Origin of the sequence: Rhodococcus sp. RD6.2 (assembly GCF_001040705.1) — a bacterium.
Classification (GTDB): domain Bacteria; phylum Actinomycetota; class Actinomycetes; order Mycobacteriales; family Mycobacteriaceae; genus Rhodococcus_G.
The window spans coordinates 173015-230140 of sequence record NZ_CVQP01000008.1 but is presented as its reverse complement, the minus strand read 5'-3'; the positions used below and the strand labels follow the sequence as shown (position 1 = coordinate 230140).

General features: G+C 68.5%; 57 protein-coding genes and 7 tRNA genes (2 of these 64 only partly in view). 43 read left to right on the top strand and 21 right to left on the bottom strand.

The features are described 5' to 3' along the window. Positions 1-202, top strand: partial view of an NAD(P)H-dependent amine dehydrogenase family protein gene (locus RHCRD62_RS17840; protein WP_050066078.1) — the end only. 857 nt of this gene lie to the left of the window's left edge; 202 of the gene's 1059 nt are visible here — the last part of the coding sequence; the start codon falls outside the window, past its left edge; the stop codon is at positions 200-202. Here the strand turns inward: RHCRD62_RS17840 and RHCRD62_RS17835 are convergent. From RHCRD62_RS17835 to RHCRD62_RS17825, 3 genes are read right to left on the bottom strand one after another with little or no spacing between them, the layout of a single operon-like run. Then, on the bottom strand, positions 199-726 hold the full coding sequence (locus RHCRD62_RS17835; protein ID WP_050066077.1) for a GNAT family N-acetyltransferase: 528 nt from the start codon (positions 724-726) through the stop codon (positions 199-201). The genes RHCRD62_RS17840 and RHCRD62_RS17835 overlap by 4 nt on opposite strands. Then, positions 723-1154, bottom strand: a complete 432-nt coding sequence (locus RHCRD62_RS17830; protein ID WP_050066076.1) for a hypothetical protein — start codon at positions 1152-1154, stop codon at positions 723-725. Before RHCRD62_RS17830 ends, RHCRD62_RS17835 begins: the two co-directional genes overlap by 4 nt. A 15-nt stretch (positions 1155-1169) precedes the next feature. Continuing rightward, entirely contained in the window at positions 1170-2366 is a 1197-nt protein-coding gene (locus RHCRD62_RS17825; RefSeq protein WP_050066075.1) for an MFS transporter, read from the bottom strand. A gap of 96 nt (positions 2367-2462) precedes the next feature. Between RHCRD62_RS17825 and RHCRD62_RS17820 the strand changes: the two genes are divergently transcribed. Further along, positions 2463-3860, top strand: a complete 1398-nt coding sequence (locus RHCRD62_RS17820; protein ID WP_050066074.1) for a GH1 family beta-glucosidase — start codon at positions 2463-2465, stop codon at positions 3858-3860. On the opposite strand, the gene RHCRD62_RS17815 is transcribed toward RHCRD62_RS17820, so the two are convergent. The 8 genes from RHCRD62_RS17815 to RHCRD62_RS17780 form a co-directional block, all read right to left on the bottom strand. Continuing rightward, a complete protein-coding gene (locus RHCRD62_RS17815) occupies positions 3833-4294 on the bottom strand; it encodes an RDD family protein (RefSeq protein WP_050066073.1) in 462 nt (153 codons plus the stop codon). The genes RHCRD62_RS17820 and RHCRD62_RS17815 overlap by 28 nt on opposite strands. After that, entirely contained in the window at positions 4291-5046 is a 756-nt protein-coding gene (locus RHCRD62_RS17810; RefSeq protein ID WP_216596643.1) for a hypothetical protein, read from the bottom strand. Before RHCRD62_RS17810 ends, RHCRD62_RS17815 begins: the two co-directional genes overlap by 4 nt. A gap of 135 nt (positions 5047-5181) precedes the next feature. Then, positions 5182-5256: transfer RNA gene (locus RHCRD62_RS17805), tRNA-Val, on the bottom strand. A gap of 14 nt (positions 5257-5270) precedes the next feature. Then, positions 5271-5344: transfer RNA gene (locus tag RHCRD62_RS17800), tRNA-Cys, on the bottom strand. Between the two features lie 23 nt (positions 5345-5367). Then, positions 5368-5440: transfer RNA gene (locus tag RHCRD62_RS17795), tRNA-Gly, on the bottom strand. A gap of 233 nt (positions 5441-5673) precedes the next feature. Further along, positions 5674-5748, bottom strand: a tRNA-Val gene (locus RHCRD62_RS17790). A 33-nt stretch (positions 5749-5781) separates the two neighbouring features. Then, positions 5782-5852, bottom strand: a tRNA-Cys gene (locus RHCRD62_RS17785). Between the two features lie 23 nt (positions 5853-5875). Then, positions 5876-5948: transfer RNA gene (locus RHCRD62_RS17780), tRNA-Gly, on the bottom strand. Positions 5949-6262: 314 nt separating this feature from the next. Between RHCRD62_RS17780 and RHCRD62_RS17775 the strand changes: the two genes are divergently transcribed. Next, positions 6263-6334 (top strand) — tRNA-Val (locus tag RHCRD62_RS17775). Positions 6335-6636: 302 nt separating this feature from the next. Here the strand turns inward: RHCRD62_RS17775 and RHCRD62_RS17770 are convergent. Beyond that, a complete protein-coding gene (locus tag RHCRD62_RS17770; RefSeq protein ID WP_050066072.1) occupies positions 6637-8121 on the bottom strand; it encodes a long-chain-fatty-acid--CoA ligase in 1485 nt (494 codons plus the stop codon). 163 nt (positions 8122-8284) lie between these two features. Between RHCRD62_RS17770 and RHCRD62_RS17765 the strand changes: the two genes are divergently transcribed. The 29 genes from RHCRD62_RS17765 to RHCRD62_RS17625 all read left to right on the top strand — a co-directional run bounded on the left by RHCRD62_RS17765 (position 8285) and on the right by RHCRD62_RS17625 (position 37960). Beyond that, complete coding sequence (locus RHCRD62_RS17765; protein WP_253277368.1) at positions 8285-9043, top strand: MerR family transcriptional regulator; 759 nt, start codon at positions 8285-8287, stop codon at positions 9041-9043. A gap of 55 nt (positions 9044-9098) precedes the next feature. Beyond that, positions 9099-9509 (top strand): TIGR02611 family protein, encoded by a 411-nt coding sequence (locus RHCRD62_RS17760; RefSeq protein ID WP_253277367.1) that lies wholly within the window; start codon positions 9099-9101, stop codon positions 9507-9509. Next, positions 9506-10132, top strand: coding sequence for a (2Fe-2S)-binding protein (locus RHCRD62_RS17755; RefSeq protein ID WP_050066070.1), 627 nt, complete (start codon positions 9506-9508; stop codon positions 10130-10132). The genes RHCRD62_RS17760 and RHCRD62_RS17755 overlap by 4 nt, the downstream gene beginning before the upstream one ends. A gap of 121 nt (positions 10133-10253) precedes the next feature. Next, entirely contained in the window at positions 10254-12305 is a 2052-nt protein-coding gene (gene thrS, locus RHCRD62_RS17750; RefSeq protein ID WP_050066069.1) for a threonine--tRNA ligase, read from the top strand. Continuing rightward, entirely contained in the window at positions 12302-12874 is a 573-nt protein-coding gene (locus RHCRD62_RS17745) for an ATP adenylyltransferase (RefSeq protein WP_050066068.1), read from the top strand. The genes thrS and RHCRD62_RS17745 overlap by 4 nt, the downstream gene beginning before the upstream one ends. Beyond that, positions 12875-13546, top strand: coding sequence for a phosphatidylinositol phosphate synthase (pgsA, locus tag RHCRD62_RS17740; protein ID WP_050066067.1), 672 nt, complete (start codon positions 12875-12877; stop codon positions 13544-13546). After that, a complete protein-coding gene (locus RHCRD62_RS17735; RefSeq protein ID WP_050066066.1) occupies positions 13543-14442 on the top strand; it encodes a phosphatidylinositol mannoside acyltransferase in 900 nt (299 codons plus the stop codon). The genes pgsA and RHCRD62_RS17735 overlap by 4 nt, the downstream gene beginning before the upstream one ends. Before the next feature lies 1 nt (position 14443). Continuing rightward, a complete protein-coding gene (locus tag RHCRD62_RS17730) occupies positions 14444-15568 on the top strand; it encodes a glycosyltransferase family 4 protein (protein ID WP_050066065.1) in 1125 nt (374 codons plus the stop codon). Beyond that, positions 15568-16617, top strand: coding sequence for an NUDIX hydrolase (locus RHCRD62_RS17725; protein WP_050066064.1), 1050 nt, complete (start codon positions 15568-15570; stop codon positions 16615-16617). Before RHCRD62_RS17730 ends, RHCRD62_RS17725 begins: the two co-directional genes overlap by 1 nt. 131 nt (positions 16618-16748) lie before the next feature. Next, on the top strand, positions 16749-17663 hold the full coding sequence (gene pdxS / locus RHCRD62_RS17720; RefSeq protein ID WP_050066063.1) for a pyridoxal 5'-phosphate synthase lyase subunit PdxS: 915 nt from the start codon (positions 16749-16751) through the stop codon (positions 17661-17663). Between the two features lie 91 nt (positions 17664-17754). Beyond that, positions 17755-18582, top strand: a complete 828-nt coding sequence (locus RHCRD62_RS17715; protein WP_050066062.1) for an acyl-CoA thioesterase — start codon at positions 17755-17757, stop codon at positions 18580-18582. A gap of 33 nt (positions 18583-18615) precedes the next feature. Further along, a complete protein-coding gene (gene pdxT / locus RHCRD62_RS17710; protein ID WP_050066256.1) occupies positions 18616-19278 on the top strand; it encodes a pyridoxal 5'-phosphate synthase glutaminase subunit PdxT in 663 nt (220 codons plus the stop codon). Between the two features lie 83 nt (positions 19279-19361). Beyond that, positions 19362-20114: a YebC/PmpR family DNA-binding transcriptional regulator gene (locus RHCRD62_RS17705; protein WP_050066061.1), complete on the top strand. Its 753-nt coding sequence runs from the start codon at positions 19362-19364 to the stop codon at positions 20112-20114. A gap of 10 nt (positions 20115-20124) precedes the next feature. Then, positions 20125-20535, top strand: coding sequence for a hypothetical protein (locus RHCRD62_RS17700; protein ID WP_050066060.1), 411 nt, complete (start codon positions 20125-20127; stop codon positions 20533-20535). A gap of 98 nt (positions 20536-20633) precedes the next feature. Beyond that, positions 20634-21218 (top strand): crossover junction endodeoxyribonuclease RuvC, encoded by a 585-nt coding sequence (gene ruvC / locus RHCRD62_RS17695; RefSeq protein WP_084734337.1) that lies wholly within the window; start codon positions 20634-20636, stop codon positions 21216-21218. Further along, the gene (gene ruvA, locus RHCRD62_RS17690; protein ID WP_050066058.1) at positions 21215-21814 is read left to right on the top strand and encodes a Holliday junction branch migration protein RuvA; all 600 of its coding nucleotides are present in this window, start codon (positions 21215-21217) and stop codon (positions 21812-21814) included. Before ruvC ends, ruvA begins: the two co-directional genes overlap by 4 nt. After that, on the top strand, positions 21811-22902 hold the full coding sequence (ruvB, locus tag RHCRD62_RS17685; protein WP_050066057.1) for a Holliday junction branch migration DNA helicase RuvB: 1092 nt from the start codon (positions 21811-21813) through the stop codon (positions 22900-22902). Before ruvA ends, ruvB begins: the two co-directional genes overlap by 4 nt. A 70-nt stretch (positions 22903-22972) precedes the next feature. Beyond that, a complete protein-coding gene (yajC, locus tag RHCRD62_RS17680) occupies positions 22973-23371 on the top strand; it encodes a preprotein translocase subunit YajC (RefSeq protein WP_050066056.1) in 399 nt (132 codons plus the stop codon). A 120-nt stretch (positions 23372-23491) separates the two neighbouring features. Then, positions 23492-25189, top strand: coding sequence for a protein translocase subunit SecD (gene secD / locus RHCRD62_RS17675; protein WP_050066055.1), 1698 nt, complete (start codon positions 23492-23494; stop codon positions 25187-25189). A gap of 2 nt (positions 25190-25191) precedes the next feature. Beyond that, positions 25192-26418, top strand: a complete 1227-nt coding sequence (gene secF, locus RHCRD62_RS17670) for a protein translocase subunit SecF (RefSeq protein ID WP_050066054.1) — start codon at positions 25192-25194, stop codon at positions 26416-26418. Positions 26419-26421: 3 nt separating this feature from the next. Continuing rightward, positions 26422-28134, top strand: a complete 1713-nt coding sequence (locus tag RHCRD62_RS17665; protein ID WP_050066053.1) for an ABC transporter substrate-binding protein — start codon at positions 26422-26424, stop codon at positions 28132-28134. Next, positions 28131-28688: an adenine phosphoribosyltransferase gene (locus RHCRD62_RS17660; protein ID WP_050066052.1), complete on the top strand. Its 558-nt coding sequence runs from the start codon at positions 28131-28133 to the stop codon at positions 28686-28688. Before RHCRD62_RS17665 ends, RHCRD62_RS17660 begins: the two co-directional genes overlap by 4 nt. Positions 28689-28766: 78 nt before the next feature. Continuing rightward, positions 28767-31079: a RelA/SpoT family protein gene (locus tag RHCRD62_RS17655; protein ID WP_050066051.1), complete on the top strand. Its 2313-nt coding sequence runs from the start codon at positions 28767-28769 to the stop codon at positions 31077-31079. Between the two features lie 35 nt (positions 31080-31114). Continuing rightward, positions 31115-31705 carry a TetR/AcrR family transcriptional regulator gene (locus RHCRD62_RS17650; RefSeq protein ID WP_050066050.1) on the top strand — a complete coding sequence of 197 codons (591 nt, stop codon included), beginning with the start codon at positions 31115-31117 and terminating at the stop codon, positions 31703-31705. A 187-nt stretch (positions 31706-31892) separates the two neighbouring features. Continuing rightward, entirely contained in the window at positions 31893-32954 is a 1062-nt protein-coding gene (locus RHCRD62_RS17645) for a phosphotransferase family protein (protein ID WP_050066049.1), read from the top strand. A gap of 27 nt (positions 32955-32981) precedes the next feature. Beyond that, positions 32982-34211, top strand: coding sequence for an acyl-CoA dehydrogenase family protein (locus tag RHCRD62_RS17640; protein WP_050066048.1), 1230 nt, complete (start codon positions 32982-32984; stop codon positions 34209-34211). A 43-nt stretch (positions 34212-34254) separates the two neighbouring features. Next, positions 34255-35616 carry an MFS transporter gene (locus RHCRD62_RS17635; protein ID WP_050066047.1) on the top strand — a complete coding sequence of 454 codons (1362 nt, stop codon included), beginning with the start codon at positions 34255-34257 and terminating at the stop codon, positions 35614-35616. 5 nt (positions 35617-35621) lie between these two features. After that, complete coding sequence (locus RHCRD62_RS17630) at positions 35622-37160, top strand: AMP-binding protein (protein ID WP_050066255.1); 1539 nt, start codon at positions 35622-35624, stop codon at positions 37158-37160. Then, positions 37157-37960 carry an enoyl-CoA hydratase/isomerase family protein gene (locus RHCRD62_RS17625; RefSeq protein WP_050066046.1) on the top strand — a complete coding sequence of 268 codons (804 nt, stop codon included), beginning with the start codon at positions 37157-37159 and terminating at the stop codon, positions 37958-37960. The genes RHCRD62_RS17630 and RHCRD62_RS17625 overlap by 4 nt, the downstream gene beginning before the upstream one ends. 28 nt (positions 37961-37988) lie before the next feature. Here RHCRD62_RS17625 and RHCRD62_RS17620 read toward each other — a convergent pair whose 3' ends face one another. Further along, entirely contained in the window at positions 37989-38780 is a 792-nt protein-coding gene (locus tag RHCRD62_RS17620; protein WP_050066254.1) for a peptidylprolyl isomerase, read from the bottom strand. 11 nt (positions 38781-38791) lie between these two features. Further along, positions 38792-39664, bottom strand: a complete 873-nt coding sequence (locus tag RHCRD62_RS17615) for a peptidylprolyl isomerase (RefSeq protein ID WP_050066045.1) — start codon at positions 39662-39664, stop codon at positions 38792-38794. A gap of 188 nt (positions 39665-39852) precedes the next feature. On the opposite strand from RHCRD62_RS17615, the gene RHCRD62_RS17610 reads away from it, so the two are divergent. From RHCRD62_RS17610 to RHCRD62_RS17600, 3 genes are read left to right on the top strand one after another with little or no spacing between them, the layout of a single operon-like run. Then, positions 39853-40533 carry an MBL fold metallo-hydrolase gene (locus tag RHCRD62_RS17610; protein WP_050066044.1) on the top strand — a complete coding sequence of 227 codons (681 nt, stop codon included), beginning with the start codon at positions 39853-39855 and terminating at the stop codon, positions 40531-40533. Between the two features lie 14 nt (positions 40534-40547). Beyond that, positions 40548-41828, top strand: a complete 1281-nt coding sequence (gene hisS / locus RHCRD62_RS17605; protein ID WP_050066043.1) for a histidine--tRNA ligase — start codon at positions 40548-40550, stop codon at positions 41826-41828. Beyond that, positions 41806-42447, top strand: coding sequence for a hypothetical protein (locus RHCRD62_RS17600; protein ID WP_050066042.1), 642 nt, complete (start codon positions 41806-41808; stop codon positions 42445-42447). Before hisS ends, RHCRD62_RS17600 begins: the two co-directional genes overlap by 23 nt. A gap of 104 nt (positions 42448-42551) precedes the next feature. Here RHCRD62_RS17600 and RHCRD62_RS17595 read toward each other — a convergent pair whose 3' ends face one another. The 4 genes from RHCRD62_RS17595 to RHCRD62_RS26465 all read right to left on the bottom strand — a co-directional run bounded on the left by RHCRD62_RS17595 (position 42552) and on the right by RHCRD62_RS26465 (position 44896). Continuing rightward, positions 42552-43022 carry a MarR family winged helix-turn-helix transcriptional regulator gene (locus RHCRD62_RS17595; RefSeq protein ID WP_050066041.1) on the bottom strand — a complete coding sequence of 157 codons (471 nt, stop codon included), beginning with the start codon at positions 43020-43022 and terminating at the stop codon, positions 42552-42554. Beyond that, positions 43019-43630 (bottom strand): DJ-1/PfpI family protein, encoded by a 612-nt coding sequence (locus tag RHCRD62_RS17590; RefSeq protein ID WP_050066040.1) that lies wholly within the window; start codon positions 43628-43630, stop codon positions 43019-43021. Before RHCRD62_RS17590 ends, RHCRD62_RS17595 begins: the two co-directional genes overlap by 4 nt. A 161-nt stretch (positions 43631-43791) precedes the next feature. Continuing rightward, positions 43792-44217: an HIT family protein gene (locus RHCRD62_RS26470; RefSeq protein ID WP_050066039.1), complete on the bottom strand. Its 426-nt coding sequence runs from the start codon at positions 44215-44217 to the stop codon at positions 43792-43794. Next, positions 44207-44896, bottom strand: a complete 690-nt coding sequence (locus RHCRD62_RS26465; RefSeq protein WP_050066038.1) for a TetR/AcrR family transcriptional regulator — start codon at positions 44894-44896, stop codon at positions 44207-44209. The genes RHCRD62_RS26470 and RHCRD62_RS26465 overlap by 11 nt, the downstream gene beginning before the upstream one ends. A 44-nt stretch (positions 44897-44940) precedes the next feature. On the opposite strand from RHCRD62_RS26465, the gene RHCRD62_RS17575 reads away from it, so the two are divergent. After that, positions 44941-45702, top strand: a complete 762-nt coding sequence (locus tag RHCRD62_RS17575; protein ID WP_253277366.1) for a DUF6920 family protein — start codon at positions 44941-44943, stop codon at positions 45700-45702. On the opposite strand, the gene RHCRD62_RS17570 is transcribed toward RHCRD62_RS17575, so the two are convergent. Together RHCRD62_RS17570 and RHCRD62_RS17565 are read right to left on the bottom strand one after the other, a co-directional pair. Then, positions 45680-46540, bottom strand: coding sequence for a Fic family protein (locus RHCRD62_RS17570; RefSeq protein WP_253277365.1), 861 nt, complete (start codon positions 46538-46540; stop codon positions 45680-45682). The two genes, RHCRD62_RS17575 and RHCRD62_RS17570, sit on opposite strands and share 23 nt — an antisense overlap. Further along, on the bottom strand, positions 46537-47952 hold the full coding sequence (locus RHCRD62_RS17565) for a putative nucleotidyltransferase substrate binding domain-containing protein (protein WP_050066037.1): 1416 nt from the start codon (positions 47950-47952) through the stop codon (positions 46537-46539). The genes RHCRD62_RS17570 and RHCRD62_RS17565 overlap by 4 nt, the downstream gene beginning before the upstream one ends. Before the next feature lie 192 nt (positions 47953-48144). Between RHCRD62_RS17565 and RHCRD62_RS17560 the strand changes: the two genes are divergently transcribed. The 6 genes from RHCRD62_RS17560 (at position 48145) to RHCRD62_RS17535 (ending at position 55307) form a co-directional block, all read left to right on the top strand. Continuing rightward, positions 48145-49665: an amino acid permease gene (locus tag RHCRD62_RS17560; protein ID WP_050066036.1), complete on the top strand. Its 1521-nt coding sequence runs from the start codon at positions 48145-48147 to the stop codon at positions 49663-49665. A 3-nt stretch (positions 49666-49668) separates the two neighbouring features. Beyond that, complete coding sequence (locus RHCRD62_RS17555) at positions 49669-50532, top strand: urea amidolyase associated protein UAAP1 (protein WP_050066035.1); 864 nt, start codon at positions 49669-49671, stop codon at positions 50530-50532. After that, positions 50532-51194: an urea amidolyase associated protein UAAP2 gene (locus RHCRD62_RS17550; protein ID WP_050066034.1), complete on the top strand. Its 663-nt coding sequence runs from the start codon at positions 50532-50534 to the stop codon at positions 51192-51194. Before RHCRD62_RS17555 ends, RHCRD62_RS17550 begins: the two co-directional genes overlap by 1 nt. Then, positions 51191-53206 carry a 5-oxoprolinase/urea amidolyase family protein gene (locus tag RHCRD62_RS17545; RefSeq protein ID WP_050066033.1) on the top strand — a complete coding sequence of 672 codons (2016 nt, stop codon included), beginning with the start codon at positions 51191-51193 and terminating at the stop codon, positions 53204-53206. The genes RHCRD62_RS17550 and RHCRD62_RS17545 overlap by 4 nt, the downstream gene beginning before the upstream one ends. A gap of 104 nt (positions 53207-53310) precedes the next feature. Then, complete coding sequence (locus RHCRD62_RS17540) at positions 53311-54771, top strand: MFS transporter (protein WP_253277364.1); 1461 nt, start codon at positions 53311-53313, stop codon at positions 54769-54771. Next, the gene (locus RHCRD62_RS17535; RefSeq protein WP_050066031.1) at positions 54768-55307 is read left to right on the top strand and encodes a TetR/AcrR family transcriptional regulator; all 540 of its coding nucleotides are present in this window, start codon (positions 54768-54770) and stop codon (positions 55305-55307) included. Before RHCRD62_RS17540 ends, RHCRD62_RS17535 begins: the two co-directional genes overlap by 4 nt. A 1-nt stretch (position 55308) precedes the next feature. On the opposite strand, the gene RHCRD62_RS17530 is transcribed toward RHCRD62_RS17535, so the two are convergent. After that, positions 55309-56925, bottom strand: a complete 1617-nt coding sequence (locus RHCRD62_RS17530) for an FAD-dependent oxidoreductase (RefSeq protein WP_050066030.1) — start codon at positions 56923-56925, stop codon at positions 55309-55311. A 90-nt stretch (positions 56926-57015) separates the two neighbouring features. On the opposite strand from RHCRD62_RS17530, the gene RHCRD62_RS17525 reads away from it, so the two are divergent. Continuing rightward, on the top strand, positions 57016-57126 hold the 5' end (the start) of the coding sequence (locus tag RHCRD62_RS17525; RefSeq protein WP_050066029.1) for an Rv2578c family radical SAM protein. 927 nt of this gene lie beyond the right edge of the window; the window shows 111 of its 1038 coding nt (coding positions 1-111); it begins with the start codon at positions 57016-57018; its stop codon lies beyond the right edge, outside the window.

Below are 57126 nucleotides of genomic sequence, written 5' to 3'. Positions count from 1 at the left end.
CCCGAGTTCGCTCATGACCTTCACCGGCTTCAACTCGGATGCCATCGAGAAGGTGGGTGATCCGAATCCCGGCATCGTCGCCACCGCCAACCACCTCGTGAACTCGGTGCCGTACGTGTGCCGCGCCGACCCCGGAATCAAGACGTACCTGGATCTTCCGCTGATGGCCGGTCGTGCGCACCCGAAGCTGGCGGCCCGCTAGAAGGTCCGCTGCATCACGAAGTCGTGGTGCAGTTGGTCGCCGACCTGGAACCGCTTGGTGCCGACGCGTTCGAAGTCCTGCTTCGTGTAGAAGCGCTGGGCGCGAACGTTCTCCTGGTTGACGCCGAGCCACAGGCCCGCTGCTCCCCGAGTGCGGACGCGCTCGATCGCCGCGTCCATCAGCATGTGCGAGACGCCCTCGCCGTGGTGGTCGGGCAGGACGTACAGCTTGCTCAGCTCGACGGTGGGGAGAGCGGTGAGCGCTGCGCGCACATCGGCGTCGCTCACGCCGTCGACGAGCATCGCGTATCCGACGATCCGGTCGGCGACGACGGCTTTGAGCACCGCACGATCGGAGGCCTCGAGGTACTCGGAGAAGCGGGCGCTCGACAGCACGGTTGCGAGGAAGTCCGCGACGTCCTCGGTGGTGACGGACGGCGGGCAGGCGAGCGGGAAGGTGACGGCGGCGACGGCGGCGAGTTCGGCGGCGTCGGCCGGCGTGGCGTCGGCAACGGTGACGGTCACAGCTGATTCACCGCGTCCTTCGCTTCGCGCAGCCCCATGCCGGTTCGGTCGCGGAGCAGCTTGGCTGCCTTGTCGGGATGGCCGGCGGCCTTCAGGCTCTTGAGTTCCGGTTCGAGCTCGTGCCAGTCGGCAGGGGGATTGCCCGCAGTGGGCACCCACTCGCCGCGCTCGACGGCGTCGATCGCCGCCTTGGCCGCGGCGAGGCCGAGACCGGTTCGCTCCCGCAGCACGGTGATGGCGTGGACCTTCTTGTGGTCGGCGACGAGCCGTTCGATGCGGTCCCTGGTGTCGAGGTCGAGATTCGCGAGGAGGCCGTGTGGCGACGCCTGCTTGGCCGCGGATTGCGAACGCCGCGTCAGAAGCCACGTCGTCAGAACCGCGAGGTCCACAAGTATCAGCACCACGATGAGCCAGCCCCAGTTCGGCATGGGGCCAGTCAACCACTAGCCGGTTCGGTCGGCGGACTCCGGTACCTCGCCTGTGATGGCCACGTGTGGCCGGAACGCGGGCGCCAGGATGATCAGCAGGATCGCGAACGCGAGTGGGACGAGGAAGCCGACTCGTAGGTTCGACACCGCCGCGACGGCACCGACGACGCCGCCACCGATGACGGTCCCGGCGTAGTTGAAGAGGTTCAGGCGTGCGATGACGGCGTCGGTCTGCTCCGGTGGTGTGAGGTGGCCTGCGGCGCTGAAACACAGTGGCGCGACGATGGGCACGCCGAGACCGACGACCAGGAATCCCGCAATCGCCATGGCCGGGCCGGTTGCCGTCACGACGACGAGCATGCCGACGGCGCCGATCGCGGCTCCGACGCGGACCACCGCGATCTCGCCGTACCGGCGGACCCAGAGGTCGCCGGTGAGGCGCGAGACGAGTCCGGCGCCCTGGTAGGCGGCGACGCCGAGGGCAGCGGTGCTCGTGCTGGCCAGCAGCACGTCCGTCAGGTAGAGGGCGGACCAGTTGCCGACGCTGAAGTCGATCGCGAAGAACAGTGCCATCGCCGCGCCGAGCGCGAGGAACGGCCGCATCGGCACGGACAGTGGGGTGGTCGGCGCGACGACGTGCTCGTGCCCGGTGACGAGGAGCCGGGGGCCCAACGCCACGGCTCCCGCGGCGACGACCGCGGCCCCGATCAGGAGCGTCACGCCGAGCCCGATGTCGAGGCCGGCGCAGACCGAGACGAACAGCGCGCCGACGATGGCGCCGACGCTCCACACCGCATGGAAGGACGACAGGATCGAGCGCCCGTACCGGTGCTGGATCGCGACCGCCTGCATGTTCGCGGCGGCGTCGATCATGCCGAGTCCGATTCCGTACACCGCGAATCCGGCGAAGAAGGCGACGACTCCCTGGGACAGTGCGATCCCGACACCGGCAACCGCGACGACCGCCAGCCCGAGCCGGAGCGTCGTCCGGCTCGAGGTCCTGGTCGCGACGAGTTCGGCGATGACACTGCCGACGCCCGCCACCAGGGACACGGTCACCACCGCGATGACGATGGTGGTGTCGGAGAATCCGAACTTGTCCTTGATCTGGGGGAGTTGGGTGAGCAGGACCGCCAGGAAGAAGCCCTGCAGCGCGAACGCCGTTGCGGCCGCCACACGGGCGGTGCGCGAAACTGAAGTGGGTTCGGTCATGTCCTGTGTCGGTACTTTCGCCGGGCCCGCGTGGGCGTGTCCACGAATTCAAGCATCACACTGGACGTGCGTCCAGGAAAAGGCGAGACTCGCCTCATGACGAACGCCGACCCGATGTTCCCTCCCGGTTTCCTGTGGGGCGTGGCTGCAGCCGCGTACCAGATCGAGGGAGCCGCCGACCTCGGCGGGCGAGGCCCGTCGATCTGGGACGAATTCTGCACGCGACCCGGCGTGATCGCACGCCAGGAGACTGGTGCGGCGGCGACGGATCACTACCACCGCTACCCGGAGGACGTCGCGCTGATGCGTGACCTCGGCGTCGACGCGTACCGACTGTCGGTGTCGTGGTCGCGGGTGCTGCCGAGCGGTTCCGGCGAGGTCAACGACGAGGGACTCGACTTCTACGACCGGCTGATCGACGAACTGTGCGCGGCAGGAGTCGCACCCGCTGTCACCCTGTTCCACTGGGACCTCCCGCAGGCGCTGCAGGACGCCGGTGGCTGGCTCAACCGTGACACCGCGGCCCGCCTCGCCGACTACGCGGCCATCGTGGGCGCCCGGCTGGGGGACCGGGTCCGAATGTGGATGCCGCTCAACGAGCCGGTGGTGCACACCCTCTACGGTCACGCGCTCGGCGTCCACGCTCCCGGGCAGACACTCGGTTTCGGCGCACTGCAGGCGGCCCATCACCAACTCCTCGGGCACGGACTCGCGGTACAGGCGCTGCGGTCGGCCGGATGCGGCAACATCGGAATCGCGTCCAACCACGCCCCGGTGCACGCCGCCAGCACTTCGGATGCTGACGTGGAGGCTGCCGAAATCTACGACCACATCGTCAACTGGACGTTTGCGGATCCGATCCTGCGCGGCAGCTACTCGGCGCCGGAACTGGCCGCGATCCTGCAAGGCCCGGTCGAGGACGACCTGAAAACCATTGCGCAGCCACTGGACTGGTTCGGAATCAACTACTACGAGCCGACGGTGATCGCCGCACCGACATCCGACGAGGGCAGCACCGGCGTGCTCGAGGTCGACCTTCCTCCCGGAATGCCGTTCCAGCCCGTCGCGCTCGAGGGTTACCCCCGCACCGACTTCGGATGGCCGATCGTCCCCGACGGGCTGCGTGAGATCGTGCAGATCTTCGCCGACCGCTACGGCGACGCACTACCCCCGATCTACATCACCGAGTCCGGTGCCTCGTACCACGACGCGGGCCCCGACGTCGACGGCCGGGTACGCGACCAGCGCCGGATCGACTACCACCGCGACCACCTGCACGCACTCAAGCAGGCCATCGACGACGGCGTCGACGTGCGCGGCTACTTCGTCTGGTCGATCCTCGACAACTTCGAGTGGGCAGCCGGCTACCAGGAACGGTTCGGGCTCGTGCACGTCGACTTCGAGACCCAGAAGCGGACCCCGAAGGACTCGTACCACTGGTTCCGCAATCTCATTGCCGCGCAGCGTCAGACCGTGACGGCGTCCAGGTCCTGACGCCAGTCGTAGACGACCTCGGTGCGGAGCAGGATGTCCTGCACCGAGCGTCGTCGCGGGTCGATCGCGACCCAGATCAGGCCGACCGGGAAGAAGATGCACGCGCCTGCGCGTAGTGCTGCACGCATCCACCCCACACGGAGGTGCGTGCGGGTCGTGAGTCGAACGCCCATGGCGAGCGACCCGACGGTCCGGCCCGTGGTGGCCCAGCATCCGGTCAGGTATGCGAACGACATCGCGAACCACGCCGAGATGGATGCCAGCACCCGCGGCTCCGGGAAACTGAACGACTGCGGCGACAGCAGCAGTCGGAGGAAGACCAGACTCAGGTAGATGCCGCCGAGGAGGGTGAGCACCACTCCGAGGTCGAGCGCAGCGGCAACACCCCGGGTCACGATTCCCGCAGGCCGGCGTTCGGGAACTCCATGCGTCACCGGTCGGACTCCCCGCTCTCCGTGGATGCCTGCCCGAGGTCGGTCGGATACCCGTGATCGTGGCGTTCGCGGCCGAACAGGCGGCCCACGAACCCGGCAACCGCGTCGTCGGCCTGCATGCCCTGACTCCGCACTCCGCGTACCGCCTCCTCCGACAGCGACCCGGTCGAGTCGCGGATGATCTGGGGTAGATCGACCTCGTCGATGATCGTGTTCGTGAGGCCGATCAGGTCGAGTCGACCGATGATCGCATCCATGTCGAGACGGGCCGCGATCGCGTCGACGTCGACTCTGTCCGCGACCGCCGCGATGTCGAGGGTCGCCGCCACCGCGTCGACGTCCACCCGTGCGATCTGCCGTTGCAGGTCGACGCTGTCGACGATCGCGTCGAGGTCGAGCCGGTCCACCACGGCCTCGACGTCCAGTCGCGCGGCGATGCGGTCGACGTCGATGTCCTCGGCGACGGCGTCGAGGTCGACGTGTGCGCGGACGATGGCGGTCAGGTCGAGTTCGAGGAGCGCGGCGGCCACGACTTCGCGGACCACGGTTCGGAGCGCGGCGCGGGCGAGTTCGGTCGCCGCACGCAGTGCGTCGTCACCACGAGCAGCGAGGGTGTCGAGCACGCCTGCGGCGCCGGGAACCGCACGCACGACGCCGAGGGCGGTGCGACCCGACCAGGCCGCGACATCGAGACCGCGTGCGACGGCGCCTGCTGTGAGGCGTAGGGCGTCGGATCCTGGTCCCGCTGTCATGGCGGTCTCCCTCTCGCGGCGGACGATGTCTACTCAGTACATACCCGATGGTGCGGTGCTGCGGAGAATGCTGGTGCGGGAATTCGGTGTGCAGATGCAGAACACCCCCGGGGATGGACCCCGGGGGTGTTCTGGTGGTGCGCGATACTGGGATTGAACCAGTGACCTCTTCCGTGTCAGGGAAGCGCTCTCCCGCTGAGCTAATCGCGCAGGATTGTTCAATTTGGAGGTGGAGACGGGAATCGAACCCGTGTGCACGGCTTTGCAGGCCGTTGCCTCACCACTCGGCCACTCCACCGCAAGGTCGTCTCCAACCTCTCGAGCGGATGACGGGATTCGAACCCGCGACCCTCACCTTGGCAAGGTGATGCGCTACCAGCTGCGCTACATCCGCACGCTGCCCGGGGCGTTTCCGCTTCCGTGCTGCGAGAAGGAACATTAGCGGACGCACTCGCGGAATACCAATTCGGGTTCTGACCAGCCGTTACGGACGGCCCGCGTGATGGTGGTCGGTGTCGCGGCCATGAAAGCGACGGGTTCGCCGGCTCAGTCGGGTGGCATCGTCAGGGCAGTGAACGCCGAAAACACGAAGAGGGCCCCGAATTTTCGGGGCCCTCTTCGTGTTCGTGGTGCGCGATACTGGGATTGAACCAGTGACCTCTTCCGTGTCAGGGAAGCGCTCTCCCGCTGAGCTAATCGCGCAGGTCCTACGTGCAGAAAATTTCTCTGCAACAGAGGTGGAGACGGGAATCGAACCCGTGTGCACGGCTTTGCAGGCCGTTGCCTCACCACTCGGCCACTCCACCGTAAGGTCGAGTCCAACCTCTTGAGCGGATGACGGGATTCGAACCCGCGACCCTCACCTTGGCAAGGTGATGCGCTACCAGCTGCGCTACATCCGCACGCTGCCCGGGGCGTTGCCCGCTCCGTGCTGCGAGGAGAACATTAGCCGACGGTGCTGGTGTACCCAAATCGCCTGGTCGAGGCAGGAAATGAACTACAACGATGCAATTCGGTTGGTGTCCGAACGCCGGCCGCGACCGCGCCGGGTCGTGCGAAGCCTCCCGGGTTGGGTGCGGAGCTGCCACGAACTGCTCCCGAGGTGGCGGATGTCGGTCCGTGCCGGCCTCTGCCGTCATGACCAGCCGGTTTTCCACACAGGCGGCGGGCGTGCTAGTTTTCTCCTCGTTCCGCCGCGAGCGACACGCTTGCGAACGGTCCCGTGGCTCAGTGGGAGAGCGTCCGCTTCACACGCGGAAGGTCGCTGGTTCGATCCCAGCCGGGACCACAACAGAACACGGTTCAGATGTAAAGCCCCCTCATTCGAGGGGGCTTTCGTCGTTTCGGTATCGAGGGGTGTCACGAGTGCCACGACCCCGGTGCCAACCTGATCGAGGTCCTGGCAGGCCACAACGGCACGGCCGTGGGCAGCTGGGAGCGCCTGAAGGTCCGGCGAGCGCGCCTCAGCCGCGACCCGAGGAGAGTCGCGCAACGCTCGACAACATGACACCCGTGACACTGCGAAGCCCGCCGCAGCACGAAGCCCCGGTCACCGAAAGGTGACCGGGCTTCGCTTCAGGGGTCGGCTGATCAGTCGACGACGATCGCACGCTTGAGGATCTTGCCGGTGGGGCCAAGGGGCAACTCCGACACGATCCGCACGACGCGGGGGTACTTGTACGCCGCGACCCGCTCCTTCGCGAACTCGCGAACCTCGTCCTCGGTCAGCGTCTGGCCGGGCTTCGGGATGACGACGGCAGCGACCTCTTCGCCGTGCGTCTCGTGGGGGATGCCGACGACGGCGACGCTGCCGACGGCCGGGTGCGCGTACAGCACCTCTTCGATCTCGCGCGGATAAATGTTGTAGCCGCCGCGGATGATCATGTCCTTGGCGCGGTCGACGATGTAGTAATAGCCGTCCTGGTCGCGGCGGCCGATGTCGCCGGTGCGGAACCAGCCGTCCCGGATCGTCGACGCCGTGGCCTCGGGGTTGCCGAAGTAGCCCTTCATCACGTTGTGGCCACTGATGGCGATCTCGCCGTCCTCGCCGTCCGGAACCTCGTTCCACTCGGCGTCGATCAGCTTGAGCTCGACACCCTCGATGGGTTGGCCGACGGAACCGGCCTTGCGCTCGCGGTCGGCATGGTTGAACGCCGCTACCGGGGAGGTCTCGGAGAGGCCGTAGCCCTCGAGGATCGGGGCGTCGTACGCCGCTTCGAACGCGCCGAGCACCTCGACCGGGAGGGCGGAGCCGCCGGACACGCACCGTCGCAGGCTGGAGGTGTCGTAGTCCGCGCGACCGGGGAACTGCGACAGGGCGACGTACATGGTCGGGACGCCACCCATCTGCGTCACCTTGTCGCGGGCGATGACCTCGAGTGCCTTCGCGGGATCGAAGCGGGGGAGCAGCGTCAGGGTCGCGCCCGTGAGCACCGCGGCGTTCATCATCGTGGTCTGTCCGAACACGTGGAAGAGTGGCAGGCCGCCGAAGACGACGTCGCCGGCCGACATACCCGCGATGCTCTCGCTCGCGGAGATCTCCGCGTTGCGCATCATGTTCGCGTGGGTCAGCTCGGCGCCCTTCGGCGCGCCGGTGGTGCCGGAGGTGTACAGGATCACCGCGGTGTCGTCAGCGTCGCGGTCCACGCCCTCGACGGCCTCGTAGGTATTGAGTTCGGCGAGGAACGACGCCGGATCGACGGAGACGTAGGTGACCCCGGACTCCGCAGCACCCTTGCCGGCCTCCTCGTCGACTGCGTTCCACGCGAAGAACGCCTTGGCGCCGCTGTCCCGCAGGACATGGGCGAACTCGCGGCTCTTGTACAGCGGGTTGGTCGGGACGACGACGCCACCTGCCCACAGCACGGCGTAGTAGAGGACGGGCATCTGCGGGATGTTCGGCAGCGACAGCGCGACCCGGTCTCCCGGCTCGACGCCCAGTTCGCGAAGCCAGCCCGCGACCTTGGCGGCCAACGCCTCGAGCTGGGTGTAGGTGAGCTCGGCGTCGTCCATCTTGACGGCGACACGATCGCCGTGGTTGACGGCGGACGCCTTGAGGTTGTCTGTCAGATTCACGGTTGCTCCTGATCGGCGGTGCCGGCTGTCGGTAGCGGCATCGCCTCACCCGCAGCGTTACAGCAATTACTGTTATGCGACAGTAATGAACGTCATTCAGCACCGTCAACTGTTAAGTTTTGCAACAGAGTTGGCGTGGCGACGCGGGATGGAGGTGGGTGGGGTGACGGATGACAGGGAGTACACACTCGCCGAACTGGGCCGTAGTGCAGATGTCAGCGTCCGGACGATCCGCTACTACCAGTCCGAGGGGCTGCTGCCCAAGCCGTCCAGGCGAACGGGTCAGGCGGTGTACGCCCGGCACCACCTCGAGCGGTTGCGGTCGATCGTCGCGCTCCAGGCCAAGGGGCTGCGGCTGCAGACCATCCGCACCGTTCTCGGCGAGGGCGGCGAGGTCGGTAGTGACGTCGTCGACCTACTCGGCCCCGTGATCGCCGGCTCCGCCTGGCTCGCCACCTCGGCGCGCACGATGGATGAAGGCGAACTGGCGGACGTGCTGGGTGACGCCTACCCCGAACATGTGGGCGCGCTCGTGACGGCCGGCTACCTGGAGCGCCGAACCGAGGGTGACGGCCGGAAGGTCTGGTACGTCGACAGTGTGCCCCAGCTTCGCGGTGCACTCGAAATGTATTCGATAGGAACAGAATTCGAGCTCAGCAGGTGGTCGGCCGGTGTCATGCGTGCCCGGCTCCGCGAGGTGTGCGAGTTGCTCGTCGCGCGGTGGATCAGCGAGTCCGGTGGCAAGTACCATGGCGATGCGACACAGGCCGAGTTCGACGAGAACCTCGAACGCATCCGAGCCGTCGCCTGGCAGTCGGCCGCCCACGTGATGGCCGAGGAGATCGGTCGCGCACTCGGACATGCCGACGAGCTCCGTGCGCGGGTCGAGGCCGGCGACTTCGACCTGGAATCGAGTCCGTGACGGATCGGGTGATCGCCCGGTACGTCACCCGTCACATCTGGGTACCGTGGTGCCCGTGACAGAAGAGGTGCGCACCGAGAACCGATGGCTGCGGGCGCGGCGGCGGATCGCGTCCAATCCCGTTCTGAACCTGAGCTATCGCATCGCCGTCGGGGTGATCGGCACCGCGGTCCTCGTCGTCGGGATCGTCACGATCCCGTACCCCGGCCCGGGATGGTTGATCGTGTTCGCGGGCCTCGGCATCCTCGGGTCGGAGTTCGCCTGGGCGCACCGGCTCCTTCACTTCGCCAAAGCGAAGTACGACGCCTTCATGGACTGGTTCGCGAAGCAGTCCATCGTCGTCAAGGCGCTGTCGGCGCTGGCGACCATGCTGATCGTGCTGGCGACACTGTGGGTTCTCGGGACCTTCTCGCTGGTCGGTGGTTGGTTCGGAATCGAGCACTCGATACTCGAATCGCCCCTGTGACCTCATTGTTCACCGGCGCCGACCTGGCCGACCCGGTATGGCTGACACAGCGGATAGAGGAGACCGGACGCCGATGGCGTACCACCGACCGGCGGACAGCCGCCACCATCTGGTGGTACTCGGCGAGCTCGGTCCTTCTCGCGCCGCTCTTCGACGACACGACGATCGTGGGCGCCGTCCCCGATCCGTCCCTGGCTGCGACGAGCGGCGCCCTGCAGGCCGACGGAACACCCGCCCGTGTCACCTATTCCCGGCGGGTCGCAGACCTCGACGGACTCGGTGACGGGCTCCGCCGATCGCTCACCGCGATCGTCGACGCGCTGGGAAAGGCAGGAGGCTCGGCCCCGGCCATGTGGGCGCTCGCATCGGACTCCCTTGCCAACCGGGCGCTCGACGCGGGGTCGGCGACGCTCGCCGTTCGTCTCGCGGAGCTGGTCGGACCTCCGCTTCCCGTTCCCCGTTTCGTCGAGGTCGGATCTCGAACGTTCCTCAGGCGTGCCTCGTGTTGTCTGATCTACCGGGTGGTCGCCCCCGAGGGTGACGAGGCCGCCGAGCGCGCGAAGTGCGTCAGCTGCCCGCATCAACTGCCGGAGGTTCGCGAGGCGCGGCTCGCCGCGCTGTGACACGGCCGCACTGTGACCGCCCGGCCGGGTGATCGGGTCGATCGCCCGGGCGGCCGATAGCATGAGTTCTCATCGACCGGCCCGCACCGGGGTCGGCCCACCACACGAGGAGCACATCGCCGTGACCACGCCTGCATCCGTAGCCCCAGCCGCCCGAGTCCGGGTGCCTGCGGGGACTACCGCCGGCACGGCGGTCCGCGAGGCCGGGCTGTCCGGCAAGGGCGCCGACGCGATCGTCGTCGTCCGCGACGCCGAGGGCAACCTCAAGGACCTGTCGTGGATCCCCGAGCAGGACGTGGAGGTGGAGGCCGTCGCGGCCGACACCGCGGACGGACGCATGGTGATCCGGCATTCTTGCGCGCACGTGCTGGCGCAGGCCGTGCAGGCGGAGTTCCCGGACGCCAAGCTGGGCATCGGCCCGCCGATCAAGGACGGCTTCTACTACGACTTCCGGGTCGCGGAGCCGTTCACCCCCGAGGACCTGACCCGCCTCGAGAAGCGGATGAAGCAGATCGTCAAGGGCTCGCAACGCTTTTCACGCCGCGTGGTGGAGAACATCGAGGACGCCCGGGCCGAGCTCGCGAACGAGCCGTTCAAGCTCGAACTGATCGACGACAAGTCCGGTATCGACGACCCCGAGGTGATGGAGGTCGGCGGCAACGAGCTGACCATCTACGACAACCTCGACCCGAGGACCGGCGAGAAGGTGTGGGGCGACCTGTGTCGCGGTCCGCACATTCCCACCACCAAGCACATCCCCGCCTTCAAGCTGACCCGCAGCTCGGCCGCGTACTGGCGTGGCGATCAGAACCGCGAGGATCTGCAGCGCGTCTACGGCACCGCCTGGGAGTCCTCGGAGGCTCTCGACAAGCACATGGAGCTGATCGCCGAGGCCGAGCGACGGGACCACCGCAAGGTCGGTGCCGAGCTGGACCTGTTCAGCTTCCCCGACGAGCTCGGTTCGGGACTGCCGGTGTTCCATCCCAAGGGCGGCATCATCCGCCAGGAGATGGAAAACTACTCCCGCCAGCGGCATGTCGAGGAGGGCTACGAGTTCGTCTACTCGCCGCACATCACCAAGGGTCACCTCTACGAGGTCTCCGGTCACCTGGACTGGTACCGCGACGGCATGTTCCCGGCGATGCACATCGACGAGGAGCTGAACGAGGACGGCACGGTGCGCAAGCCCGGCCAGGAGTACTTCCTCAAGCCGATGAACTGCCCGATGCACAACCTGATCTTCCGGTCCCGCGGTCGTTCCTACCGCGAACTCCCGCTGCGCCTGTTCGAGTTCGGCTCCGTCTACCGCTACGAGAAGTCGGGCGTCGTGCACGGCCTCACCCGAGTGCGGGGCATGACGCAGGACGACGCGCACATCTACACCACGCGCGAGGACATGCGTGACGAGCTCACTCGCACGCTGAACTTCGTGCTCGGCCTGCTCAAGGACTACGGACTCGACGACTACTACCTCGAGCTGTCCACCAAGAACCCCGACAAGTATGTCGGCGACGACGCGACCTGGGAAGAGGCGACCAACACCCTGGCCGAGGTCGCCGAGGCGTCGGGCCTGACCCTGATCCCGGACCCGGGTGGCGCGGCGTTCTACGGCCCGAAGATCTCGGTGCAGGTGCAGGACGCGCTCGGGCGCAGCTGGCAGATGTCGACCATCCAGCTCGACTTCAACCAGCCCGAGCGCTTCGAGCTCGAGTACACCGGGTCCGACGGAGCCAAGCACCAGCCGGTGATGATCCACCGCGCCCTGTTCGGATCGATCGAGCGGTTCTTCGGTGTGCTCACCGAACACTACGCGGGTGCGTTCCCGGCCTGGCTGGCACCCGTGCAGGTCGTGGGTATCCCCGTCGCCGAGGCGTTCGAGGCGCACCTGTTCGACGTCGTCGGCAAGCTCAAGGCCGCGGGTGTGCGCGCCGAGGTCGACGTCAGCGACGACCGGATGCAGAAGAAGATCCGCAACCACACCACCCAGAAGGTGCCGTTCATGCTGCTCGCCGGCGAACGGGACGTCGAGGCGGGCGCGGTCAGCTTCCGGTTCCGCGACGGCACCCAGGTCAACGGCGTTCCGGTGGACGACGTGGTCGCAGCGATCACGGGCTGGATCGCGCGGCGCGAGAACGCCTCGCCGACGGCCGAACTGCTCGGCGGTCTGCAATGACCGAGAGCGACGAGCCGGGCCGGCTGACCGACACCGGTCCCGGCGACCCGGACCGGCTGCAGCGACTGTGGTCGCCGCATCGGATGTCCTACATTGCGGAGTCGCCCCGGGCTGCGAAGTCGGACGAGGGTCCATTCACGGCGATCCCGAAGATGAGCGACGAGGAAGGCCTGATCGTCGCGCGCGGCGAGTACGTCTACGCGGTGCTCAACCTGTACCCGTACAACCCGGGGCACATGATGGTGGTGCCGTATCGGCGGGTCGCCGCGCTCGAGGACCTGACGGCGGGCGAGTCGGCGGAGCTGATGGCATTCACCCAGCAGGCGATTCGAGTCGTCAAGCGGGTGTCGCGCCCTGATGCGTTCAACGTGGGGCTCAATCTCGGTGCGGCAGCCGGAGGTTCACTCGCCGAACACCTGCACCAGCACATCGTTCCGCGCTGGGGCGGCGACGCGAACTTCATCACGGTCCTCGGTGGCACCAAGGTGATGCCGCAGTTGCTGCGTGAGACGCGGGCCCTGCTGTCGGCGGCGTGGCAGGAGATGTCCACCGACGTCGGGAGCATCTAGATGCTGAGCATTCTGGGTCGGGCCTCGGTCTCGAAAGTCACGGCGCCGCTGGGTCGTGCGCTGGTGGGCACGGGGTTGACTCCGGACGCGGTGACCGTGTTCGGCACGGTCGCGAGCGTGGCGGGTGCGGTGACCCTGTTCCCGTCCGGACACCTGTTCTGGGGAGCCATCTTCATCTGGTTCTTCGTCATGTTCGACATGCTCGACGGGGCGATGGCGCGGGCTCGTGGCGGCGGAACCCGGTACGGCGCGGTGCTCGACGCGACGTGTGACCGCGTCGCGGACGGAGCGATCTTCGCAGGCCTCGCCTGGTGGGCCGTTTACCACGAGAACAGCCGGTCGCTGCTGGTGGCGACACTGATCTGCTTGGTGACCTCGCAGGTGATCTCGTACGCAAAGGCGCGTGCCGAAGCGAGCGGACTCACCGCCGACGGTGGACTGATCGAGCGTCCGGATCGGCTGGTCATCGTCCTCGCCGGCGCCGGACTGACCGGCATCGCCGGGCATTTCGGAATCGACTGGCTGGAGTGGGCGATCTACGTCGCGATGTGGATCCTGGCCGTCGCCAGCGTGATCACCGTGTTCCAGCGGGTGCTGGCGGTCCGCAACTCACCGGGTGCGCGTGAGCTGCTGACGATCACGAAGCCCGCCGACCAGGAGTCCGAGCAGTGAGCGTCGCGGAGCGGGCCAGTGACCTCGGGTACGCCGCCGGCTGGCGGCTGGTGCGTGCCCTTCCCGAATCGGTCGCGACCCGACTGTTCGACGCGGGAGCGGACTTCGCGTGCCGGAAGGGTGGCCCGGACCAGCTGCGGCGCAACCTCGCTCGCGTTCTCGGCGTGCCCGCGGAACAGGTGCCGGACGAGCTGATCCGGGCGTCGGTGCGCTCGTACGCCCGATACTGGCGCGAGGCGTTCCGCTTGCCGTCGATGGACCAGGCCGAGCTCGGTCGCCGGCTCGACGCGAAGATCCAGGGCAAGGAACACGTCGAGGCCGCGCTCGCCGCGGGCACCGGCGCCGTACTGGCCCTGCCGCACAGCGGCAACTGGGACATGGCAGGCGTGTGGATGGTGCAGACCCACGGCACCCTGTCGACGGTCGCGGAACGTCTCAAGCCGGAGTCGCTGTACCAGCGTTTCGTCGCCTACCGGGAGAGCCTCGGCTTCGAGATCTTCCCGCTCAGCGGCGGCGAGACCCCGCCATTCGGCCAGCTCGCGGACCGCCTGCGCGACAACCGGGTGGTGTGCCTGCTCGGCGAGCGGGATCTCGCCAAACGCGGTGTCCCCGTGACGTTCTTCGGGGAACCGACCCGGATGCCCGCAGGACCGGCGAAGCTGGCGATCGAGACCGGTGCGGCACTGCTCCCGGTGCACTGCTGGTTCGACGGCGACGACTGGGGATTCTCCGTCGGCGCCGCGATCGACACCGCGGGCGGGGTCGGCGCGGCCACCCAGACACTCGCGGACCGCTTCGCGGAGAACATCGCCGCGCACCCCGCGGACTGGCACATGCTGCAACCGTTGTGGCTGTCCGACCTGTCCGAAGCACGCCTGGCTCGAATGGAGTCGTGACGTGAAGATCGGGATGGTGTGCCCGTACTCGTTCGACGTGCCCGGCGGTGTGCAGGCGCACGTCGTCGAGCTCGCGCACGTGCTGATCGAGCGCGGCCATCGGGTGAGTGTGCTGGCGCCTGCCTCGGACGGGACGGAGCTGCCCGACTTCGTCGTCTCTGCCGGCCGCGCGGTCGCGATTCCCTACAACGGGTCGGTCGCCCGGCTGACGTTCGGGCCGGTCGCGTACGCCCGGGTGCGGCGGTGGATCGCCGACAACGACTTCGACGTGCTGCACATCCACGAGCCGAATGCCCCGAGTCTGTCCATGCTCGCGATGAAGATCGCGGAGGGCCCGATCGTCGCGACTTTTCACACTTCCACGACGAAGTCGTTGGTGCTCAGTACTTTTCAGGGTGTGCTCCAGCCGTATCTGGAGAAGATCTCCGGCCGGATCGCGGTGTCGGAACTTGCTCGCCGCTGGCAGGTGGAGTCGCTCGGCTCGGACGCCGTGGAGATCCCGAACGGTGTCGACGTCTCCGCGTTCGCGGACGCCGCTCCGCTCGACGGCTATCCGCGTGAAGGCGGCACCGTGTTGTTCCTCGGCCGCTACGACGAGCCCCGCAAGGGGATGGCGGTCCTGCTCGGCGCACTGCCCGCGCTGGTCGAGCGGCACCCCGACCTCCAGGTTCTCGTGGTCGGCCGCGGCGACGAGGACCGGCTGCTCAAGGAAGCCGGTCGGTACGCGAAACACCTGAGGCTGCTCGGGCAGGTCAGCGACGAGGAGAAGGCGTCGGCGTTGCGGTCCGCCGATGTGTACTGCGCACCGAATCTCGGTGGTGAGTCGTTCGGCATCGTGCTGGTCGAGGCGATGGCGGCGGGCACCGCCGTGGTCGCGAGCGAACTCGACGCGTTCCGGAGGGTGCTGCGGGACGGGACCGCCGGAATCCTGACTCCGATCGGTGACTCCGCCGCGCTGGCCGCGGCGGTCGACGGATTGCTGTCCGATCCCGACCGGCGCCGTGCACTCGTCGGCGTGGCCACCGAGGTCGTCGCCGAGTACGACTGGCCGGTGGTGGCCGAACAGATCCTGCGGGTGTACGAGACGGTCACCATCGGTGCGCGCGGCGTGCGGGTGGAGGCGTGATGACCTTCTCCGCGACGACGATCCTCGTCATCGCGCTCGTCGTCGCGATACTCGTCGCGGTCGCGGTGTGGGCATACGGCACAGCGAACCGCCTCGACCGGTTGCACGTTCGCTCCGATCTCTCGTGGCAGGCGCTGGACGCGGCGCTGGCCCGCAGGGCGGTGGTGGCGCGCGCGGTGGCCGTCGCGGTGGTCCCGACGGGCTACACGTTCGGGTCCGCGCCACGCCCGGAACTGGACGGAGAACGGTTGGCGGCGTTGGCCGATCAGGCCGAACGGGCCGACCGCGCTCAGCGTGAGTCCACCGAGAACCGCCTGTCCGCTGCGCTGACCGCGGTGCCGAGCGCGGCACTGCCGCCGCAGTTGGTGGCGGAACTGGCCGACGCCGAGGCTCGGGTGCTCATCGCGCGCCGGTTCCACAACGACGCGGTCCGCGACACGCTCGCGCTACGCACCCGCAGGCCGGTTCGCTGGCTGCACCTGGGCGGCACCGCGCCGCTTCCGACGTACTTCGAGATCGCCGAACGCCCCACCGCCTCGGCGGGCGCGGGTGTCGACGAGATGCGAACCTCGGCACGCGTGGTGCTGCTCGACGAGGACGGGCGGGTGCTGCTGCTGCGCGGGCACGACCCGAAGGTCCCGGACGTGCACTTCTGGTTCACGATCGGCGGCGGTGTCGAACAGGGGGAGACGCTGCGGGAGGCCGCGGTCAGAGAGATCCGGGAGGAGACGGGTCTCCACGTGGACGCCTCCTCGCTTCGTGGGCCGATCTGGCGGCGGGTCGCGGTGTTCCCGTACGACGGCGACGTGATCCGCTCCGAGGAGTTGTTCTTCGTGTTGCGGCGCGCCGCGTTCAGCCCGCAGCGCGGTGGGTTCACCGAGCAGGAACGCCGGGCGATCACCGACCACCGCTGGTGCACCGCGGACGACATGCGGGCCATCGCGGCAGGCGGTGAGGTGGTCTATCCGACCGAGTTGCCCGACCTGCTGGCCGAGGCCGAGGACGTCGCCGCGAAAGAAGAGGACCCGGGGGTCCGTTCCATTCGCTGACCGGGCGATGAGACGTGGACGCCCACGCCCTAGGATTGAGGTACCCGAGCGTGGTCGGTACGAGGAATACGCGACACCGGACCACGGCGCGGGCGTTTCCCGATACAGGTCACTACCGATGGAGTCATGCCGTGAGCACCCCAGAAACCCCCGCTGCTTCGCTTGCCCAGGTCGGCACGGCCCGCGTCAAGCGTGGGATGGCCGAGATGCTCAAGGGCGGGGTCATCATGGACGTCGTCACCCCGGACCAGGCGAAGATCGCCGAGGACGCGGGCGCCGTCGCCGTGATGGCACTCGAGCGTGTCCCGGCTGACATCCGCGCCCAGGGCGGCGTGTCCCGCATGAGCGACCCCGACATGATCGACGGCATCATCTCCGCGGTCTCGATCCCGGTGATGGCGAAGGCCCGCATCGGCCACTTCGTCGAGGCGCAGATCCTGCAGTCCCTCGGAGTCGACTACATCGACGAGTCCGAGGTCCTGACGCCGGCCGACTACGCCAACCACATCGACAAGTGGAAGTTCACCGTTCCCTTCGTGTGCGGCGCCACCAACCTGGGTGAGGCCCTGCGCCGGATCACCGAGGGCGCGGCGATGATCCGCTCGAAGGGTGAGGCCGGCACCGGCGACGTCTCCAACGCCACCACCCACATGCGGACCCTCGGCGCGGAGATCCGTCGCCTCGGGTCGATGAGCGAGGACGAGCTGTACGTGGCGGCCAAGGAGCTGCAGGCGCCGTACGAGCTGGTCGTCGAGGTCGCCAAGGAGGGCAAGCTGCCCGTCACGCTGTTCACCGCCGGTGGCATCGCGACCCCGGCCGACGCCGCGATGATGATGCAGCTCGGCGCCGAGGGCGTCTTCGTCGGATCGGGCATCTTCAAGTCCGGCAACCCGGCCGAGCGTGCCGCTGCGATCGTGAAGGCCACCACCTTCTTCGACGACCCGGATGTCCTTGCGAAGGTCTCGCGCGGCCTCGGCGAGGCGATGGTCGGTATCAACGTCGACGAGATCCCGCAGCCGCACCGGCTCGCCGAGCGCGGTTGGTGACCCGCACGGAGTGATCGACGACGGCCCCGCATACCTGATGCGGGGCCGTCGCATTGCTAGGTTGAGCACCTGCCGGAAGAGGGGACACGCCATGTCGTCGATCGAAGAGATCCTCGAACTCGAACAGCTCGAGAAGGACATCTTCCGGGGGATAGTGGCCGACACGATGCTCACCCGCACGTTCGGTGGCCAGGTGGCGGGACAGGCGCTCGTCTCCGCTGTTCGCACGGTCGACGAGCAGTACCGCGTGCACTCCCTGCACGGCTACTTCCTTCGCCCGGGGAACCCCACGATCCCGACCGTGTTCCTCGTTGACCGCATCCGCGACGGCCGGTCCTTCTGCACCCGCCGCGTCACCGGGGTGCAGGACGGTCAGGCGATCTTCACGATGTCGGCGTCGTTCCACGTCGGGGACGCCGGTATCGAGCATGCCGACCGGATGCCTCCCGTCCCGGACCCGGACGAACTCCCCGACACCGCCCGCTCGGTGGAGGAGCTGTCGTGGGAGTACCGCGAGTGGGCGGACTGGGACCTGCGGTTCGTCCCCCAGGAGCAGATCACCCGCAGGCCGGGCGTGCCCGCCCAGCAGCAGGTGTGGTTCCGGTACCGCGGCACGCTGCCCGAGGACCCCGTCTTCCACATCTGCACGCTGGCGTACATGTCCGACATGACCCTGCTCGGGTCGGCGCAGGTGCCGCACGCCGACGTACGGGTGCAGCAGGCCTCGCTCGACCACGCACTGTGGTTCCTTCGTCCGTTCCGCGCCGACGAGTGGTTGCTGTACGACCAGTCGTCGCCCTCGGCCGGTTTCGGCCGCGCCCTCACCCAGGGCCGCATCTTCGACCGGTCCGGTGACCTGGTCGCAGCGGTGGTTCAAGAGGGTCTGACCCGCCTGCTGCGCGACCCAGAGAGTGAGTGAAAGATCTTTACCGACAATGTGATTGGATCCGTCATCGACACCGCGCACGTCCCGGGGGATCCCACCCCGGTCGAACCCGACCGCCGACCCGTGATCGGGGTGCTCGCCCTGCAGGGTGACGTCCGCGAGCACATCGCGGCACTACGCGCGTCCGGCGCCGAGGCCGTCACCGTCCGGCGGAGCAGCGAACTCGCCGCTGTCGACGGACTGGTGATCCCCGGCGGCGAGTCGACGACGATGAGCCGACTGCTGGTGGTCTTCGACCTGCTCGAACCGCTGCGCCAACGTCTCCGCGAGGGTATGCCCGCTTACGGCTCGTGTGCGGGGATGATCCTGCTCGCCTCCGAAATCCTCGACACCCGCCCGGACGCCCAGTGCCTGTCGGGTCTGGACATCACCGTGCGGCGCAATGCCTTCGGGCGGCAGGTCGACTCGTTCGAGGAGGACCTCGACTTCGCGGGCGTCGCGGGCGCCCCGATGCGGGCCGTGTTCATCCGCGCGCCGTGGGTCGAGCGCGTGGGGGAGAGCGTCGAGGTCCTGGCAACCGTGCCGGAGGGGCCGGCCGCAGGCCGCGTCGTCGCGGTGCGTCAGGGCGGTGTTCTGGCGACCTCGTTCCATCCCGAAGTGACCGGCGACCGACGCGTGCACGAACTGTTCGTCGGCATGGTCCGCGAGGCGCTGGTCTCGCGCGGGTAAACTGGCGCTACTGTGTGCTTCCTGCCGTGGCCGCCTCGCTGCTGCGGGCGCACCCAAACACACCGGGAAGAGGGAATTCACGCATGAGCGGCCACTCCAAATGGGCCACCACCAAGCACAAGAAGGCTGCGATCGACGCCAAGCGCGGCAAGGCCTTCGCGAAGCTGATCAAGAACATCGAGGTGGCGGCGCGGACCGGTGGTGGTGACCCGGCCGGCAACCCGACGCTGTACGACGCCATCCAGAAGGCGAAGAAGACGTCCGTCCCGAACGACAACATCGAGCGTGCGCGCAAGCGCGGCGCCGGTGAAGAAGCGGGCGGCGCCGACTGGCAGACCATCATGTACGAGGGCTACGGCCCCAACGGTGTCGCCGTGCTCATCGAGTGCCTCACCGACAACCGCAACCGCGCCGCGGGCGAGGTCCGAACCGCGATGACCCGCAACGGCGGCAACATGGCCGACCCCGGTTCGGTGTCGTACCTGTTCACTCGCAAGGGCGTCGTGCTTCTCGACAAGGCAGGCCGTTCCGAGGACGAGATCCTCGAGGTCGTGCTCGAGGCAGGCGCCGAGGAGATCAACGACCTGGGTGACCAGTTCGAGATCGTGTCCGAGGCCGGTGACCTGATCGCGGTGCGTACCGCACTCGTCGACGCGGGCATCGACTACGACGCCGCCGATCCCGACTTCCGGGCTTCGGTCGAGGTCCCCGTCGACGTCGAGGGCGCACGCAAGGTGTTCAAGCTCGTCGACGCGCTCGAGGAATCGGACGACGTGCAGAACGTCTACACCAACGTCGACGTCTCCGACGAGGTCCTCGCCGAGCTCGACGCCTGAGGCCGGGCCGGTGCGATTCCGGGACGACCGGAACGTTCGGTGGAGCGTCCGCCGCCGATGGCTGCCGTGGCGGCGGCGGGCGTCCGTGCCGGACTGGGGCCCCGGCTTCGACGGCAGCTCACTCGGGGACGACCCGATCAGCGCCGTCATCGGCATCGTGCTGGCGGTCCTGATGCTGCCGGTTCTGCTGCTGGCACTGGTCGTCGGCCTCGAGTTCCTGCTGCTCTTGCTGCTGGTCCCCATCTGGGTGTTCATGCGGGCCCTGTTTGGGTTGCCGTGGACGGTGGTGACACGGCGGGACGGGAAGATCGTCCACGAGGAGGCGGTTCGCGGCTGGCGGGAGTCGGCCGACCGGATCGAGGCCATCGCCGCCCAACTCCGGGACGGTCGGGACCTGGCGGCCATCCGGTCGAACCGCTGACCGGCGGACCGTGTTGGTCCGCGGTCTTGTCACCGCACGCGCCTATACTCTCGAACAGCTGTTCGTAGCGGCTGTGAGTCTTGGTGAGAGGTGGGCACGTGCGGGTGATGGGTGTCGACCCCGGGCTGACGCGGTGCGGTATCGCGCTGGTGGAGTCCGGGCGCGGCAGGCAGGTGACCGCGCTCGACGTCGACGTGGTGCGCACCCCGGCGGACATGGATCTGGCGCTGCGCTTGAACTCCGTCTACGACGCGGCGTGCCACTGGATGGACGTGCATGGCCCCGAAGTCGTGGCGATCGAACGCGTCTTCGCGCAGCATCAGGTCTCGACCGCCATGGGGACCGCCCAGGCGGGTGGTGTCATCGCGCTCGCCGCGAGTCAGCGGGGTGTGCCGGTCCGGTTCCACACGCCGTCGGAGGTCAAGGCGGCGGTGACCGGCAACGGGCGCGCCGACAAGGCGCAGGTCACCGCGATGGTGACGCGCATTCTCGGCCTCCAGGAGGCGCCTCGGCCCGCGGACGCCGCCGATGCGCTCGCACTGGCCATCTGCCACTGTTGGCGAGCGCCGATGATCGAGCGAATGGCACGCGCCGAGGCTGCAGCGGCCGACCAGAAGAGACGGTACGAGGCGCGCCTCGCGGAACTGAACAGGTCCAGGGTGAAGAAGGCAGGTACACGATGATCGCGTCCGTACGGGGCGAGGTTCTGGAGATCTCACTCGACCATGTGGTGATCGAGGCCGCGGGTGTCGGATACCGGCTCAACGCGACTCCGGCGACGATCGCGACCCTGCAGCGCGGCGCCGACGCCCGCCTGGTCACCGCGATGATCGTCCGCGAGGACTCGATGACGCTGTACGGCTTCCACGACACGGAGTCCCGCGACCTGTTCGGTCTGCTGCAGACGGTGTCCGGTGTCGGCCCTCGGCTGGCGATGGCGACCCTCGCGGTCCTCGAGCCCGAGGCGCTGCGCAAGGCACTCGCCGAGGGCAACGTCACCGCGCTGACCCGCGTACCCGGCATAGGCAAGCGCGGCGCCGAACGCATGGTCGTCGAGTTGCGGGACAAGGTCGAGGCCGTGCCCGTGGCGCCGGGGTCGCCGACGGGCGCGCCCGCCGCGGGGCCCATCCGCGACCAGATCGTCGAGGCACTCGTCGGCCTCGGGTTCCCGCTGAGGCAGGCCGAGCCTGCGACGGATTCGGTCCTCGCCGCCGACCCCGACGCCGACACCTCCCGCGCGTTGCGAGCCGCGCTCGCACTGCTGGGTAAGACGCGGTGAGCGACGACGACGGGATCGAGTTCGGCGATCCCGCGCAATCGCAGGTCTCGGCCGAGTTGGTCGCCGGCGACGGCGACATCGAGGCGAGCCTGCGTCCGTCGTCGCTCGACGACTTCATCGGCCAGCCCCGCGTTCGGGAGCAGCTCCAGCTCGTGCTCGCGGGTGCCAAGATGCGCGGCGGCACCCCTGACCACATTCTGCTGTCGGGGCCTCCCGGCCTCGGCAAGACCTCGATGGCAATGATCATCGCCACGGAACTCGGTACGTCGTTGCGTCTGACGTCCGGTCCCGCGCTCGAACGGGCCGGTGACCTCGCGGCGATGCTGAGCAACCTGGTCGAGGGCGACGTGCTGTTCATCGACGAGATCCACCGCATCGCCCGTCCGGCGGAGGAGATGCTGTACCTGGCGATGGAGGACTTCCGCGTCGACGTCGTCGTCGGGAAGGGGCCGGGCGCCACATCCATTCCGCTGGAGGTAGCCCCGTTCACCCTCGTGGGCGCGACGACCAGGTCGGGCGCACTCACCGGGCCGCTGCGGGACCGGTTCGGGTTCACCGCGCACATGGACTTCTACGATCCGCCGGAGCTGCAGCGAATCCTGTTGCGCTCGGCCGGGATTCTCGGTGTGCACCTCGGTGACGAGGCGAGCGCGGAGATTGCCGGCCGGTCCCGCGGCACCCCGCGTATCGCGAACCGGCTGCTGCGTCGCGTCCGGGACTTCGCCGACGTGCGCGCCGACGGGGTCATCACTCGCGACGTCGCCCGGGCGGCGCTGGCCGTGTACGACGTCGACCAACTCGGACTCGACCGGCTGGACCGGGCGGTGCTCAGCGCATTGGTGCGCAGCTTCGGCGGGGGACCGGTCGGTGTCTCGACACTCGCGGTCGCGGTGGGTGAGGAGCCCGGAACCGTCGAGGAAGTGTGCGAACCCTTCCTGGTGCGGGCAGGCCTGGTCGCCCGCACTCCGCGTGGTCGCGTCGCGACGGCCGCCGCGTGGGAATGGCTCGGGCTGACGCCACCGCCGGAGGCCGCGTCCGGCGGGATCGACGTGCGTGTGAATGAACCGCAGCAGGCGCTGCGGGAGTAGTGGCAGACTGTGTGGCGGGCCGGTCCACACGGGACCGGACACGGATGACCCTCGAGGACTGACTTCAACGATGGAATTGCTGTTCCCGCTCCTGATTCTCGCCCTGCTGGTGCCGATGTTCCTCGGTATCCGCCGTCAGAAGAAGGAGATGGCGAAGACCGCGGAACTGCAGGATTCGCTCAGCGTCGGTGACCGCGTCATGACGACCGCGGGTCTGTACGGCACGGTTGCGGCCCTCGGTGAGTCCACGGTCGACCTCGAGATCGCGCCGGGCGTGGTGTCCACCTGGTCCCGCATGGTCATCCGTGAACTCGTCACCGAAGACGCCGACGATCTCGACGACGATGACGATGTCGACGAAAGCGACAATGCCGACGTGAACGGCGATGCCGACACCCCCGGCGACGGCGCGGCGACCACTCTCGAGGAAACTCCCGAGCAGACGCAGCGGCGCCTCGACAAGGAATGAACCGATCGCATCCCGCTGCCGAGTGATCACACACTCGGCAGCGGTCGTGTGTAGGGCCGACGGTCCGCACTCCACTGCGGCTTCCGTGGCGGTACCGAGCAACTAGGAGAACAACGGATCGTGGCATCACCCAGCGGAGCCGTCCGGCCTGCGCGTTCGCTCGTGATCTTCGGGCTGATCGTCGCCGCGCTGTACGCGCTCGTCTTCTTCACCGGGGACAAATCACCGACCCCGAAGCTCGGCATCGACCTGCAGGGCGGCACGCGTGTCACCCTGACGGCGCGGACGCCGGACGGCAGCACTCCCAGCCAGGACAGCCTGCGCCGTGCGCAGGAGATCATCGAGACGCGTGTGAACGGTCTCGGCGTGTCCGGCTCCGAGGTCGTCATCGACGGCGACAACCTGGTGATCACCGTTCCCGGTGACGACAGTGCGCAGGCCCGCACCCTGGGTCAGACGGCGCGTCTGTACATCCGGCCGGTGCTCGGATCGCAGGCAGCCGGAGGCGCGCAGCCCGCGCCTGCGACGACTCCGGAGGGGACCACGGCGCCGGCGGCGCCCGCGGCCACCGAGACCCCGGCTGCTCCGGAGGCGACGGAGGCCCCCGCGCCGCAGAACCGTCCGTTCCCGGCACAGGCACAGGAACCGACCGCCGAGGCTCCCGCGACCGAGGCGCCTGCCCCCGAGGCAACCGATCAGACCGACGAGGCGGCCGCGGAGATCGCCGAGGCCAAGGCGACCCGCCAGAGCACCGATCCGGCCGTGCAGCAGCAGGCGATGGCCACGCTCGACTGCAACGCCTCCGATCCGCTGCAGGGCAACGACGACCCGACGCTCCCTCTCGTGGCGTGCTCGACGGACGGCACGACCGTGTACCTGCTCGGGCCGAGCATCATCGACGGCCAGGACATCTCCGATGCCTCGTCGGCCTTCAACTCGCAGCAGGCACGTCATGAGGTGTCCCTGACCTTCAAGTCGGATGCGAGCAGCACCTGGGCGCAGTTCACGGCGGCGAACATCGGCAAGCAGGCCGCGTTCACCCTCGACTCGAAGGTCGTCAGCGCCCCGGTCATCCAGGGTGCGACGCCTGCGGGCAGCGCGACCTCGATCACCGGCAACTTCACGGCCACGACCGCGAAGGAGCTGGCCAACACCCTCAAGTACGGCTCGCTGCCGCTCTCGTTCGAGGCGTCGGAGGCGGAAACGGTGTCCGCGACCCTCGGTCTCGCGTCGCTGGAGGCCGGCCTGATCGCGGGCGCGATCGGTCTCGTGCTGGTGTTGCTGTACTGCTTGATCTACTACCGGATGCTCGGCGTCCTCACGGCCCTGTCGCTGATCCTGTCGGGTCTGTTGGTCTACGCGATCATGGTTCTGCTGGGCCGCTACATCGGGTTCACCCTCGACCTCGCGGGTATCGCCGGTCTGATCATCGGTATCGGCATGACCGCGGACTCGTTCGTCGTCTACTTCGAACGCATCAAGGACGAGATGCGGGAGGGACGTAGCTTCCGCTCCGCGGTTCCCCGTGGTTGGGCGCGGGCGCGGCGGACCATCCTGTCCGGCAACGCCGTGAGCTTCATCGCCGCTGCCGTCCTGTATGTCCTCGCGGTCGGTCAGGTGCGCGGGTTCGCGTTCACCCTCGGTTTGACCACGATCCTCGACGTGATCGTCGTGTTCCTCGTGACGCACCCGCTGGTCCATCTCGCGTCCAAGTCGGCCTTCTGGTCGAAGCCGAGTGTCAACGGCCTCGGTGCGGTGACCGAGGTGGCACGTGAACGCAAGACTGCGGCCGCTGCGGCGCAGGCGAAGGAGTCCTGATCATGACGAACCCCCAGGGACCCACCGGATCGGGAACCGACACGGCCACCGCGAATCTGGCCGACGACACCGTCGACCAGACGTCGCTGCCCAAGCACGGGCTGTTCTCGCGCCTCTACACCGGCACCGGCGCCTTCGACGTCGTGGGCAAGCGCCGGATGTACTACGGGATCGTCGCTGCGCTGGTTCTGATCTCGCTCGCCAGCATGGTCTTCCGAGGATTCTCGCTCGGCATCGACTTCGAGGGTGGCTCGCGCATCCAGTTCCCGGCGGCATCGGGCGCCACCACGGAACAGGTCGAGGAGGTGTACGCCGACACCCTCGGCGAGGACCCCGTGTCGGTGCAGACGGTCGGCACCGGTGACAGCTCGACCATCCAGATCCGGTCGGTGGCGCTCGACGCCCGCCAGACTGTGGAACTCCAGAACGCACTGTTCGACGCCTTCCAGCCGGAGGATCAGAACGGCCAGCCGAGCAAGAATGCGATCAGCATCGCGGACGTCAGTGAGACGTGGGGAAGCCAGATCACCAAGAAGGCGTTGATCGCCCTCGTGGTGTTCCTTGTGATCGTCAGCATCTACATCGGAGTCCGCTTCGAGCGGGACATGGCGATCGCCGCGATCATCGCCCTGTTCTTCGACATGGTCGTGACCGCGGGCGCGTACTCGCTGGTCGGCCTCGAGGTCACGCCCGCCACGGTGATCGGCTTCCTGACGATTCTCGGTTTCTCGCTGTACGACACCGTCGTCGTGTTCGACAAGGTCGAGGAGAACACCCGAGGCGTGCTGCACACGACGAGGCGGACGTACGCGGAGCAGGCGAACCTCGCGGTGAACCAGACGCTGATGCGGTCGATCAACACCACGCTGATCAGCGTGTTGCCGGTCATCGGCCTGCTCGTCGTCGCCGTCGGCCTGCTCGGTGTCGGCACTCTGAAGGACCTCGCGGTCGTTCAGCTCGTCGGTATCATCGTCGGCGCGTTCTCGTCGATCTTCTTCGCGACGCCGATGCTCGTGTCGATCAAGGAGCGGTGGGGTCCGGTCGCGGCGCACACCCGCAAGGTCGCGGCGCGCCGCGCCGAGCGTGCTGCACGGTCCGGCGGGTCGAATTCGGTTTCCGGGGTCGCACTGGCAGGCTCGGGTGGGTCGGCGCCCGTGTTGCGTCACACCGCCGAGGCGCCCAAACCGGGTGCCCGGCCGACCGGAAAGCGCAACAAGAAGAGGCAGTAGAGCATGGTGACCTGGTGGGGTTTCGGCCACTCCCGCGGCAGGCGCGCCTCGGCGGTGGCCGCCACCTTCGCACTGATCGCGACCGGCGCGGCCTGTTCCTCCCCGGAGGACCAGGTTCCGTCGATCGGGTACGCGATCGACAACGTCGTCACCACCTACAACGCCAACACCGTCGACGGTGCGGCGAGTGGCGCGAGGCAGGCGTTCGTCCGGGTGCTGCCGGGACTGAGCTACATCGGGCCGGAGGGCACCGCGCTGTCGGATGGTGACATGGGGACGGCGACCACCGTTCCCGGCGACACACTGACCGTCGGCTACCGGCTCAACCCGGACGCCGTCTACTCGGACGGTGTCCCGGTCACGTGCGACGACCTCGTGCTGGCGTGGGCGGCGAGCAGCGGCAGGTTCGGGCAGTTCCGGTCCGCGAGTCGGGCCGGGTACACGGACATCGATCGTGTCGACTGCCAGCCCGGGTCGAAAGATGCGACCGTGGTGTTCAAACCGGGCCGGGCGTATGCCGAGTGGCCTGCCCTGTTCGGGGCGACAGCGTTGATGCCGTCGCATGTCGCGGGTCGGGTCGCGAACGTTCCGGACGTCGTGGGCGCGGTGTCCTCGGGTGACCCGGACGCGATCGGAAGGCTCGCCGAGTTCTGGAACAACGGGTGGAATCTCGTCCCGGGACAGGCGGATCCGGCGTTGTTCCCGTCGTCCGGTCCGTACCGGCTCGATTCGGTCGGCGAGAACGGCGAGGTGGTGCTCGTCGCGAACGAACGCTGGTGGGGCAATTCGCCGGGTACGGAGCGGATCGTGGTGTGGCCCAAGAACTCCGATCTGCCGTCGCACCTCGAGTCGAGTGATCTCGATGTCATCGACACGGCGCCGGGGGAGATCGAGGGATTGTCGCCGGGTGACGGCTACGACACGACCACGGCGCCCGGCCGCAGCAGCGAGCAGCTCGTGCTGGCGACGACAGGTGTCTTCGCGTCCGCCGATGCCCGCCGCGCCTTCGCGTCCTGCGTTCCTCGTCAGCGACTGTTCGACGAGTACGGGCATCCGGGCTTCGACAAGTCGTCTGGGTTGGGTTCGGGGGTCCTCGATTCCCGGCTCGCCCAGCAGGACATGCTGATCTACCCGACCGCCGCGGGTGTCGCCGACGGCCGCTACCGCGAGCCCGACGTCGACGCGGCGCGACGGTCGATGGATGCGTCCGGTCAGGGTGACGTCACCGTTCGCATCGGTTATCTCGCCCCGGACCGGCGTCGGGCCGACATCGTCGCCGCGATCGCGGAGGCGTGTGCTCCGGCGGACATCACCGTGGAGGACGCCGGCTCACCGGACTGGACGCCGGGGGCGCTGGGTTCGGGCGCGCTCGACGCGGTCCTCGCAGGCACGGCAGGGGCGCAGGGTGCCGCAGGCGTCGATTCGCTCGTGACCCCGGCGTATTCGCTCGCGACCGGAAATGGCACGAACCTGGGAGGCTTCGTCAACGGGCGCGTCACCGAGATCGCCGACCAACTCGCGGTCGACACCTCGGACGGGAGTCGCCTCAATCTCACCACGGAGGCCGAGAACATCCTGTGGTCCGAGATGCCGACGATTCCACTGTTCGCGGCCCCGCGCAGCATCTCGATCGCGCACGGTATGCACGCGGCGGTGCCGAATTCCACGATCGCCGGTTCTGGCTGGAACATGGATCGGTGGATACTTCTCAGGTGAGCACCGATCTTCCCGGCGCAGCCGGCGCCGTTTCCCTGGCATCCGAGGATGTCGCACGCCTGATCCGATGGGCCGACGACTTCCCTCAGACGGGCGTCCGGTTCGCCGACCTGACGCCCGTCTTCGCGGATGCGGATGCGTTCCGTGACGTCGTGGATGCACTGGTCGCGGTCGGCAGGCATGCCGACCTCGTCGCCGGTATCGACGCCCGCGGGTTCCTGCTCGGCGCGGGCGCGGCGCGGGCGATGGGAGCCGGCGTGCTCGCGGTGCGCAAGGCAGGCAAGCTGCCGCCGCCGGTCCATTCGTGTTCCTACTCGCTCGAGTACGGCAGCGCCACACTGGAGATTCCCGCCGACGGGATCGACCTGACCGGTCGTCGCGTGCTGGTCATCGACGACGTGCTCGCCACGGGCGGCACACTCGGCGCGGCCGTGGAACTGCTGGAAGCGGCGGGTGCCGAGGTCGTCTCGGTCGCGGTGGTCCTCGAACTGGAGGCCCTCGGTGGACGCGGCAGGCTGCCGGACCGGCCGCTGACGTCGCTGCTCACGATCTGAGGACTAAGGTTGTTGCGGGTACTCGTTCGAGCCTGAAGGTGGAACCCTGAGGCCACGACTCGGTGGGAGGTGACGGATATGACGCAGAACCTCGACAGGTCCGGGTCCGGCGGAGCGACGCCGAACGATGCGGCGGTGCCGACGTCCGCGTCGCGTCGGGTGCGGGCGCGTTTGGCGCGCCGCATCACCGCTCAGCGCAACGCGGCGATCCGTCCGGTTCTCGAGCCGCTCGTCGCGATCCACCGGGAGCTCTACCCGAAGGCGAATCTGGCGATCTTGCAGCGCGCCTACGACGTCGCCGAGGAACGGCACGCGGACCAGAAGCGCAAGTCCGGCGACCCGTACATCACCCATCCGCTCGCGGTGGCGACGATTCTCGCCGAGCTCGGCATGGACACGACCACCCTGATCGCGGCGTTGCTCCACGACACGGTCGAGGACACCGGGTATTCGCTCGAGCAGCTCACCGACGAGTTCGGTGAGGAGGTTGCGCATCTCGTCGACGGCGTGACGAAGCTCGACAAGGTGGTGCTCGGTCACGCGGCCGAGGCCGAGACCATCCGCAAGATGATCATCGCGATGGCCCGTGACCCGCGCGTGCTCGTCATCAAGGTCGCGGACCGCCTGCACAACATGCGCACGATGCGGTTCCTGCCGCCGGAGAAGCAGGCGCGCAAGGCCCGTGAGACGCTGGAAGTGATTGCGCCGCTTGCTCATCGGCTCGGCATGGCGACGGTCAAGTGGGAACTCGAGGACCTTGCCTTCGCGATCCTGCATCCGAAGAAGTACGAGGAGATCGTGCGCCTGGTCGCGGACCGGGCGCCGTCACGCGACACGTACCTTGCCAAGGTGCGGGCCGAGATCAACGCGACCCTGACGGCGTCGCGGATCAGCGCCACGGTGGAGGGCAGGCCGAAGCACTACTGGTCGATCTATCAGAAGATGATCGTCAAGGGGCGCGACTTCGACGACATCCACGACCTGGTCGGTGTGCGCATCCTGTGCGACGAGATCCGCGACTGTTACGCGGCCGTCGGTGTCGTGCACTCGCTGTGGCAGCCGATGGCGGGCCGGTTCAAGGACTACATCGCGCAGCCGCGATACGGCGTCTACCAGTCGTTGCACACCACGGTGATCGGCCCCGAGGGCAAGCCGCTTGAGGTGCAGATCCGCACCCGCGACATGCACCGCACCGCAGAGTTCGGTATCGCCGCGCACTGGCGGTACAAGGAGACCAAGGGCAAGCACGGGTCCGACACCGCCGAGGTCGACGACATGGCGTGGATGCGTCAGCTGCTCGACTGGCAGCGGGAGGCCGCGGACCCGGGGGAGTTCCTCGAGTCGCTGCGGTACGACCTCGCGGTCAAGGAGATCTTCGTCTTCACCCCGAAGGGCGACGTGATCACCCTGCCGGCGGGATCGACGCCGGTGGACTTCGCGTACGCGGTGCACACCGAGGTCGGCCACAGGTGCATCGGTGCCCGCGTCAACGGCAGGCTCGTCGCGCTGGAACGCAAACTCGAGAACGGCGAGGTCGTGGAGGTGTTCACCTCCAAGGCAGTCAATGCAGGTCCGAGTCGTGACTGGCAGACGTTCGTCGTCTCGCCGCGGGCCAAGGCGAAGATCCGCCAGTGGTTCGCGAAGGAACGCCGCGAGGAGGCGCTCGAAGCGGGCAAGGAGGCCATCGCCAAGGAGGTTCGGCGCGGGGGTCTGCCGCTGCAGCGGCTGCTCAACGCGGAGTCGATGTCGGCGATCGCCCACGAACTCCACTACGCCGACGTGTCGGCGCTGTACACGGCGGTCGGCGAGCACAATGTCTCGGCGCAGCACGTCGTGCAGCGGCTGGTTGCACAGCTCGGTGGTGTCGGCGCGGTGGAGGAGGAGCTCGCCGAGCGGTCGACGCCGTCGACGATGCCGATGCGTCCCCGTCGCGGCACCGACGCGGGTGTGCTCGTTCCCGGAGCCGAGGGCACGGTCGCGAAGCTCGCCAAGTGCTGCACACCGGTGCCGGGCGACGAGATCATGGGCTTCGTGACGCGTGGCGGCGCGGTCAGTGTGCACCGGACCGACTGCACCAACGCGAAGTCGTTGCGGGAGCAGGAGGAGCGGATCATCGAGGTGCAGTGGGCGCCGTCCGCGTCGTCGGTGTTCCTGGTGGCGATCCAGATCGAGGCACTCGACCGGCACCGGCTGCTGTCCGACGTGACCAAGGCGCTCGCCGACGAGAAGGTGAACATCCTGTCTGCGTCCGTCACCACGTCCGGAGACCGGGTCGCGATCAGCAGGTTCACCTTCGAGATGGGCGACCCGAAGCATCTCGGCCACGTTCTCAACGTCGTTCGCAACGTCGAGGGCGTGTACGACGTCTACCGCACCACGAGCGCTGCCTAACCCATCCCGAACAGTCGTTCGGTACGCTCGGGGCCATGTGTGCTGCGAAGGGGACGGTCGGGCGGCAGGTCATTCTGGACTCGGCGGTCCGGAACATGACCGAACGTGGCTACCACGGGACGTCGATGCGTGACATCGCCAGTGGTGCCGACATCACCGTCGCGTCGATCTATCACCATTTCGCGGGCAAGCAGGAGATCCTGCAGGACATCATGGTTCGCGCGTTGCACGATGCGATCGCCATGACTCGTGGAGCGCTCGTGCGGTCCTCCGGTACTCCGGCAGGCCAGCTGCAGGCGGTGGTGCGGGCCTGGATCATGTTCCACACCACGAGACAGTCCGATGCGCTGGTCGGCGCCAGCGAGATTCGCAGTCTCGACCCCGACGGCAGGCGTCTCGTGGTCGCACTGCGCGACGAGCAGGAGAGCATCTTCCGTGACGTCATCGACCGAGGCGTCGAGGAGGGTGCATTCGCGACGCCGCTACCGCGGGACGCGGCGCGGGCGATCATCAACATGGGGCAGTCGGTGTGTACGTGGTGGCGTTCCGACGGCCCGCTTACCCCGGAGGACCTCGCGCAGCGATACGCGGATCTTGCCTTGGCGATGGTGCAGGGCGCGGCCTGACCCGCACCCGGGGGAGCCGGGATTTGAGCGAACGATTGATCGGCGGTGCATCACGCACCGCCGATCTCCTGTTTGTATGCCCAGGTAGACGGGAAATCATCCCTGACTGTTGACACTGAACGTGCGCTAAGTCACTATGAACTCAGCCGAACGATCGTTTGGCTGCGAGTGACGAAGGGTATCTCCGGTGACCACATCCCCGCTCGAGACGCAGCCCGTTCTCGACCTCCCCGCGCTCGACGCCCACCTCCGTGGCGTGATCGACGGTGGTCTCGTGGGTGCCTTGACGGCGTCGCTGATCGGCGGTGGCCGCTCGAATCCCACGTACCGTCTGGCCGACGGCGCGCGGTCCTGGGTGCTGCGGCGTCCTCCGTATGGTCACGTGCTGCCGAGTGCGCACGACATGGTGCGCGAGTTCACGGTCATCCAGGCGCTCGGTGGCACTGCGGTACCTGTGCCGCGAGCCGTACACCTGTGCGAGGACATCGATGTGCTGGGTGCGCCGTTCTACCTGATGGAACTGGTTGACGGCGTCGCCGTCGGAACTCCCGAGCAGGCCGAGGTGCTCACGGCCCCCGAGCGTCGCCGGCTGGGATTCGACTTCGCGGACACACTCGCCGCGCTGCACGCCATCGACCCGGCGGCGGTCGGACTGGCCGAGTTCGGTCGCGCCGACGGCTACCTCGAGCGTCAGTTGGGCCGGTGGGAGCGTCAGTGGGAGGCGTCACGGACCGTTCCTCGTCCCGAGGTCGACGTTCTCCTCTCCCGACTGCGGAAGAGTCTGCCGGACAGTCGTTTTCCCGGGATCGTCCACGGCGACGTCAAGCTCGACAACGTGCTCGTCGACCGGACGGATCGTGGCCGGATCGTGACGCTCCTGGACTGGGAGATGGCGACCCTCGGCGACACCCTTGCCGACGTCGGTATCATGCTCGGCTTCTGGGACGTTCCGGGTGAGGCGCCGAACCCGATCACCCGCGGAATCGCTGCGATGGACGGGTTTCCCACCAGAAGCGAGATGCTCGAACGGTACGCCGCCACAAGGGGAGTCGACCTGCCGGACATCGACTGGTACGTCGTGTTCGCCGACTTCAAGATGGCGGTGATCATGGAGGGCATCGCGGCCCGGCACGCCAAGGGCGAGACCGTCGGCGACGGATTCGACGGTGTCGCCGACATGACCGCCACGTTGCTGCACCGCGCTCTCGACCAGGCCGGCCGCTCTTCGGTCCCCACGCTTCGACACTGACCCACTCCCGAACAGGACGTGACGACAATGGATTTCGAGTACAGCCCGAAAGTGCGGGACCTGCAGTCCCGGCTGACGGCGTTCATGCAGGATCGGGTCCTGCCCGCCGAGGCGATCGCCGCCGAGCAACTGGCGTCCAAACCCGACTGGTGGGGCGCCCCGCCGATCATGGCGGACCTCAAGGCCGCCGCGAAACGGCAGGGCCTGTGGAACCTGTTCCTGCCCGCCCGCGAAGGCGCGGGGTTGACGAACCTCGAGTACGCCCCGCTCGCCGAGCTGACCGGGTGGAGCCCGACCATCGCCCCGGAGGCGGTGAACTGCAACCCGCCGGACACGGGAAACATGGAACTGCTCCATTTGTACGGCACGCCGGAACAGAAGCAGGAGTGGCTGATTCCACTACTCGACGGTGAGATCCGGTCCTGCTTCTCGATGACCGAACCCGACGTCGCGAGTTCCGACGCCAACAACGTCCGGTTGGAGATCGCCGACGACGGCGACCACTGGGTGCTGACCGGACGCAAGTGGTGGTCCACCGCCGCACTACGGGAGGACAACCGGGTCGCGATGGTCATGGGCGTCACCGACCCCGACGCCCCCACCGGGTCGCGGCACTCGATCGTCCTGGTGCCCATGGACACCCCCGGAGTGACCGTCGTGCGCTCCACCACGGTCCTCGGGTTCGACGACCGGCACGAAGGCGGCCACGGCGAAATCGTCTACGACAAGGCGCGGATACCGAAGGCGAACCTGCTCGGCCCGCGAGGTCAGGGCTTCGCCGTCGCGCAGGCCCGGCTCGGTCCCGGACGAATCCACCACTGCATGCGGCTGATCGGGATGGCAGAACGGGCGATCGCCCTGATGACCGACCGGGCCCGCACCCGCGTCGCGTTCGGTAAACCCCTCGCCGACGAAGGTGTCGTGCAGGCCACCGTCGCCGACGCCCGCATCGCCGTCGACGCCGCCCGCCTGACCGTCCTGCGCGCCGCCTGGCGGATGGACGTCGACGGCGCGAAAGCCGCCCGCCACGACATCGCCGCCGCGAAAGTCCTCGTGCCGCTCACCGTCAAGAAGATCGTCGACGACGCCATCCAGATCTTCGGCGGCGCAGGCCTCTCGCAGGACACACCCCTGGCGATGCTCTACTCCCAGGCCCGGTTCCTGCAGATCGCCGACGGCCCCGACCAGGTGCACCGACGCTCCCTCGCCCGCGCCGAATTCGCCGCGACCCCCGTCCTCACCGAGGTACGCGGATGACCGCCACCCCGACCGACCACCCCCGAGCGAATCGAGACATCACATGAGCTCCGACACCGTGGACGTGACACCGCCACCCGGCACCACCACCACCGAAGCCCCGCCCAAGGCCGGCCGAGCCGCGGTCGCCGCGGCGATCTCCACGTCGCTGGAGTGGTACGACTTCTTCATCTACTCCACCGCAGCGGCGCTGGTGTTCAACTCCACCTTCTTCGCCACCGGGAGCGAAGTGGTCGCGGCGGTCAACTCGTTCGCGACGGTCGCCGTCGGCTTCATCGCGAGGCCGATCGGTGGCATCCTCGCCGGACACTTCGGTGACAAGGTCGGACGCAAGCCGGTGCTGGTCGCCGCGGTCGTGCTGATGGCCATCGCCACGTCGCTGATCGGCTTCGTTCCGAACACCGAGATCGTGTGGCTCGCGCCGATGATCCTCGTGACGCTGCGCATCTGCCAGGGTCTCGCGGTCGGCGCCCAGTGGGGCGGCGCGGTCCTGTTGGCCACCGAGAACGCGCCCGCGAACAGGCGCGGGTTCTTCGGCAGTTTCGCCCAGCTGGGTGTGCCGATCGGTGTCGTCCTCGGCAACGTCGTGTTCCTGGTCATCACCTCGACACTCGCGCAGGACGACTTCCTCAGCTGGGGCTGGCGCATTCCGTTCTGGATCAGCCTCGTGATGCTGCCGGTGGCGTTCGCCATCCACCGGTACCTGGAGGAGACCCCGGAGTTCAAGAAGATCGCCGAGAAGCTCGACGCGGCACCGGCTGTGAAGAAGTCCCCGATCATCGAGGTGCTGCGCAAGAACCCCGGCACGGTGCTCCTCGCGGCGGGTTCGAACGCGATCGGCATCATCTTCTTCTACACGATGATCACGGGCTCGGTTCAGTTCGTCACCACCTACCTCGACGTCGAGCGCTCGACCGTGCTGACGTACATCCTGATCGCCTGCGCACTGCAGATCCCGCTGGTGCCGCTGTTCGGTCACCTGTCCGACAAATTCGGGCGCAAGCTGATCTTCGGCCTCGGCACCGTCGCGATGATGGTGTGGGGTCTGCCGATGTGGCTGCTGATCGGTGGTTCCGGCCCGGACTCGGTGTGGCCGTTCGCGATCGCCGTCATCGTCGGTGTGATCGCGATGTCGTTCCAGACCGGCACCCAGGGCACGCTGTTCTCCGAACTGTTCCCCCCGGAGATCCGGTTCTCCGGTGCGTCCCTCGGCTACCAGATCTCGGCCATCATCGGCGGGTTCGCGCCGATGGTCATGGTGCTCCTCATCGGCGGGAATCCGGACAACGCCTGGAAGGTCGGCGCGTTGATCGCGGGGGCGGGCGCTGTGGGCCTGCTGTGCCTGCTCACCATCGTGCGCCGCTACCCCACGCCCGAATTCTCCACGGCTCAGGGACAGGAGTGACACCCGTGATCGACTTTCCCGACACCCACGCGGACGCGGAGCCGGGTCGCCCCGCCTACGTCATGGCCGAGACCGGGACCGTCGTGACGTATCGCGAACTGGTGGATGCGTCGAGGTCCATCGCCGCGCTGCTCGCGTCGCGCGGACTGCGTCACGGGGACTGCATCGCGGTCCTGATGGAGAACAGCGCCGACTTCCCGAAGATCGCGTGGGCGGCGCAGCGCAGCGGCCTGCGCTACGTCACCCTCTCGACGCGTCTGCTTCCCGACGAGATCGCCTACATCCTGAGTGATTCCGGTGCTCGGGCGTTGATCACGAGTGAACGGCACCTCGCAGCGGCCGCGGAGGCAGCCGAGCGGACGGAAGTCGTCGAGCACCGATTCACCACGGGTGACGCCCGATCCGGCTTCGAGAGCCTCGCGGAGGCAGTCGCATCCGTTCCCGCGGGGACCGAGGTGGACGAACGTGAAGGCGTCGACCTCCTGTACTCGTCGGGGACGACGGGCCGCCCCAAGGGTGTGAAGGCGGCGCTGCCCCTCGACCCGATCGGCACCCCGCCGGGAGTTGCGGGACTGCTGCACGACCACTGGGGTATCGACCGCGACAGCGTCTACCTTTCGCCTGCGCCGCTGTATCACGCAGCGCCGCTGCGGTTCACGATGACCGTGCACCGCTACGGCGGGACCGCGATCGTGATGGAACGCTTCGACGCCGAGCGTGCGCTCGACCTCGTCGAACGTCATCGGGTGACCCACACGCAGATGGTGCCCACGATGTTCATTCGAATCCTGAAGCTGCCGGAGCCGCAACGTACGGGGTACGACCTGTCCTCACTGCAGGTGGTCATCCATGCGGCCGCGCCGTGCCCACAGGACACCAAGCGGGCGATGATCGACTGGCTCGGCCCGATCGTGCACGAGTACTACTCGTCCACGGAGAACAGCCTGTTCACCGCGTTGGATTCTGCCCAGTGGCTGGCGCATCCGGGGTCGGTGGGCAGGTCGATACTCGGTACCGCGCACATTCTCGACGAGGCAGGCCGGGAGTTGCCGCCGGGGGAGACGGGGACGATCTGGTCGGACGGTGGACTGCTGTTCGAGTACCTGAACGATCCGGAGAAGACCGCCGGTTCACGCAACGAACAGGGGTGGACGACGGTCGGTGACCTCGGCTACCTCGATCAGGACGGCTTCCTGTACCTGTCGGACCGTCGTGCGGATCTCATCCTGTCCGGTGGAGTGAACATCTATCCCCGCGAGGCCGAGGACGTTCTGGTCGTTCACCCGAAGGTCGCGGACGCCGCGGTGTTCGGGATTCCCCACGACGAGCTCGGCGAAGTCGTCCACGCCGTCGTGCAACCGATCGCCGGTGTGGCACCGGACGACACCCTCGCCGACGAGCTGCTCGCGTACTGCCGCGAACACCTCGCCGCGTACAAGTGCCCCCGGCGCATCGACTTCGAGGCCGAACTGCCGCGACACGCGACCGGCAAGCTGTACAAGCGACTTCTGCGGGACCGCTACTCGCAGCCGGCAACCCGGTGAGCGAGGTCCTCGTCACCTCCCCGGCGGACGGCGTCACACAGGTCACGCTGAACCGGCCGGACGCACTCAACACGCTGACCGCGGACGCGGTCGCCGAGTTACGCGAGGTCCTCACCGGCATCGCGCAGGATCGTTCCTGCCGCGTCGTCGTGCTCACCGGGGCAGGCCACGCGTTCAGCGCCGGCCTCGACCTGAACGGTTACGGCGACGAGGACCGGGTCGCCGACGAGGGCCACCTCGCGCGAACGCTGAGCCGTCAGCGTGAGATCGCGGGGCTCGCACAGCAACTGCACGAACTGCCCCAGCCCGTCGTCGCGGCCGTCAACGGTCCGGCGGCGGGCGGGGGACTCGCATTCGTCTGCGCGAGCGACGTCCGCATCGCCGCCACCCCGGCAGTGTTCGCGGTGTCGTTCATTCGAGCGGGGTTCTCGGCCTGCGATATCGGGGTGTCCTGGCTGCTGCCCCGAATCGTCGGTGCCGGGCGAGCTCACGAGCTGATGCTCACGGGACGCCGGTTCGACGCCGCCGAGGCGCAGCGGATCGGGCTGGTCACCGACGTCGTCGAGCCGACCCGTCTGCTTGCCGCCGCACTCGCGAAGGCCAACGAGATCATGCTCAATCCGCCGCTGTCGGTGGAACTGACCAAGCAGGGCATGTGGATCGCCCTCGAAACCCCGTCGTTCGACGCCTCGGTGGAGTTCGAGAACCGGCAGCAGGTGTTCACCGCGCTCACGGAGGATCGGGCCGAGGCCACCGCTGCGTTCCTCGCGAAACGGCCGCCGAGCTACCGAAGGCGGTAGCGCGGCGGCCGTGGGTGCGCGGGGAGTGTCAGGCGACCGAGGCGGTCTCGATCGTGATCGGGGTGTTCGGCTTGCCGCCACCGGCGGGCATCGAGCCGTCGTCGCCCGCGGCGGCGACCTTCTCGATCGTGGCCAGCCCCTCGTCGGAGATCGTGCCGAAGACGGTGTACTGCGGCGGGAGCACGGAGTCCTCGTAGACCAGGAAGAACTGGCTGCCATTGGTGCCGCCGGGGCCCGAGTTCGCCATCGCGATGGTGCCGCGCGGGTACACCATCGGCTGCTGCGCCGCCGGGTCGTTCTCGGCGTACACCGTCGTCGGGTACTCGTTGGCGAAGCGATAGCCCGGGCCGCCCGTGCCCTGCGCGGTCGGGTCGCCGCACTGCAGAACCTGCAGGCCCGGAGACGTCACGATGCGATGGCAGTCGGTGTCGTCGAAGTAGCCCTGCTCGGCGAGCGAGACGAACGAGTTGACCGTGCACGGAGCCTCGGCACGGTCCAGGTTCAGTCCGATCGTGCCCTGCGTCGTCGTGAGGGTAATTGCGGCGATGCCCGCGGTGGACACGTCGGTGGTGGCGGGTGCGTCGACCGGCTTCGCCGCCTGCTGCGGCGTCGACGGGTACTCGCAGGAGACCGTCGGACCGGACGCCGCGGGGACGGCGGGCAGCGTCCCGTAGCCGGACAGGTCGAGCTCCTGCTGCTCGGTCGTCGCAGCCGCCTTCGCGCTCGTGGTCGACGAGGTCGACCCGTCGTCGTCGGACGAACACGCGGTGGCGGTCAGGACCAGGCCGACGCCTGCAGCGGCAGCCATAGTGCGGAACATCGTTGTGCGCATCATGCGGCCACGGTAGCGGTCTGGATCTGGATCGGGGTGTTCGGCTTTCCGCCACCCGCGGACATGGAGCCGTCGTCACCTGCGGCGGCGACCTTCTCGATCGTCGCCAGTCCCTCCTCGGAGATGGTGCCGAAAACGGTGTACATCGGCGGCAGCGGCGAATCGTCGTAGACGAGGAAGAACTGGCTCCCGTTGCTGCCCGGTTGGCCGGTGTTCGCCATCGCGATGGTGCCCCGCGGGTACGTCACCGACTGCTCGAGGTTCGAGTCCTCGGGGTTGTACTGGTCGGTGGGGAACTCGTTGACGAAGCCGTACCCGGGCCCGCCGGTGCCCTGACCGGTCGGATCGCCGCACTGCAGGATCATCAGCCCGGTGGTGCTCAGACGGTGGCACGGAGTGTCGTCGAAGTAGCCCTGCTGCGCCAGGGAGACGAACGAGTTGACGGTGCAGGGCGACTCGGCACGGTCCAGGTTCAGGCCGATCGTGCCCTGTGACGTCGCGAGCGTGACCTCTGCGACACCTTCGGTGGACACCGCGGTTGCGTTCGGTGCGGTGGCGGGCTTCGCGGGGGCCTGTCCGTCAGGTGTGTAGCTGCAGTCCACCGTCGCGGGCAGCGCCTCGGCGCGGGCCGTGGGCATCTCGCCCGCGGCCGACTCCTGCGTGGGCGTGGACTCCGAGGCAGTGGCGTCGGAGGTGTCGTCGGACCGCGTCAACCCGTACAGCACGGCGCCTGCGGCGATCACCAGGACCACGCCGAGAACCGAGGCACCGATCGTCATCTGCTTGCGCTTGCGGTCCCGCTCCGCACGACGTTCGAGCTGCCGTTCCAGTTTGCGTTTCGCGGTCTGGCGGCGCTGCTCATTGCTTGGCACTGCTGCTTACCTCCGGTTCGGTGCGCTCACACGCCGACGCCGGGGACCCGACGCCGGGAAATCTCGGTGACTGAGTGTGCCACCCGAACCTGTGAAACAGGTCCACAGGCGTGCACTTGGGCCGCACCGCGGCCGTACACATAGGCTGTACTGCGGACCATCACATCACCGACGTAGGAGCGATTGCCGTGCTCGTCACCGGATTCCCGGCCGGGGCCTTCCAGACGAACTGCTACATCCTTGCGCAGGACGGCGCGAGCGAGTGCCTCGTCGTCGACCCGGGCCAGAACGCGGCGGAGCCGCTGATCGAGTTCCTCGACAAACAGTCGCTGACTCCTGCTGCGGTGCTGCTGACGCACGGCCACCTGGACCACACCTGGTCGGTCGAGCCGGTCTGCGAGAAGTTCGGTATCCCCGCCTACATCCACCCGGACGACCGGTACATGCTGTCGGACCCGTTGCGCGGAACGGGCGCGGCGCTGTCCGCGATGATCGGCGACGCCGAGTTCCGGGAGCCGTCGCGGGTCGTCGAACTCGCCGACGGCGATGTGCTGGACCTGGCCGGGATCACGATCACCGTCGATCACACGCCGGGGCACACGCAGGGCTCGGTGGTGCTGCGCACGACCGTCGACACCGACCAGGGCGTCGTCCCGCTCGCATTGACCGGCGACACCCTTTTCGCCGGCTCGATCGGCCGGAGCGACCTGCCGGGTGGCAACCACGACCAGCTGCTCGCGTCGATCGCGGCGAAGCTGCTCGTCCTCGACGACGCAACCGCGGTCCTTCCGGGGCACGGCGGCGCAACGTCGATCGGGCAGGAGCGGGCGTCGAACCCGTTCCTGGTTGGACTGTCCGACGCGCAGTAGGGAAAAGTAGAGCCGTGAGCAAGTCCACCAACACCGCCTTTTCCGCGCCCAAGGGCGTCCCCGACTACGTGCCGCCCGTGTCGGCGGAGTTCGTCGCGGTTCGCGACGGCCTGACCCGAGCAGCCCGCCTGGCCGGGTACGGACACATCGAACTGCCGATCTTCGAGGACACCGGCCTGTTCGCGCGTGGCGTCGGCGAGTCCACGGACGTGGTCAGCAAGGAGATGTACACCTTCGCGGACCGGGGTGACCGGTCGGTGACGCTGCGCCCCGAGGGCACGGCGGGCGTGATGCGCGCCGTGATCGAACACGGTCTCGACCGTGGGCAACTCCCGGTGAAGCTCAGCTACTCGGGTCCGTTCTTCCGATACGAGCGCCCGCAGGCAGGCCGCTACCGGCAGCTGCAGCAGGTGGGCGTCGAGGCGATCGGCGTCGACGATCCGGCGCTCGACGCCGAGGTGATCGCGATCGCCGACGCAGGATTCCGCGGGCTCGGACTCGAGGGGTTCCGTCTCGAGATCACCTCCCTCGGTGACGACACCTGCCGCCCGCAGTACCGGGAGCAGCTGCAGCAGTTCCTGTTCGGCCTCGACCTCGACGAAGACACCCGTCGCCGCGCGGAGATCAACCCGCTGCGCGTGCTCGACGACAAGCGTCCGCACATCAAGGAGATGACGGCGGGCGCACCGCTGATGCTCGACCACCTGTCGGAGGAGGCGAAGGCCCACTTCGACGAGGTCCTCGCGCACCTCGACGCGCTGGGTGTGCCGTACGTGGTCAATCCGCGGATGGTGCGTGGCCTGGACTACTACACGAAGACGACGTTCGAGTTCGTGCACGACGGCCTCGGCGCGCAGTCCGGCATCGGTGGCGGCGGACGCTACGACGGCCTGATGGCGCAGCTCGGTGGTCAGCCTCTGTCCGGTATCGGCTTCGGTATCGGTGTCGACCGGACCATCCTCGCGCTCGAGGCCGAGGGCAAGGCCGCCGGTAACCCGGCCCGCTGCGAGGTCTTCGGTGTGCCGCTCGGCGACGAGGCCAAGGCGTCGATGGTCGTACTCGCGGCCCGGTTGCGTGCTGCGGGCATCCGCGTCGACATGGCGTACGGCGGTCGAGGTGTGAAGGGCGCGATGAAGGCCGCGGACCGGTCCGGCGCCAAGATCGCGCTGGTACTGGGGGAGCGGGACATCGCCGACGGTGTCATCGGAGTGAAGGACCTGGCGACCGGCGACCAGCGGCAGGTGTCGCTGGAGTCCGTGGTCGCGGAAGTGGGTGCCGCACTTGGCGACCGGTGACGCCGGGGCGGTCGAACTGGACCTGATCCCCGCGCACCTCATCGTGCCGCGACTGCGCCGGCTCGCGATGGGTGCAGTCGGCGTCGGCGTGGTCGTCGGTCTGATCGTCGGACTGTTCGCCGGCCCGGGCGTGGGGATGCTCGTCGCCGCGATCATCGCGTTGCCGACGGCAGTGTCGGCGCTGCTGGCGTCACGGCGCCGAATGTGGATGTGCGGCACCGTGATCCACGCGCATTCGGGTGTGCGGACCAAGTCGGTGGACGTCGCCCACGCCGTCACCGCCGAACTGATCGTGCGCAGCGGTCGTGTGTCGCAGGTGGCGCTCCAGGTCGGTGACGGGAAGCGTCAGGTCGCCGTGCCGCTGGCGCTCTACACGGACGACGGTGGACGCGAACTGGAGGTGTTGCCACTGCGGGCGCTCGCCGACGGACTGGTGTCCGGCGAACTCGCGCCCGCAGTGGCGATGTCGGCCGCGCTCATCGGACAGTTGCGGTGCGAGGCGCGTGGCGCCGGCCTGGAGGAACGACCCCTGTACCGCGCAGTCCGACTCGCCCGTGACGCGAACCGCATTCCGCGGACCGTCCTCACCGACGACGAGGTCGTTCGCATCAGCGAGTGATGCGTCAGCCGATCTGTTCGCCTCCGTGGAGGCGAGTTCGTGGAGACCGTCTGCGGTACTCCCGGAGCGCACTGCCGGATCGTCGTCGTATGTGTGCCGTGACGTCATCCTCCGTCAGAGATGCGGTCAAGTGCCGTCGAGAGCGTCCGGATCGCATCCAGTGTGCTCGCGAGGTCTCGGGGGTCGAGTTCGCTCGCCAGGCGGTGCGCGAATGCCGCGTGTGCGGGATTGATTCGTCGCACAGCCTGCAGTCCGGCATCGGTTGGTGCAACGAGTTTGGCGCGCCGATGGGCCGGATTCGGTTGGTACTCGGCGAGTCCGCGGTCCACGAGCAGGTTCGCGATGCGTTGCACGCTTTGTCGCGTGATGCCCATTTCGCGGGCGATGTCGGCGACGGACAGTGGCGTCCGGAGGACGGCGCCGAGCACCTGCCACCACGCCGCGGTCAACTCGACCGGACGTGTCAGGGACTCGGCGACGTCGAGGAACTGCCCGTTGAGGCGGAACGACGCCAGCGCCAGGCCGCTGAGCAGTTCTTGGTTGCTGGGCAGTTCCTGCTCGGCGCTGTCGCTCACCGGTTCGCCAGTTTGTAGAAGCCTGCCGGGTCACGCAGGCCGTACAGCTCGAACCAGGCATCGAGCACGTCGGTCTCGTACAGGTCGAGGCGCCGGAAGATCTCCCGTGCGAAGTGGACGGGAGCGATACCCGTCGCGGTGATGAGGTCATCGTCGGTGACGGCAGGCTCGTCCACGTAGTGCGTTCCGCCCGCATATCCGAGGCCGTTCAGGAATTCGGCGGCGTTGCTGGTGTGGGCACGGTCGTCGAGCAGGCCCGCGAGGGCAAGTCCTCCGGTCGCGCCGCAGATCGCGGCGACGGGCACGCCCGCGTCGAGAAAGTCGCGGGCTTTCGCGGCGAACGGGGCGAACTGGTCGGTGTGCCAGATGTTGTTGCCCGCGAGGATCAGCATCGAGCTGCCAGCCGGATCGAGGTCGTCGAGCGTGGTGTCGGGCAGCATCCGGAGGCCGCCAGTCGAGGTGACCGGATCGGCGGTCGCGCCGACGGTGGCGACGGCGTAGCGGCCCGGCGCCTTCTGCCACTCCGGGGCGTTGATGTGGTCGATCGCGTATCCGATCTCCCAGTCGACGAACGTGTCGTACATGGCGACGTGCACTGTTTCAGTCATGACAGTATCCTGTCATATTTGACAGCAGGCTGTCAAGAAGTCGCGGGTGGATGGCCATTGACCGGGTCGGTGGTGTGCTTTCTTCGCCGGGCCCGGTCGTGATCGGCGCGATCTCCCCGCGCGCTTTCGCGACACTGGACCCGGCCGCATGCGTGTCCCGACTACGCGTTCCGGTCCAGTGCGGCGCGGATCCTGACGGCGTACTCCGCCGCCTCGGCGTCGTTTGCGTACTTCCTTCGGGGCCAGAAGAATCCACGCAGGCCGTCGCCCTTCGTGCGGGGAACGATGTGCACGTGGAGGTGGGGGACGGACTGGGACACGATGTTGTTCATCGCGACGAACGAACCCTGTGCTCCGAGACCGCTGACTACGGCTGCCGAGAGCCGTTGTGCGGCGAAGAAGACCGGAGACACGAGTTCGGCGGGCAGGTCGGCCAGCACGGGCACGTGGAGGCGAGGGACCAGCAGGAGGTGCCCCTTGAAGACCGGTCGCCGGTCGAGGAATGCGACGGTGTGCTCGTCCGCGTGGACGACGTGAGCGTCGGCGCGGCCGGCGATCACGTCACAGAACACGCAGTCAGCGGCCACCGTTGTTCTCCCGCAACACGAGCGTGGCTGCGGAGGCGCGGACGGCGTCGAGGTCGGTCCACCCGAGCACCCGCAGTCCTGCCTCCGCGATCGTCGGCGCCTCGATCGGTGCACCGGCGCCGGCGCCGGCTTCGGTGTCGCTGCGCTCGTTGATGACCGTCTCCACGAGGCGGAACGGGAGACCGCACCGCGTGTCGTCGACGATGCCGAGATCGTCGAGGACGAGGCGCGCCAACTGTGCGTAGCGGTCGCGCAGCTTCTGGCGCTCGTCCCGGAACGGTGCGTACCTCTCGGTGCGCAGTTCCGGGAGCAGGTACAGCGCACCGAGATTCCATCGTCCCGACAGCAGTTGTCCGGCATCGAAGTTCAGCAGTGCGTACAGCCGTACCGCGGCCGGTTCGGGTCGGTCCACGAGTTGATCGGCGACGGCCAACGCAGTGGTGACTGTGCCTTCGAGGAGGGCGACGAGAATGTCGTCCTTCGTCGCGAAGTGGTGATACAGGGACGCCTGCCGCACTCCGACGGCGTCCGCGATCTTACGAGTCGACGTCGAGGAGAATCCCTGCGTGGTGAACAGTTCGGCCGCGGCGTCGAGGATCTGCGCGGTCGCGGTCGGGCCGGGCCGTCGCTGCTTGGTCAGTCGCGGTCGTCCGGGGCCGGCGTTGGTCACGTTCACCATCCTGCCAGGACGGCGCCGGGTTACCGTGAACCGGAGGAGGAGCGATGTCCGAGTTCCCGTCCCCACCGAGGTCGGCCCGAATGGCCGCCAAGCAGTGGCGCGCGCTCGCGACGCCGAGCACCGATCGCACCTTCGACGCCGCAATGGCGGAAGCGCTGCCGGACCGGGCGCGGCGGTGGCTGAGCCGGTCGATCGCGCCGGGCGCACCACTGGCCGCCGCGGTGTGCCTGACCATGAGCGGCGAGATCAAGCTCGGGGCGTGGCGTCGGTTCACCGCCACCCAGATTCTCCGACCCGGCGTCGGGTTCGTGTGGGCCGCGACCGCGCGGGTCGCGGGTGTCCCGGTGCTCGGTTTCGACCGCTACACCGGAGGTTCGGGTGAGATGCGCTGGCGCCTCGGTGGACTCGTGCCGGTGATGTCGGCGGCCGATGACGACGTCACGCGCAGCGCCGCAGGACGGCTCGCGATCGAATCGGTACTCCTCCCGACTGCCTGTGTCGGCATGCGCTGGTCCGAGGACGAGCAGGGCCTGCACCTGCATTCGGCGATCGACGGCCACGAGAACACGGTCGACGTCACGATCGGTGAGGACGGACGACTTGGCGGCGCCCAACTGCAACGGTGGGGCACGCCGCCGGGTGGGGATTTCGGCCTGCACACCTTCGGTGTGAGCGTCGACGAGGAACGGGACTTCGGGGGTGTCTCGATCGCCTCGGCGTTCCGCGCCGGGTGGTGGTGGGGTACCGACCGGCAGGACGAAGGCGAGTTCTTCCGGGCTCGCGTCAGCAGCGCGCTGTTCCGGTGATCGGGCGTCGCTCGACGAGTGCACGGCCAAGAACGGGGATCATCGGTCGCGGACTCGGCGCGCCGTTGCGCCGGAACGGCGTCGAATCGCGCGACGCGGCGATCCACTCCCGGCGGTCGACGCCGGACAGGTCGAGACGAAATCCCGTCGCCCCGCACAGGTGGTGGAGCAGCAGCGTGCCGGTGCGCCCGTTGCCTTCCCGGAACGGATGGGCGTGGTTGTAGGTGACATACACCGCCGCGAGTGCGTAGGCGAGGCGTCCGCGGTCGACGCGCGGCCAGTCGACGGTGGCAACGGCAATCTCCACCTCCCTCAGGTATCGGTCGATCGCCGCGACGGGTGCGAAACCGTCACCGTTCTTCGACAACTCGACGATCCGTGGCTGACCGGCCCACCCGAACACGTCCCCGAACACCCACCGGTGCAGACCGAGGATGTGATCGGCGTCGATGCGGCGGACCGGCGGCACCTCGTCCAGATGGGCCAGCACGAGCCGCGCCGCGGTCGCCGCGAACTCGACGTCCCGCAGCTGGTCGGCATCGCGGAGCCCGAAGTTGTTGCGCAGCACATCGGTCCCCGGGAGGAGATACGGGCGGGGGAGTACCCACCAGCGGCGTCGGGTCGTGGTCGGTAGCGACGCGGCGCGGTCGAGACGGTCCGCGACGAACTCCTCGCGGGTGCGCTCGCCGGTGGCGAGTGCGACCAGGTCCGCGACGTCGGTGCGTTCCGGGCGCCAGCCCTCGAGTCGTTCGGCGGCGACGGCCTGGTCGACGGCGTGCCCGATCACGGCGGGCAGCCCGGTGAAGAGATCCGGATGCCGGGCGGATTCGGTGCTCACGAGGGCGGACCGGCGTACGCGAGGGTGCGCTGCACTCCGGCGATCTCGCGGACGGCACCCGACAGCAGGCTGCGTTGCAGCGGGCTGAGCGTGTCCGGATCGACGACGTCGTCGGGCTGCTCGCCCCGCTCCACCTGGTCGCCCTGATGACGCAGTCGAATCTGGGTGAGGACGTCGAACGTCTCGTTCAGGACCCGGCCGTCGTCTGCGGAGAGCAGTCCGTGTTCGACGGCGACGCGGAGCCGGGTCGGTGTGGACGCCGCCGCGAGGCCGGCAGCGGTACCGGCCCAGCGGGCGATGTTCACGATCGGCGCCAGCCCGTGGGACTTCACGTCCACCGGTTCGGTGCGCCTGCTGACGATCTTGCGTTTGATTCTCGCCTTCTCCTCCACTGCTTCCCGGAGCAGAAGGGCGAGCACCTCGGGCCAGTCGCGCAGCGCAGCGGCGGTGTGCGCGGCAAGGTCCAGATCGCCGCTGCCGTGGACGACGCGGCTGTCGACGAGCATCCCCAGCATCACCAGTGCCTGGTCGGAGTAGGGTTCGGCGATCCATCCGTCGACGGCGGAATGCCAGTCGGCGAGGGTCCGGGCGAACCGCGGGCGGGACGCCAGTGCGCCCTTGTCGTCGGACCGCAGTCCGCAGTCGGAGAGCAGGGCGTGTGCGCGGGCGGCCCGCGCGAGCGACTGGTCGACCGGGCCGGAGTCGGCGGTCAGGACCGTCGCGCTGTCGACGTCGGAGCTGAGCACCGCTTCGCGCCGGGCAACGCTGCCCAGGCCGAGCCACGCGGCGCCGCAACCGTTCTCGGCGCCGACGAGTTCGACGGCCCGCGCCACGGTCGCTTCGACGACGACGGACAGGATCGCGCTGACGTCGAGGGCTGCGATCCTCGCCCGCGACAGGCCCGCCACGAGTGCGGGGATACGCGCGGTCGCGTCGGCCAGTGCGGCGGCGTCGTCGGCGCGGGCGATCTCGGCCCGCAGCAGGAAGCCGCCGCGGGTGGCGTTGGCGAGCAGGTCGGTGTCCTCGACCACGCCGAGGAGCCTGCCCGTCTCGGAGAGGACGGGGAGCCGACGGACGCCGTGAGCGAGCATGTCGAGCAGTGCGTCCGCGCCCAGAGTGGATGCCGAGACCGTGTGCGCGGGCACGCTCATCACCTGGGCCACGGGAACCCCGGCGTCGCGCCCGGCGCCGACCACTTTCCGGCGGAGGTCGCCTTCGGTGAGGATGCCGAAACGTCCCTGGCCGACATCGCTGTTGCCGAGAGGCACCAGCACGTACCGGGTTCGGCTCTCGGTCATGAGGCGAGCGGCGTCGGCGACCGGGCGGTCGGAAGCGCACGTCGGGGCAGTTCCGCGCAGTAGTTCGCCCACCGGTCGCATCGCCGCATCGCGGATCACGAGCGGTTCGTTCATGCGCCCATCCTGGCATTACAGTGGGCGCCACCCCACGAGTGAGGGCGCAGAAACACGGCGGTAACGCCGGACATGCACCCGATACACAACGGCTACACAGCGAAACGTGGGAGTCATCGCGAGAAAACCGGCGGCACGAAAACTGTCACTCGACAGAAATTCAGCCGACAGCCGCACCTCGCAGGAGAGCCCATGACGACCCTCGCCTCGAAGAACGGCGGCGACGACGGTGACCTCGCCGAGTTCGGGTACGAGCAGCAACTGCACCGTTCCCTCGGAAAGTTCGCTTCCTTTGCCGCCGGCTTCTCGTTCGTCTCCATCCTCACCACGATCTTCCAGCTCTTCGGGTTGGGATTCGGCTTCGCGGGACCCGCCTTCTTCTGGACGTGGCCGGTCGTCTTCGTCGGGCAGTTCATGGTCGCGTTGTGTTTCGCGGAACTCGCGGCGCGCTACCCGATCTCGGGTGCGATCTACCAGTGGTCTCGGCGCATGGCGGGCGAGATCGTCGGATGGTTCGCCGGCTGGTTCATGATCCTCGCGCAGATCGTCACCGCGTCCGCTGCCGCCATCGCACTGCAGGTCGTTCTCCCGAATGTGTGGAGCGGATTCCAGGTCATCGGCGACGATCCGTCCCTGACGTCGCAGTCGGGTGCGGCGAACGCCGTTCTGCTCGGCTCGGTTCTCCTCGTCGTCACCACGACCATCAACTGCGTCGGCGTCAACTGGATGTCGCGGATCAACAACATCGGCGTCACCTGCGAGATCATCGGCGTCATCGCGGTGATCGGCATGTTCTTCACCCATGCCGAGCGCGGCCCGCAGGTCGTGTTCGACACCGGGGTTCAGGGCACTCAGCCAGGCTACATCTGGGCCTGGATCGTCTCCGGACTGATGGCCGCCTACGTCATGGTCGGCTTCGGTTCCGCGGGTGAACTCGCGGAGGAGACCCGCAACCCGCGCCGCGTCGCACCCCGCACCATCCGCCTGGCACTGTCCGTCTCCGCACTCGGTGGTGGACTGATGATCGTCGGCGCGCTCATGGCGGCGCCCAGCCTCACCGACGGGCGACTCGCCACCGAAGGTCTTCCGTACGTACTGAACTCGATCCTGTCCTCGCCGTGGGGCACGTTGCTTCTCGTCGACGTCGCGATCGCGGTGACCGTCTGCACCCTCGCGATTCAGACCGCCGCGTCGCGGCTGATGTTCTCGATGGCTCGCGACGGCCGCCTCCCGGCCTCCGCGGTGCTCTCGAAGGTCAACCCGCGCACCGGAACCCCGATCGCGCCGTCCGTCCTCATCGGCGTGCTCTGCATCGGCGTCCTCGCCGTCAACGTCGGCAACTCCGCCATCTTCGCCACCCTCTCGAGCGTGTGCATCATCCTCATCTACCTGGCCTACCTGCTCGTCACGACGCCGCTGCTGCTGCGCAGGCTCAGGGGTTGGCCGCACGGCGGCACCCAGGTCGACGCCGAGGGCAAGCCGCTGTTCTCGCTCGGCCGCTGGGGACTTCCCGTCAACATCGCCGCCGTCACCTACGGCGTCGTCATGGTGATCAACCTGGCCTGGCCGCGCGCCGAGATCTTCAACCCGACCGGGGAGTACCCCGTCCTGCAGTGGGCCGGTCCGCTCACCATCATCGCCGTCGTGCTCCTCGGAGCGCTCTGCTACCCGCGCGGCAAGGCCGTCCCGAACCCCGTCACGATTGGAGCCTGAGCCGTGTCCGTGAACACACCGACCACAAGCGCCGCTAGCACCGCGACCACGAGCGCCGCCCGCGACCACGCCCGATCCCAGGCCGGGGCGGTCACCGACTCGATGCCAGTCCTGCCTGCCTCCGCCTGGCCCACCCCGCCCACAGGCGTCGACGCCGCCCGACTCACCTGGGCCGAGACGGTCCCCGGCGGCTGCTACACCAGCAAGGTCCTGGCACGGGGCACGCGGATCCGGTTGCGCGACATCGACGGCCGGGCCTGCGCCACCGTCCTGCTGTACCGCGCCGACGCCCCGCACGAGCGCCTCAACGTCGCCGACACCGTGAAAGTGCCGTGGCAGGCGTACCTCGGCGTCGGGCACCCGCTGCTCTCCGACCAGGGTCGAGTCCTCGCCACCGTCGTCGCCGACAGCTCCGGGCGTCACGACACTTTTTGCGGGACCACCACCCTCGCGGGCAACACCGCGAGATACGGGGACGGCACCGTGCACTCGGCATCGCCCGCCGGGCGGGAACTGTTGACGCTCGCCGCGGCCAAGCACGACCTGGCGCCGCGCGATCTCCCGCCCGCACTGTCGTTCTTCCACGGTGTCCGCGTGGAACCGGACGGCGCCCTGACGCCCACCGGCAACGCCGGACCCGACACCGCCGTCGAGCTGCTTCTCCACCTGCCGGTGATCGTGCTCGTCGCCAACACCGCGCACCCGCTCGACGTGGCTCCTTCCTACGAGACCACCTCGCTCGAGGTGCTCGCGTGGCGAGCACCCGAGGACCTGGACGCACTGCCGAACGACGAACCCGAGTACCTCCGCGCAGTACTCAACACCGAAGACAGCTGGACTGCATCGCGGTTCGGGAAGGACGCCTGATGACCGCCACCCTCGCAGCCGAATCCCTCGCCCTCGTTCCCGGCACAGTCGTCCTGGACGAGATCGCGGGAGCCCGAGGCCCCTGGTCCGCCGTCGTCCGCGCCGGTGACGTTCTCACCATCGTCGACCTGCACGGCAACCAGGCGGTGGACACGCTGATCTACTCGGCCGGCAACCGTGCCGTCCGCTACGACGCCGCCGCGACCGTCACCGCCCAGCGGAGCCTGTTCCTCACGACCGGTTCGATACTCCGCGCCTGCGACGGCAGCGCCCTGATGACGATCGTCGGCGACGAGGTCGGCAACCACGACACCGTCGGCGGAGCGTGCTCCCAGGAGTCGAACACCCTGCGCTACGGCCACCACACCAAGCACCAGCACGCCTGCGTCGAGAACTTCCTCGTCGAGGGCGCGAAGTGGGGGCTCGGCAAGCGGGACATGGTCTCCAACATCAACTTCTTCATGAACGTCCCCGTCGACGCGGACGGCACCCTCGGCATCGTGGACGGACTGTCCGCGCCGGGTAAGCGCCTCGCGCTGCGCGCCGAGGTCGATTCGCTGGTGCTGGTCTCGAACTGCCCGCAGATCAACAACCCCTGCAACGGCTTCGACCCGACCGAGGTCCGGATGATCGTCACCCGCCCCACCGAGGAGACGCGATGAGCACGGTGAGCAACGGTGGCGCCGCCACCGTCGAGGTGGTGCGGCCCGGCATGCTCGCCACCGTCCAGGACTGGCCCGGGCGCATCGGGTACTGGCAGATCGGGGTGCCGCCGTCGGGGCCCATGGACGACCTGTCGTTCCGGCTCGGCAACGTCGCCGTCGGGAACGGCGAGGGCGCAGCGGGTCTCGAGTTCGCGATGTCCGGGCCGGCGCTGAGGTTCTCCGCGGACGCCGTCGTGTGTGTCGCGGGAGCGCCGGTACCGGTGCGGGTCGACGGCCGGGTGGCTCCGATGTGGCAGCCGCTCACGGTGCCGGCCGGGGGAGTACTGGACATCGGTGCCGTGACCGGTCCCGGCCTCCGGGTGTACCTGCTGATCCGGGGCGGCATCGAGGTCGACGACTACATGGGCAGCGGTGCCACGTTCACCCTCGGCAGGTTCGGCGGGCACGAGGGCCGTGTCCTCCAGGTCGGTGACACCCTCTCCATCGGCGTCACCACCGAGAATCACGCTGCGGCGCAACCGGTCCCCGGTGAGCACGTCCCCGTCATCTCGTCGCGATGGGAGATCGCCGTCACGGAGGGTCCGCACGGAGCGCCGGAATTCTTCACCCGCGGCGACATCGACACGCTCTACGGCACCGACTACGAGGTGCACTTCAACTCCGACCGCACCGGCGTCCGCCTGGTCGGTCCGCAACCCGACTGGGCGCGCCCGGACGGAGGCGAGGCCGGCCTGCACCCGTCGAACATCCACGACAACGCGTACTCCGTCGGTGCGCTCGACTTCACCGGTGACACCCCCATCCTGCTCGGTCCCGACGGCCCGAGCCTCGGCGGATTCGTCTGCCCCGTCACGGTCGTGTCCTCGGAGCGGTGGAAGCTCGGTCAGCTCAGCCCCGGCGACCGGGTGCGTTTCGTCCCGGTCAAGGCGGCGCACGCGGCGTCCCTTCGCGACCTCGGGGTGGGTCGGCGCGCGGCACTCCCGTCCGTGTTCTCGACATCCGGCGACGGCGACGACGGCGTGATCGCGCGCCGCGACGGCTCGACCGCCGTCACGTACCGGCGTTCCGGCGACGACAACGTGCTCGTCGAGTACGGCGACCTGACGCTCGACCTGGCGTTGCGGGCCCGGGTACATGCGCTGCACCAGCGCCTCGAGGCGGACAAGCCTGCGGGACTGCTCGATCTGACTCCCGGCATCCGCTCACTGCAGGTCCGTGTCGACCCCGACGTCCTGTCCGTCCCGAAGCTCGTGGGTCTCCTCGGCGAGGTGGAGAACGAGATTCCGGAGTCGTCGCAGTTGGTGGTGCCGAGCAGGCACGTCCGGATGCCGCTGTCGTGGGACGACCCGGCGACGAGGGAGGCGATCAAGCGGTACATGCACGGCGTGCGCTCGGATGCGCCGTGGTGCCCCTGGAACATCGAGTTCATTCGCCGGATGAACGGATTGGACACGGTCGCAGACGTTTTCGACACCGTGTTCGATGCCGAGTACCTGGTGCTCGGGCTCGGTGACGTGTACCTCGGTGCACCCGTGGCGACCCCGCTCGATCCGCGGCACCGCCTCGTCACCACGAAGTACAACCCGGCTCGCACCTGGACCCCGGAGAACGCCGTGGGCATCGGTGGCGCGTACCTGTGCATCTACGGCATGGAAGGCCCGGGCGGCTACCAGTTCGTCGGACGCACGACGCAGGTGTGGAACCACCGCTACCCGCAGAACTCGGCGGCCTTCGAGGACGGCACGCCCTGGCTGCTGCGGTTCTTCGACCGGATCTCCTGGTACCCCGTCGAGCCCGAGGAGTTGCTCGACCTGCGTGCCGAGACGGCTGCGGGAGGTGCGGGCGGTGTGCAGATCACCGACGGCAGCTTCTCCCTCGCGGACCACGAGTCGTTCCTGGCCGCGAATGCCGAGTCGATCGCCGGGTTCCGGGCGACGCAGGCGGAGGCGTTCGCCGCCGAGCGGTCGGCATGGGCGGCGGCAGGGGAGTTCTCGAAGCAGGCGGCCTGACCGGGAGCATCAGCGCGGGCCCTTGCGCGCCAGGGGTGAACGGGTGTACACCCCTAAAGGGTAAACGCACGTTCACCCCCTTGGCGCACATCTGGAGTCGACCCGTGGTTGCTTTGCCCCCTGCCGAACCGGCGCGTGTGTCGAGCGGCGGTCTCACCGCCGTCCTGTGTCTGTCGGGAACCGTGGTGGCGCTGCAGCAGACGCTCGTCACGCCCCTCGTGACGCACCTGCCGGAGCTCCTGGACATCGACTACGCCGACGCGACGTGGCTGGTCACCGTCACGCTGCTCGTCTCGGCGGTGGCGATGCCGATCGTCTCCCGCCTCGCCGACATGTACGGCAAGAAGCGGATGATGCTGATCGCGATGTCGACGATGATCGTCGGCTCGGTCGTCGCCGCCGTCGGAGGCTCGTTCGTGCCGGTCCTGATCGGCCGGGCGCTCCAGGGGCTCGCACCGTCGATGATCCCGGTGGCGATCGCCGTCCTCCGGGACGAACTGCCGCGCGAGAAGGTCGCAGGCGCCACCGCACTCATGAGCGCCACCCTCGGCATCGGTTCGGCACTCGGACTGCCGCTGTCCGGTCTCGTGTACCAATTCCTCGGCTGGGAGTCGATCTTCTGGCTCTCCGCGACCGCCGGGCTCGCGCTCCTCGTCGCGCTGTGGCGCGTCGTTCCGGAATCTCCGATCCGGACGCCCGGCCGGTTCGACTACCTCGGTGCCGTCCTCCTCTCCGCCGCGTTGAGTTCGATGCTCCTGGCCGTGTCGAAGGGCGGAACGTGGGGCTGGACCTCCCAGTTCACCCTGATCGCCGCGGTGACCTCGGTGGTGTCCTTCGCGATCTGGTTCCCGCTGCAACTGCGTCTTCGTGCGCCGATGGTGGACCTCCGCGTCTCGGCGCGGCGGCCCGTCCTGCTGACCAACGTCGTCGGGTTGCTCGTCGGATTCGCGATGTACGCGAACATGTTCGCCACCACGCAGCAACTCGTCATCACCGACGAGACCGGATACGGGCACGGGCTCTCCGTACTGGTCGCGGGGCTCTGCATGATGCCGGCGAGCCTCATGATGATCGCGTTCGCGCCGGTCTCCGCACGGATGATCGCGCGGGTCGGGGCCCGGCTCACCCTGATCGTCGGCGGCTCGGTCCTCGCGGTCGCGTACGTCGTCCGGATCTTCCTCACCGGATCGGTGCCGCTGATCGTCCTCGGCGCCATGCTGGTCACCACCGGCACGGCCATCGCCTACGCCACCATGCCGCTGCTGATCATGGGCTCGGTTCCGATCACCCAGACCGCGTCGGCGAACGGGCTCAACACCCTGCTCCGGGCCGTGGGAACGTCGGTGTCGGGCGCGGTCATCGCGGCGCTCCTCACCACCGTCACCATTGACGTCGCGGGTCGGGACTTGCCCTCACTCGCGGCATTCCAGATCATCTTCGGTATGTCTGCCGCCGCAGCGTTCGTTGCCGTCGGGGTCGCCGTGTTCATTCCGCGACGCACGGCGCCCGTGTCCGATCCCGTCCCGACCCGGGCCGACGAGGGGGATGCGGTGAGAGTCGGATGACCACACCGTCGACACGCGATGCGATCGTCGCGGTCGCCCGAGAGATGTTCGCGCGCCGCGGCTACACCGCCACGACGATCAAGGACGTAGCCGCTGCCGCCGGGTGCTCGCCCGCGCTGGTGATGAAGCTGACGGGAAGCAAGGCCGAACTCTTCGCCGCCGCGGACCCGTCCGCGGTGGTGCTCGAGGAACCGCGCGTCGCCCTGGAGTCCGTCGGCTGTCAGTTGGTGCGACGAGTGGTCGACCGGCGTGACAACGGCGAGCCGGACGCACTGTCGATGGCGCCCACTCTGATCCACGAGTCCGACGACCCCGACACCGTCCGGGACGGCATCCGCACCCGCTACGTCGCCGCCGTCGCCGAGCGCATCGGCGACGCCGGTGCAGGCCACGTGCGATCCCAACTGGTGCTGACGACCCTGCTCGGTCTCGCGGGCGCCATGCGCCACGTGGGCCTGCTCACGCCCGACGTCGTGGAGCGGGAAGAACTCATCCGCCGTTACGGCGCGCTGGTCCAAGCAGTGATCGACGGCTGAGTCATCCGAGGATGCGCGCCAGGTGTGTCGTGATCGCATCGAGGGACACGGCATCGGCGTGCATGCCGACGTAGCCGTCGGGCCGGATCACGTGCCCACCGCGGGGCCCGGACGGGTAGGCGGCCGCGAATTCACCCGCACCGTCGCGCACGACGATTCCCGAGGCGTCCACCCCCGCGTCGGACGTGATCACGTAGGCGCGGACGAGATGCCCGTACCGCTCCCTCAGGCCGGCCGCGAGCGCACGCTGCGCCGTCACGCCGTCCGCATCCGCGGCGTACAGCAGTGCGGTGTGGTTCGGGTGGCGCAGCAGGTCGTGCACCCGTAGCGGCACCGACGAACAGTCCTGGACGAGGCCGCGGGCGTCGGGCGCCCGCTCGCCGTCACCGTCGCAGATTGGGCTGTCCGGGTACGCGACCAGCAACTGCGCCTCCCGCAGAAGGGCCACCGTCAGGTCGGATTCACCCGCACCGATGCCGTGGCGGGCATTGCGGACCGTGCGGCCCACGACCTCCTCGCCGACCGGATGTCGTTCCAGGTGATAGGTGTCGAGCAGGTCCGGGTCGGCGCGGCCCGCGACGGCGAGTGCGAGCTTCCACGCCAGGTTCGTCGCGTCCTGGATCCCGGTGTTCATTCCCTGCGCACCCGTCGGTGGATGGATGTGCGCGGCGTCGCCCGCGAGGAACACCCGGCCCGACGAATACCGCTGTGCGAGGCGGTGACTGATCCGGAAGACCGATGACCACCGCATGTTCGACGCCGTCGTGGATTCCGGCGCGAGACGGTCCAGCACGGCCTGGATGTGGTGCAGTTCCGGTGCGTGCCCGCTCTCGAGTCCGTGCGCCACCTCGCCCTCCTTCGGTGCCGTGGCGAGGTCGTCCGGGACGAGCATCGAGATTCGGTACCGCGGGTTTCCGGACCCGCTGTCCGGCGGCAGCGGGATCGCGACCAGCAGGTCGTCGACGACGCCGTCGGTGCGGTGCATCGCCCGGACCCCGTACCCCGCGGGCTGGTTCCAGTCCACCTCGACGTCGGCGAGCATGTACTCCTCGGGGAACGCGTCGCCCTCGAACGGCGAACCTATTCCCTTCCGGACGAGGGAGTGTGCGCCGTCGCAGCCGACGAGGTAGCGGGACGAGACGGTCGACCCGCCGGCCGCACCGTGCAGTGTTGAGGTGACGGTGTCGTCGCGTTCGGTGAAGCCGGTGAACTCGACCCCGCGCGTGATGCGGCCACCGAGTGCGGTGAACGCCTCGTCGAGGATGCGCTCGGTCTCGTACTGCGGCATCGCGATCGCGCGGTACGGGACCGCGTCGGGTAGCGCGAGGTCGAGCGTCTGCGGCGGGCCTCCGTCGACATACACGATCTGGCCGCGCATCGTGATCGACGCGTCCACGGCCGCGCGGACGATTCCCATCGCATCGAAGACCTCGAGTGTGCGGGGCGAGACACCGATCGCCTTCGCGTACGGCGCGCGCTCCCTGCGCTTGTCCACGACCACGACGTCGACGCCGCGGCGAAGCAACTGCACCGCGAGGGTGAGTCCGACCGGCCCCGCTCCCACGATCAGAACGTCGGTGGACGAGTGGGGGACTTTCGGATCCACGGCCGAGGTCATGTCGTCAATTCTGCGACTCCTCGCCCGAATGCGCTGGGCTTGTGGTCGAGTGCGCTTGACTTGACCTAGAACAAGTGTTCGACTATCGCCATGCGTTGGCAGGGTCAGACACTCGATGCCGTGCAGTCGGACCTCGACGACGGCGCCCTTCCCGGGCTCGCGCGGGCCGGGCTGGTCCGAAGCGTACAGACACCCGAGTTC

Coding starts and splice junctions, on each gene's coding strand:
- RHCRD62_RS17560 (WP_050066036.1), top strand. CDS start 48,145: ATGACGACCCTCGCCTCGAAGAACGGCGGCGACGACGGTGACCTCGCC.
- RHCRD62_RS17530 (WP_050066030.1), bottom strand. CDS start 56,925: ATGACCTCGGCCGTGGATCCGAAAGTCCCCCACTCGTCCACCGACGTT.
- RHCRD62_RS17820 (WP_050066074.1), top strand. CDS start 2,463: ATGACGAACGCCGACCCGATGTTCCCTCCCGGTTTCCTGTGGGGCGTG.
- RHCRD62_RS17550 (WP_050066034.1), top strand. CDS start 50,532: ATGACCGCCACCCTCGCAGCCGAATCCCTCGCCCTCGTTCCCGGCACA.
- RHCRD62_RS17830 (WP_050066076.1), bottom strand. CDS start 1,154: ATGCCGAACTGGGGCTGGCTCATCGTGGTGCTGATACTTGTGGACCTC.
- RHCRD62_RS17825 (WP_050066075.1), bottom strand. CDS start 2,366: ATGACCGAACCCACTTCAGTTTCGCGCACCGCCCGTGTGGCGGCCGCA.
- RHCRD62_RS17620 (WP_050066254.1), bottom strand. CDS start 38,780: ATGTTCCGCACTATGGCTGCCGCTGCAGGCGTCGGCCTGGTCCTGACC.
- pgsA (WP_050066067.1), top strand. CDS start 12,875: ATGCTGAGCATTCTGGGTCGGGCCTCGGTCTCGAAAGTCACGGCGCCG.
- RHCRD62_RS17745 (WP_050066068.1), top strand. CDS start 12,302: ATGACCGAGAGCGACGAGCCGGGCCGGCTGACCGACACCGGTCCCGGC.
- RHCRD62_RS17705 (WP_050066061.1), top strand. CDS start 19,362: ATGAGCGGCCACTCCAAATGGGCCACCACCAAGCACAAGAAGGCTGCG.
- RHCRD62_RS17535 (WP_050066031.1), top strand. CDS start 54,768: ATGACCACACCGTCGACACGCGATGCGATCGTCGCGGTCGCCCGAGAG.
- RHCRD62_RS17650 (WP_050066050.1), top strand. CDS start 31,115: ATGTGTGCTGCGAAGGGGACGGTCGGGCGGCAGGTCATTCTGGACTCG.
- RHCRD62_RS17715 (WP_050066062.1), top strand. CDS start 17,755: ATGTCGTCGATCGAAGAGATCCTCGAACTCGAACAGCTCGAGAAGGAC.
- RHCRD62_RS17545 (WP_050066033.1), top strand. CDS start 51,191: ATGAGCACGGTGAGCAACGGTGGCGCCGCCACCGTCGAGGTGGTGCGG.
- RHCRD62_RS17590 (WP_050066040.1), bottom strand. CDS start 43,630: ATGACTGAAACAGTGCACGTCGCCATGTACGACACGTTCGTCGACTGG.
- RHCRD62_RS17565 (WP_050066037.1), bottom strand. CDS start 47,952: ATGAACGAACCGCTCGTGATCCGCGATGCGGCGATGCGACCGGTGGGC.
- secF (WP_050066054.1), top strand. CDS start 25,192: ATGACGAACCCCCAGGGACCCACCGGATCGGGAACCGACACGGCCACC.
- ruvA (WP_050066058.1), top strand. CDS start 21,215: ATGATCGCGTCCGTACGGGGCGAGGTTCTGGAGATCTCACTCGACCAT.
- RHCRD62_RS17655 (WP_050066051.1), top strand. CDS start 28,767: ATGACGCAGAACCTCGACAGGTCCGGGTCCGGCGGAGCGACGCCGAAC.
- RHCRD62_RS26465 (WP_050066038.1), bottom strand. CDS start 44,896: ATGGTGAACGTGACCAACGCCGGCCCCGGACGACCGCGACTGACCAAG.
- RHCRD62_RS17635 (WP_050066047.1), top strand. CDS start 34,255: ATGAGCTCCGACACCGTGGACGTGACACCGCCACCCGGCACCACCACC.
- RHCRD62_RS17640 (WP_050066048.1), top strand. CDS start 32,982: ATGGATTTCGAGTACAGCCCGAAAGTGCGGGACCTGCAGTCCCGGCTG.
- RHCRD62_RS17810 (WP_216596643.1), bottom strand. CDS start 5,046: ATGACAGCGGGACCAGGATCCGACGCCCTACGCCTCACAGCAGGCGCC.
- RHCRD62_RS17665 (WP_050066053.1), top strand. CDS start 26,422: ATGGTGACCTGGTGGGGTTTCGGCCACTCCCGCGGCAGGCGCGCCTCG.
- RHCRD62_RS17725 (WP_050066064.1), top strand. CDS start 15,568: ATGACCTTCTCCGCGACGACGATCCTCGTCATCGCGCTCGTCGTCGCG.
- RHCRD62_RS17575 (WP_253277366.1), top strand. CDS start 44,941: ATGTCCGAGTTCCCGTCCCCACCGAGGTCGGCCCGAATGGCCGCCAAG.
- yajC (WP_050066056.1), top strand. CDS start 22,973: ATGGAATTGCTGTTCCCGCTCCTGATTCTCGCCCTGCTGGTGCCGATG.